The sequence below is a fragment of the Tateyamaria sp. genome (assembly GCF_039945315.1).
Taxonomy (GTDB): Bacteria; Pseudomonadota; Alphaproteobacteria; order Rhodobacterales; family Rhodobacteraceae; genus Tateyamaria.
On record NZ_JBDUXB010000002.1, the window covers coordinates 1 to 43,981 of the forward strand.

The 43,981-nt window shown below is 58.1% G+C and carries 50 protein-coding genes; 33 read left to right on the forward strand and 17 right to left on the reverse strand.

Annotated elements, in window-relative coordinates:
* Positions 1 to 205: 205 nt before the first annotated feature.
* Positions 206 to 781: a sugar transferase gene (locus tag ABJD00_RS00285; RefSeq protein WP_413829747.1), complete on the reverse strand. Its 576-nt coding sequence runs from the start codon at positions 779 to 781 to the stop codon at positions 206 to 208.
* A 578-nt stretch (positions 782 to 1,359) separates the two neighbouring features.
* Here ABJD00_RS00285 and ABJD00_RS00290 point away from each other — a divergent pair.
* Positions 1,360 to 1,557, forward strand: coding sequence for a DDE-type integrase/transposase/recombinase (locus ABJD00_RS00290; RefSeq protein WP_413829749.1), 198 nt, complete (start codon positions 1,360 to 1,362; stop codon positions 1,555 to 1,557).
* 111 nt (positions 1,558 to 1,668) lie between these two features.
* Positions 1,669 to 2,028: a hypothetical protein gene (locus ABJD00_RS00295; RefSeq protein ID WP_413829751.1), complete on the forward strand. Its 360-nt coding sequence runs from the start codon at positions 1,669 to 1,671 to the stop codon at positions 2,026 to 2,028.
* Positions 2,029 to 2,161: 133 nt separating this feature from the next.
* Here ABJD00_RS00295 and ABJD00_RS00300 read toward each other — a convergent pair whose 3' ends face one another.
* Both ABJD00_RS00300 and ABJD00_RS00305 read right to left on the reverse strand, forming a co-directional pair.
* On the reverse strand, positions 2,162 to 2,710 hold the full coding sequence (locus ABJD00_RS00300) for a hypothetical protein (RefSeq protein ID WP_413829753.1): 549 nt from the start codon (positions 2,708 to 2,710) through the stop codon (positions 2,162 to 2,164).
* Positions 2,707 to 3,651 (reverse strand): aspartate carbamoyltransferase catalytic subunit, encoded by a 945-nt coding sequence (locus ABJD00_RS00305; protein WP_413829755.1) that lies wholly within the window; start codon positions 3,649 to 3,651, stop codon positions 2,707 to 2,709. The genes ABJD00_RS00300 and ABJD00_RS00305 overlap by 4 nt, the downstream gene beginning before the upstream one ends.
* A gap of 105 nt (positions 3,652 to 3,756) precedes the next feature.
* On the opposite strand from ABJD00_RS00305, the gene ABJD00_RS00310 reads away from it, so the two are divergent.
* The 5 genes from ABJD00_RS00310 to ABJD00_RS00330 all read left to right on the forward strand — a co-directional run bounded on the left by ABJD00_RS00310 (position 3,757) and on the right by ABJD00_RS00330 (position 10,836).
* On the forward strand, positions 3,757 to 4,521 hold the full coding sequence (locus ABJD00_RS00310; protein WP_413829757.1) for a uracil-DNA glycosylase: 765 nt from the start codon (positions 3,757 to 3,759) through the stop codon (positions 4,519 to 4,521).
* Positions 4,514 to 5,125 carry a LysE family translocator gene (locus tag ABJD00_RS00315; protein ID WP_413829759.1) on the forward strand — a complete coding sequence of 204 codons (612 nt, stop codon included), beginning with the start codon at positions 4,514 to 4,516 and terminating at the stop codon, positions 5,123 to 5,125. Before ABJD00_RS00310 ends, ABJD00_RS00315 begins: the two co-directional genes overlap by 8 nt.
* On the forward strand, positions 5,122 to 5,664 hold the full coding sequence (moaB, locus tag ABJD00_RS00320) for a molybdenum cofactor biosynthesis protein B (protein ID WP_413829761.1): 543 nt from the start codon (positions 5,122 to 5,124) through the stop codon (positions 5,662 to 5,664). The genes ABJD00_RS00315 and moaB overlap by 4 nt, the downstream gene beginning before the upstream one ends.
* Positions 5,665 to 5,759: 95 nt before the next feature.
* Positions 5,760 to 7,217, forward strand: a complete 1,458-nt coding sequence (locus ABJD00_RS00325; RefSeq protein ID WP_413829763.1) for an efflux RND transporter periplasmic adaptor subunit — start codon at positions 5,760 to 5,762, stop codon at positions 7,215 to 7,217.
* Positions 7,218 to 7,221: 4 nt separating this feature from the next.
* The gene (locus ABJD00_RS00330) at positions 7,222 to 10,836 is read left to right on the forward strand and encodes an efflux RND transporter permease subunit (protein ID WP_413829765.1); all 3,615 of its coding nucleotides are present in this window, start codon (positions 7,222 to 7,224) and stop codon (positions 10,834 to 10,836) included.
* Between the two features lie 21 nt (positions 10,837 to 10,857).
* Here the strand turns inward: ABJD00_RS00330 and ABJD00_RS00335 are convergent, their stop codons facing one another.
* On the reverse strand, positions 10,858 to 11,670 hold the full coding sequence (locus tag ABJD00_RS00335) for a protein-disulfide reductase DsbD domain-containing protein (RefSeq protein WP_413829767.1): 813 nt from the start codon (positions 11,668 to 11,670) through the stop codon (positions 10,858 to 10,860).
* A 144-nt stretch (positions 11,671 to 11,814) separates the two neighbouring features.
* Here ABJD00_RS00335 and ABJD00_RS00340 point away from each other — a divergent pair, with 144 nt between their 5' ends.
* On the forward strand, positions 11,815 to 12,390 hold the full coding sequence (locus ABJD00_RS00340) for a YqgE/AlgH family protein (RefSeq protein ID WP_413829769.1): 576 nt from the start codon (positions 11,815 to 11,817) through the stop codon (positions 12,388 to 12,390).
* Between the two features lie 107 nt (positions 12,391 to 12,497).
* Here the strand turns inward: ABJD00_RS00340 and ABJD00_RS00345 are convergent, their stop codons facing one another.
* Positions 12,498 to 13,421: an L-threonylcarbamoyladenylate synthase gene (locus tag ABJD00_RS00345; RefSeq protein ID WP_413829771.1), complete on the reverse strand. Its 924-nt coding sequence runs from the start codon at positions 13,419 to 13,421 to the stop codon at positions 12,498 to 12,500.
* Positions 13,422 to 13,546: 125 nt separating this feature from the next.
* Between ABJD00_RS00345 and ABJD00_RS00350 the strand changes: the two genes are divergently transcribed.
* From ABJD00_RS00350 to ABJD00_RS00380, 7 genes are all read left to right on the forward strand, one after another.
* Complete coding sequence (locus tag ABJD00_RS00350; RefSeq protein WP_413829773.1) at positions 13,547 to 15,253, forward strand: acyl-CoA dehydrogenase; 1,707 nt, start codon at positions 13,547 to 13,549, stop codon at positions 15,251 to 15,253.
* Between the two features lie 4 nt (positions 15,254 to 15,257).
* Positions 15,258 to 16,304: an MBL fold metallo-hydrolase gene (locus ABJD00_RS00355; RefSeq protein WP_413829775.1), complete on the forward strand. Its 1,047-nt coding sequence runs from the start codon at positions 15,258 to 15,260 to the stop codon at positions 16,302 to 16,304.
* Between the two features lie 4 nt (positions 16,305 to 16,308).
* Positions 16,309 to 16,767, forward strand: coding sequence for a DUF6173 family protein (locus tag ABJD00_RS00360; protein WP_413829777.1), 459 nt, complete (start codon positions 16,309 to 16,311; stop codon positions 16,765 to 16,767).
* 75 nt (positions 16,768 to 16,842) lie between these two features.
* Positions 16,843 to 16,977, forward strand: a complete 135-nt coding sequence (locus ABJD00_RS00365) for an aa3-type cytochrome c oxidase subunit IV (protein WP_108835572.1) — start codon at positions 16,843 to 16,845, stop codon at positions 16,975 to 16,977.
* A 29-nt stretch (positions 16,978 to 17,006) separates the two neighbouring features.
* Entirely contained in the window at positions 17,007 to 17,612 is a 606-nt protein-coding gene (locus tag ABJD00_RS00370) for a hypothetical protein (RefSeq protein WP_413829779.1), read from the forward strand.
* Between the two features lie 223 nt (positions 17,613 to 17,835).
* Complete coding sequence (locus tag ABJD00_RS00375) at positions 17,836 to 18,252, forward strand: hypothetical protein (RefSeq protein ID WP_413829781.1); 417 nt, start codon at positions 17,836 to 17,838, stop codon at positions 18,250 to 18,252.
* Entirely contained in the window at positions 18,165 to 19,118 is a 954-nt protein-coding gene (locus tag ABJD00_RS00380) for a hypothetical protein (protein ID WP_413853664.1), read from the forward strand. The genes ABJD00_RS00375 and ABJD00_RS00380 overlap by 88 nt, the downstream gene beginning before the upstream one ends.
* A 269-nt stretch (positions 19,119 to 19,387) precedes the next feature.
* Here ABJD00_RS00380 and ABJD00_RS00385 read toward each other — a convergent pair whose 3' ends face one another.
* Complete coding sequence (locus tag ABJD00_RS00385) at positions 19,388 to 19,942, reverse strand: response regulator transcription factor (protein WP_413829785.1); 555 nt, start codon at positions 19,940 to 19,942, stop codon at positions 19,388 to 19,390.
* A 211-nt stretch (positions 19,943 to 20,153) separates the two neighbouring features.
* On the opposite strand from ABJD00_RS00385, the gene ABJD00_RS00390 reads away from it, so the two are divergent.
* On the forward strand, positions 20,154 to 21,473 hold the full coding sequence (locus ABJD00_RS00390; RefSeq protein ID WP_413829787.1) for an ABC1 kinase family protein: 1,320 nt from the start codon (positions 20,154 to 20,156) through the stop codon (positions 21,471 to 21,473).
* Between the two features lie 139 nt (positions 21,474 to 21,612).
* On the opposite strand, the gene ABJD00_RS00395 is transcribed toward ABJD00_RS00390, so the two are convergent.
* The gene (locus tag ABJD00_RS00395; protein ID WP_413829789.1) at positions 21,613 to 21,936 is read right to left on the reverse strand and encodes an AzlD domain-containing protein; all 324 of its coding nucleotides are present in this window, start codon (positions 21,934 to 21,936) and stop codon (positions 21,613 to 21,615) included.
* Positions 21,933 to 22,667 carry an AzlC family ABC transporter permease gene (locus ABJD00_RS00400; protein ID WP_413829791.1) on the reverse strand — a complete coding sequence of 245 codons (735 nt, stop codon included), beginning with the start codon at positions 22,665 to 22,667 and terminating at the stop codon, positions 21,933 to 21,935. Before ABJD00_RS00400 ends, ABJD00_RS00395 begins: the two co-directional genes overlap by 4 nt.
* 51 nt (positions 22,668 to 22,718) lie before the next feature.
* On the opposite strand from ABJD00_RS00400, the gene ABJD00_RS00405 reads away from it, so the two are divergent.
* From ABJD00_RS00405 to glp, 4 genes are all read left to right on the forward strand, one after another.
* Entirely contained in the window at positions 22,719 to 23,609 is an 891-nt protein-coding gene (locus ABJD00_RS00405; protein WP_413829793.1) for a formate dehydrogenase accessory sulfurtransferase FdhD, read from the forward strand.
* An 82-nt stretch (positions 23,610 to 23,691) separates the two neighbouring features.
* A complete protein-coding gene (mobA, locus tag ABJD00_RS00410; protein ID WP_413829795.1) occupies positions 23,692 to 24,294 on the forward strand; it encodes a molybdenum cofactor guanylyltransferase MobA in 603 nt (200 codons plus the stop codon).
* Entirely contained in the window at positions 24,291 to 24,782 is a 492-nt protein-coding gene (gene mobB / locus ABJD00_RS00415) for a molybdopterin-guanine dinucleotide biosynthesis protein B (RefSeq protein ID WP_413829797.1), read from the forward strand. Before mobA ends, mobB begins: the two co-directional genes overlap by 4 nt.
* A complete protein-coding gene (gene glp / locus ABJD00_RS00420) occupies positions 24,779 to 26,884 on the forward strand; it encodes a gephyrin-like molybdotransferase Glp (protein WP_413829799.1) in 2,106 nt (701 codons plus the stop codon). Before mobB ends, glp begins: the two co-directional genes overlap by 4 nt.
* Before the next feature lie 3 nt (positions 26,885 to 26,887).
* Here glp and ABJD00_RS00425 read toward each other — a convergent pair whose 3' ends face one another.
* From ABJD00_RS00425 to ABJD00_RS00445, 5 genes are all read right to left on the reverse strand, one after another.
* Positions 26,888 to 27,010 carry a hypothetical protein gene (locus ABJD00_RS00425; RefSeq protein ID WP_413829801.1) on the reverse strand — a complete coding sequence of 41 codons (123 nt, stop codon included), beginning with the start codon at positions 27,008 to 27,010 and terminating at the stop codon, positions 26,888 to 26,890.
* A 42-nt stretch (positions 27,011 to 27,052) separates the two neighbouring features.
* Complete coding sequence (locus ABJD00_RS00430) at positions 27,053 to 27,247, reverse strand: hypothetical protein (RefSeq protein ID WP_413829803.1); 195 nt, start codon at positions 27,245 to 27,247, stop codon at positions 27,053 to 27,055.
* The gene (locus ABJD00_RS00435; RefSeq protein ID WP_413829805.1) at positions 27,244 to 28,260 is read right to left on the reverse strand and encodes a hypothetical protein; all 1,017 of its coding nucleotides are present in this window, start codon (positions 28,258 to 28,260) and stop codon (positions 27,244 to 27,246) included. The genes ABJD00_RS00430 and ABJD00_RS00435 overlap by 4 nt, the downstream gene beginning before the upstream one ends.
* A gap of 4 nt (positions 28,261 to 28,264) precedes the next feature.
* Positions 28,265 to 28,735, reverse strand: coding sequence for a transcription elongation factor GreA (greA, locus tag ABJD00_RS00440; protein ID WP_413829807.1), 471 nt, complete (start codon positions 28,733 to 28,735; stop codon positions 28,265 to 28,267).
* Between the two features lie 166 nt (positions 28,736 to 28,901).
* The gene (locus tag ABJD00_RS00445; protein WP_413829809.1) at positions 28,902 to 29,291 is read right to left on the reverse strand and encodes a VOC family protein; all 390 of its coding nucleotides are present in this window, start codon (positions 29,289 to 29,291) and stop codon (positions 28,902 to 28,904) included.
* Between the two features lie 74 nt (positions 29,292 to 29,365).
* Between ABJD00_RS00445 and soxR the strand changes: the two genes are divergently transcribed.
* The 6 genes from soxR (at position 29,366) to ABJD00_RS00475 (ending at position 36,160) form a co-directional block, all read left to right on the forward strand.
* Positions 29,366 to 29,821, forward strand: coding sequence for a redox-sensitive transcriptional activator SoxR (gene soxR, locus ABJD00_RS00450; protein ID WP_413829811.1), 456 nt, complete (start codon positions 29,366 to 29,368; stop codon positions 29,819 to 29,821).
* An 89-nt stretch (positions 29,822 to 29,910) separates the two neighbouring features.
* On the forward strand, positions 29,911 to 31,272 hold the full coding sequence (locus ABJD00_RS00455) for a hypothetical protein (protein ID WP_413829813.1): 1,362 nt from the start codon (positions 29,911 to 29,913) through the stop codon (positions 31,270 to 31,272).
* Positions 31,273 to 31,290: 18 nt separating this feature from the next.
* Positions 31,291 to 31,623 (forward strand): hypothetical protein, encoded by a 333-nt coding sequence (locus ABJD00_RS00460; protein ID WP_413829815.1) that lies wholly within the window; start codon positions 31,291 to 31,293, stop codon positions 31,621 to 31,623.
* Between the two features lie 142 nt (positions 31,624 to 31,765).
* Positions 31,766 to 33,415: a 4Fe-4S dicluster domain-containing protein gene (locus ABJD00_RS00465; protein ID WP_413829817.1), complete on the forward strand. Its 1,650-nt coding sequence runs from the start codon at positions 31,766 to 31,768 to the stop codon at positions 33,413 to 33,415.
* A 116-nt stretch (positions 33,416 to 33,531) separates the two neighbouring features.
* The gene (locus tag ABJD00_RS00470) at positions 33,532 to 35,247 is read left to right on the forward strand and encodes a tetratricopeptide repeat protein (protein WP_413829819.1); all 1,716 of its coding nucleotides are present in this window, start codon (positions 33,532 to 33,534) and stop codon (positions 35,245 to 35,247) included.
* The gene (locus ABJD00_RS00475; protein ID WP_413829821.1) at positions 35,234 to 36,160 is read left to right on the forward strand and encodes a 4-(cytidine 5'-diphospho)-2-C-methyl-D-erythritol kinase; all 927 of its coding nucleotides are present in this window, start codon (positions 35,234 to 35,236) and stop codon (positions 36,158 to 36,160) included. Before ABJD00_RS00470 ends, ABJD00_RS00475 begins: the two co-directional genes overlap by 14 nt.
* On the opposite strand, the gene ABJD00_RS00480 is transcribed toward ABJD00_RS00475, so the two are convergent.
* The gene (locus ABJD00_RS00480) at positions 36,136 to 37,134 is read right to left on the reverse strand and encodes a polyprenyl synthetase family protein (RefSeq protein ID WP_413829823.1); all 999 of its coding nucleotides are present in this window, start codon (positions 37,132 to 37,134) and stop codon (positions 36,136 to 36,138) included. The genes ABJD00_RS00475 and ABJD00_RS00480 overlap by 25 nt on opposite strands.
* Before the next feature lie 55 nt (positions 37,135 to 37,189).
* On the opposite strand from ABJD00_RS00480, the gene ABJD00_RS00485 reads away from it, so the two are divergent.
* From ABJD00_RS00485 to ABJD00_RS00510, 6 genes are all read left to right on the forward strand, one after another.
* Entirely contained in the window at positions 37,190 to 37,405 is a 216-nt protein-coding gene (locus tag ABJD00_RS00485) for a DUF2007 domain-containing protein (RefSeq protein WP_413829843.1), read from the forward strand.
* Positions 37,383 to 38,126: a tRNA1(Val) (adenine(37)-N6)-methyltransferase gene (locus tag ABJD00_RS00490; RefSeq protein ID WP_413829825.1), complete on the forward strand. Its 744-nt coding sequence runs from the start codon at positions 37,383 to 37,385 to the stop codon at positions 38,124 to 38,126. The genes ABJD00_RS00485 and ABJD00_RS00490 overlap by 23 nt, the downstream gene beginning before the upstream one ends.
* A gap of 124 nt (positions 38,127 to 38,250) precedes the next feature.
* Complete coding sequence (locus tag ABJD00_RS00495; protein ID WP_413829827.1) at positions 38,251 to 39,243, forward strand: tyrosine-type recombinase/integrase; 993 nt, start codon at positions 38,251 to 38,253, stop codon at positions 39,241 to 39,243.
* 386 nt (positions 39,244 to 39,629) lie between these two features.
* Complete coding sequence (locus ABJD00_RS00500) at positions 39,630 to 39,959, forward strand: helix-turn-helix transcriptional regulator (RefSeq protein ID WP_413829829.1); 330 nt, start codon at positions 39,630 to 39,632, stop codon at positions 39,957 to 39,959.
* Entirely contained in the window at positions 39,956 to 40,504 is a 549-nt protein-coding gene (locus ABJD00_RS00505) for an HNH endonuclease (RefSeq protein WP_413829831.1), read from the forward strand. Before ABJD00_RS00500 ends, ABJD00_RS00505 begins: the two co-directional genes overlap by 4 nt.
* Positions 40,505 to 40,736: 232 nt before the next feature.
* Positions 40,737 to 41,459 (forward strand): hypothetical protein, encoded by a 723-nt coding sequence (locus ABJD00_RS00510; RefSeq protein WP_413829833.1) that lies wholly within the window; start codon positions 40,737 to 40,739, stop codon positions 41,457 to 41,459.
* Positions 41,460 to 41,728: 269 nt separating this feature from the next.
* On the opposite strand, the gene ABJD00_RS00515 is transcribed toward ABJD00_RS00510, so the two are convergent.
* From ABJD00_RS00515 to ABJD00_RS00525, 3 genes are all read right to left on the reverse strand, one after another.
* The gene (locus ABJD00_RS00515) at positions 41,729 to 42,157 is read right to left on the reverse strand and encodes a thermonuclease family protein (protein WP_413829835.1); all 429 of its coding nucleotides are present in this window, start codon (positions 42,155 to 42,157) and stop codon (positions 41,729 to 41,731) included.
* An 11-nt stretch (positions 42,158 to 42,168) separates the two neighbouring features.
* The gene (locus ABJD00_RS00520) at positions 42,169 to 42,705 is read right to left on the reverse strand and encodes a tetratricopeptide repeat protein (RefSeq protein WP_413829837.1); all 537 of its coding nucleotides are present in this window, start codon (positions 42,703 to 42,705) and stop codon (positions 42,169 to 42,171) included.
* Positions 42,706 to 42,977: 272 nt separating this feature from the next.
* Positions 42,978 to 43,400, reverse strand: coding sequence for a hypothetical protein (locus ABJD00_RS00525; protein ID WP_413829839.1), 423 nt, complete (start codon positions 43,398 to 43,400; stop codon positions 42,978 to 42,980).
* A 393-nt stretch (positions 43,401 to 43,793) separates the two neighbouring features.
* On the opposite strand from ABJD00_RS00525, the gene ABJD00_RS00530 reads away from it, so the two are divergent.
* On the forward strand, positions 43,794 to 43,981 hold a 188-nt coding region (locus ABJD00_RS00530; RefSeq protein ID WP_413857361.1), incomplete at its 3' end, for a DUF5681 domain-containing protein.

A 43,981-nucleotide genomic window follows, 5' to 3' on the forward strand; every position in this document is an offset into this window, starting at 1 on the left:
GCGCTTGATATCTTTGACGATCTTCTCGCCTGGGCTCTTCGTTGTCTTTCTCATCGTCCACTCCTCGGTGGCTACGATGAGCAACAAACACTCTCTTAGCAAATAACCCTATTTGGACCCATAAGCGCTGACGTCAGACACGCATTGGAAAACCAATTCATTTGGCAGTCTCACCAAGGCTGGGCGGGCTCGTCGGTATCTGACGTTAGTATCCGGTTCCTCGCAATACAACTGCCACGGTGCGCCACAGGACGTTCAGATCAGTGACAAATGACATTTCCAGTTCATAGAAGGTGTCATGTTCCGCGCGATCCTGAAAGCCACAGAGGTTGCGGTCGGAGATTTGCCAGAATCCGGTGATCCCCGGGCGAAGGCGATAATAGGACGTGCCGGTATACATCTCTTTTTGAGAGGGCATCATCGGGCGTGGCCCAACAAGAGACATGTCGCCCAGAAGAACATTCAGCAATTGCGGCAACTCATCCATTGAGGTCTTGCGCAGAAGCCAACCGACCCGCGTGATGCGAACATCATTTCTAAGCTTCTGTTTGGATTCCCACTCAGTCTTGGACGCAAGGTTTTCTTCCAGATGCTTTTGCAACAAGGCATCTGCGTCGTGCACCATGGTTCGTATTTTGAAGATGCGGAATGTGCGACCATGTTGTCCGACGCGCAACTGCGTGTAGAACGGATTGTGCCCGTCAAGGGCAACAATCATTGCCATGATGGCGATCAACGGGACGACAATGAAACTGCTGAGCACTACTGCGGCTACGTCCATCCATCTCTTTGAACTTGATTTGTTGTAGTCCGGGCCCAAAGGGAGGAACTTGTAGCGATGAATTATATTGCTATCGACATCAGCGGACGCCGCGGGTGGAACACCCAATTTAACTCCGCTGTCCCGGCAATCAAATGGCATGGTGGTCTCCAAAACATTATCGCTTACTAACGATTTAGATCGCTTTTTATCCAAAATACTGACCAAACTGCGGCAACAATTAGGTGTATGGGCAACCGTTAAACATATCTGCCGCCACCGAGCGGACTGGCTCGATTTGTCCAAGCGGATTGTTGGCACAGGATTGATTTTGTCAGAAGAAACCAGCTTGAGACGGACAAGGCGGTTTCGTTGCTTCGCCTGATGACAAAACGCCCCTAATTCGCAATTTCAAGACCAGCCCAGGAGCCGTTCACCAGACGGTAATGATGTACATTTGTTTCTTGGCGTCGCCTTGGAATGTCTGCTCCTTGCTGCATGAAGGGGACGGCGATGTCAGACATGAAACATCGCGATACTGATGGTGCCGGTTCGGTCCGATGTTCGCGCCTCAGATCCGAAAACGACGTATTGAAGGAATGAAAAACAACCTACGTCGTTGGCACCTCGACGAGATGTTCCTCAAAATCAACGGCGAGTGGCATGGCCTGCATTCAACCGTCGATCACAAGGGCGAAGTCTGTGACAGCGATGCCAAGACGACTCGCAACTGGAAGCCAGCGTGGAAGTACATTGGTGCAGGGTGCGGCCAGAATTCGTGCCGCTGCACTTGCTGAGTTGCGCGGTCGCCACGCAAGTAAATGGACAGTGTCACGGTTCTTGTAGATACTGCTTGAACTGGACTGCCAGAATGCCCTGAGGCGTAACCCGAAAAAAGGACACTAGTCATGAGATACTTGACCGCTTTCATTTCCGCGTTTTGCCTTGTTCTCACGCTTGGATACGCCGATCTGGCACTTGCCAAAGACAAGGGCGGAAAGCCCAAAGGTAACAAAGTTCAGGTAGACGGAAAACCGGGCAAAGGGCCAAAGAAAATCCCACCTGGACAGGTCAAAAAATACACGCGTGGGGCGAAACTCCCTAGTGATCTGAAGTACACGGACATTGGGGATCTGTCGAAGTGGAAACTAAAGGCGCCGGGAAACGGAAATCGTTACATTCGCGTGGATGATGAAATTCTGGAAGTTTCCGAAGACCTTTCAACAGTCGTCGATGCAGTGGGGATCGTCGGAGATTTGCTAAAGTAGTCATAGCTTCCGTGTTTCCCTGAAAGCATGAATTGTCTGAGACAGGTGCAGACCCGACTTTCTATTGACCCAGCCTAAAGATCAGCGGTCTGCTAACGGCCCATGCAATAAAAAGGTGTTTCTGGCGCGCCCGCTACCCAGCCATCCAGATAAACATCACCGTGAATACCGCCAGAACAATCAGGACAAGTGTCGCAACCCGCCCTGACATGGCGGCGTCCGACGGCTTCTTCTTCACCGTTTCGGGCGGCGCGGAATAGGGTTTGGCGCTGTCGGAATCGATGCTCTCTTTTGCACGCCAGTCGGTCTGGTGCTGCCCGTAAGTCCCGATCAGTGTCACTTCCGGGATCGGCGTCAGTGTCATCGCCTTTTGGCCAAAGGCCCGGGAATAGACGACCATCACCCAGCCGTCCAAACTGTTCAGCTTGGCTTGGTCCTTCCCAATCGTTTCCTCTGTGACGTCGTCGCCCTCAACGAGGTATTCGGTTAGCCCGATTTCCTGAATATCGGCCACTTCAAATAAGGCGACATGCGCATTGTCGAGCGGACCATCGGGGCCAAGAAGGGCAAAGGTTTCTTCGACCGTCTTGACGCGCTCGCGGACCTCTTCTGACGGCACGGATAGGGCAAATACCCGCACAAGGCCTTGTTCACTGGCCGGGACGTGGATTTGCGCGCTCATGCAGCGCCCTTGAGCTTGCGTTGATTGCGCGCCAGCAAATCCATCGCGGCCATGCGCACGGCGACTCCCATTTCGACCTGATCCTGAATGACCGAGCGGTTGATATCGTCGGCAAGCTCTCCGTCAATTTCCACGCCGCGGTTCATCGGCCCCGGGTGCATCACGATGGCATCCGGTTTGGCGTGAGACAGTTTTTCAGCATCCAGCCCATAGCGGTGGAAGTATTCGCGTTCCGACGGAATGAACCCGCCATCCATGCGTTCGCGTTGCAGGCGCAGCATCATGACCACGTCGACGTCCGCCAGTCCTTCGGCCATGTCGCCATAGACTTCGACCCCAAACTCTCCGATTCCCGAAGGCATCAGTGTCGGCGGTCCGATCAGTCGGATGCGGTTTTCCATCTTGCCCAACAGCATGATGTTGCTCCGCGCAACGCGCGAATGCGCGATGTCGCCGCAGATCGCGATGCTCAACCGGTGCAACCGCCCCTTGGCTCGCCGAATGGTAAGCGCGTCAAGCAGGGCTTGGGTAGGGTGCTCGTGCCGCCCGTCGCCGGCATTGAGAACGGCACAGTTCACCTTTTGCGCCAGCAGGTCCACAGCGCCCGAGTGTGGGTGGCGCACCACCAGCAGGTCGGGGTGCATGGCGTTCAGTGTCATCGCTGTGTCGATCAGTGTCTCGCCCTTGGCGATGGAACTGGCCTGCATCGCCATATTCATCACATCCGCGCCCAACCGTTTGCCCGCCAGTTCGAAACTGGCCTGCGTGCGCGTCGAATTTTCAAAGAACATGTTGATCTGGGTGAGGCCAGCCAGTGCGTCGCTGTGCTTTTCCGCCGATCGGTTAAGCGTCACGTAGTCCTCGGCAAGGTCCAGAAGGGTCACGATTTCTTCGGGCCGCAGGTGTTCGATGCCCAGAAGGTGGCGGTGAGTAAAGGTCATGGCGGCCCCTGTCGCTGTGCTTGTGAGCTTATATGCACTGAGCGGTGGGCGCGGCAAGCGCGATGGGCCATTCAGCTTTGCCCAAGCAGTCGCTAGTCTGGTCTTATGGATTCGGCGGAGTATCACAGCGCATTGAGCGCCCTGACCTGGCAGATTGAGCTGGGTGTGGATACGTGCATCGCGGATGAACCGATCAATCGGTATGAGGTGCCTGCAAAGGTTGAGAAACCGGCGGCTCCGGTTGCTGCGGCTGCGGTTGTCGCGGCCCCAGTCGGCGAGGTTGACGTCGTCGCCGCAGCCAGCGTTGCGGCCGCGGGTGCGCAGGACCTTGAGGGATTGCGAGCCGCCTTGGAGGCCTTTCCGCATTGCGAGTTAAAGCTGGGCGCGCGCAATCTGGTGTTTTCTGACGGTGCGCCGGGTGCGCGCGTGATGATCGTGGGCGAGGCTCCGGGCCGGGATGAGGATCGCGAGGGGCGTCCGTTTGTGGGCCGGGCCGGGCAGTTGCTCGACAAAATGCTCGCGGCGATTGACCTCAGTCGGGACAGCTCGGTCTACATCACCAACGTCCTGCCATGGCGCCCACCGCAGAACCGAGACCCAAAACCCGAAGAGATTGCGATGATGCAGCCATTTTTGGAGCGGCATATCGCACTGGCCAAACCCGATGTGCTGGTTGTCGTGGGCAATCACGCCTGTCAAGCATTGCTGGGCAAGAGAGGGATCACGCGGTTACGGGGCGAGTGGACCCAGGCGAGTGGTAAACCCGCGCTGCCGATGTTCCACCCTGCTTACTTGTTGCGCAACCCAGCCGCTAAGCGCGATGCGTGGGCAGATTTGCTCAGTCTGAAAGCGAAGCTCAGAGATGGTTGATCAGCTGATGTTACTGGCCTTTATCCCGGCCGGTCTGGCGCTGAACCTGACGCCGGGATCGGATATGATGTTTAGTCTTGGTCAAGGCCTGCGCTCGGGTCCCCGCGCAGCCGTGGCGGCGAGTGCTGGAATATCACTGGGTGCCTTTGTCCATGCGGCTCTGGCAGGGCTGGGTCTTGGCGCGTTGGTTGCAACGGTTCCGGCGGCGTTCGAAATCATTCGCTGGGTCGGCGTTGCATATCTGCTGTGGCTGGCCGTCCAGACGCTGCGCCATTCCGGACAGGCCGGAGATGTTCCCGCATTAAGTGCCGCTTCGGCCTTTCGTGGCGGCCTGATTGTGAACCTGTCCAATCCCAAAGTGATCCTCTTCGTGCTGGCATTTGTGCCACAATTTGTTGATCCTCAGGCAGGATCGGTGCTGGGCCAGTTCCTGATTTTTGGTGCTATGCTGAGCTTTGGGGGATTCATTATCAACAGCGTCGTCGGGATGTTCGCGGGCGGTATGGGCCGCCGCTTTGCCCGCGGCAGCCGGGTGCTAGACTGGATTTGCGCCAGTGTGTTTGGCGCGCTGGCGCTGCGGTTGGCCATATTGGAGCTCGCATGAGCCGTATTGACGAAAGCAAAGATTTCATTGCCATCCGCATAGCTGTGTTGACTGTCAGCGACACGCGCTCGTTGGACGAGGACCGATCGGGGGATGTTCTGGTAGGGCGCCTCACTGAGGCAGGTCATACCCTCGCCGATCGCAAGATCCTTACAGACGAGCGGGCCGAGATCGCTGATCAACTGCGTGCATGGTGCGACGACCCTGAGATCGACGTGATAATCTCAACCGGGGGCACGGGCCTCACCGGGCGGGACGTCACCGTCGAGGCGCACCGCGATATCTATGAAAAGGAAATCGACGCCTTTGGCACCGTGTTTACCATAGTGTCGATGCAAAAGATCGGAACAAGCGCCGTACAAAGCCGCGCGACGGGTGGGGTGTGCAATGGCACCTACCTCTTTGCGTTGCCGGGCAGCCCCGGGGGGTGCAAAGACGCTTGGGATGAAATCCTGTGCAAACAGCTCGATTATCGTCACCGTCCCTGCAACTTTGTGGAAATTTTGCCGCGTCTGGACGAACATCAGCGACGGAAATAGTGCGCGCGTTCGTAACAGCATTGTTGGTTTGGGTGACTGGAAAGCCCATCTAATGTGCTATCTACTTGGTGTGGTCGAAAAAGCAGCGAAAATTCATGCGTTTTATTAGACAAAGTTTGATTGGTTTTGTGCTGGCCGGGGTTACACTCGGGTTGCTGGCTTATGCTGCGCAACTGATTGGATCCGCTGTGCAGGAACGCATGGCGCAAGAGACCAAAGCGCCGCCTGCGCGGGAACGTGTTTTTGCAGTCGGAGTACAGCGCGCCGTTCCCGGTACCGAAACACCACTGCTTGAGACCTTTGGAGAAGTGGAAAGTCGACGCCGTCTGGAATTGCGCGCTGCTGCCTCGGGCCGCATTATTGAACTGGCCAAAGGGTTTGACGACGGCGGTGTGGTCAAGGCTGGTCAGGTGTTGGTTCGGATTGATCCGGCTGACGCAAGAGCGGCGCTAGACCGCGGCAAGGCCGATCTGCTGGATGCCGAAGCCGAAGTGCGCGACGCCGAACGCGGGCTTGCCCTTTCTTTGGACGAAGAGGCGGCAGCACAGGACCAGGCTGATTTGCAGCGCCGTGCCTACCTGCGGCAAGTTGATCTGGCGGATCGCGGCGTCGGGACGGCTGCGGCCGTGGAAACCGCCGAACTGGCGGCGGCCTCAGCGCGCCAGTCGGTTCTGGGCCGTCGTCAAGCGGTCACCATCGCCGAGGCCCGAATTGATCAGGCTCAAACCCGGCTGGCCCGGGCGATGATTGCGCTGGGTGAAGCGGAACGTGTCCTTGATGACACAACCCTGACCGCCCCTTTTGACGGCACACTCAGCGAAACAGATGTGGTGGCAGGACGTCTGGCAACGGCCAACGAAAAGCTGGCCTTGTTGATCGATCCAGCGGCACTTGAGGTCGCGTTTCGAGTTTCCACGGCACAATATGCTCGCCTTTTGGCTGAGAGTGGTCAGGTGATGCCGGCCCCGGTGACAGCAACACTCGAAGTGTCTGGCGTCGACTTGCAGGCCAGCGGCGTAATCACCCGATCCAGTGCGGTATCGGGTGAGATGCAGACTGGGCGTCTTATCTTTGCCCGGCTGGACACAGCACTTGGGTTCAAGCCCGGCGACTTTGTGACGGTGACAGTGCAGGAACCGCCCCTTGAACGCGTCGTACGTTTGCCCGCTTCTGCGGTGGATGCGAATGACACCGTGCTTGTGCTGGGTGAAGAAGACAGGTTGGAGTCGCTTGAGGTGCGCGTGCTGCACCGAGAGGGCGATGATGTGCTGGTGCGCAGTCCTGATCTGGCGGGTCGCGATGTGGTGAAGACCCGGTCGCCTTTGCTGGGCCCAGGTATTTCAGTGCGCCCCCTACGGCCCGAAGCTTCGGTAATGCCGGCTGAGCCGGAGATGCTGGAATTGTCCGAGGAACGCCGCGCCCGTCTGATTGCTTTCGTCGAAGCAAACCAGCGTATGCCGGCCGAGGCCAAGGCCCGCGTGCTGTCCCAATTGGCGGAAGCCCGCGTACCCGCACGCACCGTCGAACGTCTCGAAAGCCGGATGGGGGGCTAGAGCTATGGCGCGCGCGATCCCAAAGGCGGCGGGCGGCATCCTCAGCTATTTTGTGCGGCACCGCACCATTGCGAACTTGCTCTTGTTGATGATGCTGGCGGCGGGCTTTGCGGCAATGCCGAACATGCGTGCACAGTTCTTTCCGGACGTGATCATCGACGATGTCACAGTTTCTGTGTCTTGGGATGGGGCCGGGGCCGAGGATGTGGATGCGGCCATTGTTCAGGTGCTTGAACCCGGTTTGCTTGCAGTTGAGGGGGTTGAGTCCTCATCCTCCACATCCCGCGAAGGATCGGGCTCCATCAAGCTGGAGTTCGAGCCCGGCTGGGACATGGGTCGCGCTGCCGACGATGTGCAGACGGCGGTCGATCAGGTCAACACTTTGCCCGATGATGCCGATGATCCCAACGTGCGCCGGGGGGCATGGCGTGACCGGGTGACGGATGTGGTGATCACGGGGCCGGTAGAAACGCAGCAACTTGGGCTTTTTGCCGATGAGTTGGTCGTGCGTTTGTTCGCGGTCGGAGTCACACGTACCACCATTCGGGGTTTTGCGGCCCCCCAGATTCTGATTGAAGTGCCCTCACTTCAGCTGATCGCCAATGATGTGACTATGGCCGAGATTGCCGCAGCCATCGCCGCCGAGGTCGACACCGATCCCGCAGGTGATGTGACCGGCGCCAATGCCCGTGTGCGCACCGGCACGCAAAAGCGTACGCCGGATGCGATTGGCGGCATAGTACTGCGCTCAAATCCTGACGGGTCCAAACTGCGCATTCGCGACGTGGCTCAGGTGGAACAGTTGGGTGCAAACCGCGAACGCAGCTATTTCGTGGGCGACAACCCGGCCGTTTCGATCCGCGTGGACCGCTCGAACCGGGGCGACGCGATCGAGATGCAGGGACAAGTGCAGGAGGTGGCAGCAGAGTTGCAGGCGACCTTACCTCCGTCTGTCACTGTCGAGTTGATCCGTACCCGGGCCGAGGCCATTTCGGCCCGCCTCAATATCCTGCTCGACAACGCCTATGTGGGGTTAGGGCTGGTGATTGCGCTGCTCTTTTTGTTCCTCAACGCGCGCACCGCGTTCTGGGTGGCGCTGGGCATTCCGGTGGCTCTGATGGCAGCAATTGCCTTAATGTATGCCGGCGGGCTCACGATCAATATGGTGTCGCTTTTTGGGCTGATCATCACGCTTGGGATTGTCGTGGACGACGCTATCGTTGTGGGCGAACATGCTGATCACCGTCACCGCACATACGGCGAGGCGCCCAAAGTTGCCTCCGAGAATGCGGCGCGGCGTATGGCTATGCCTGTCTTTGCCGCCACTTTGACCACTGTGATCGCGTTTTTCGGCCTGATTGCCGTGGGCGGGCGGTTTGGAGATCTGATCCGCGACATCCCGTTCACGGTGATCGCTGTCCTGATCGCATCCCTGATCGAATGTTTTCTCATTCTGCCCCATCACATGGCCCATGCGCTCGAAGGGTCGAACAAAACCACATTCTCGCGTACCCGGCTGAGCATCGCGCTGGCGGCCATTTCGTCGCTGGCGGCCGTGATATCGGGAGCTGTCAGCTTTGTTTTTTGGCCAGGTGTGATGACAGACTGGGGCACGGCACTGCCCTACCTCGCCGCAGGTCCTAGCATCGCAGCAGCCGTTTTCCTTGTCACGCCCCGCACGCGCAAAGCGAAATGGGTCGCGGCCATGGGCCGACGTGGCCTTGATACCCCTTCCGTCATAGTGAACGCAGGTTTCGAATGGATGCGCGAACGCCTGTTCCGACCTTTCATGGCCGGTGTGATTGCGTGCCGCTATGCGGTGGTGGCGGGTGTCTGCGTGATCCTTGCTAGCCAGATTGCGCTGTTCATCCAAGGAGATGTGCAATGGCGATTCTTCAATGCGCCTGAGCGTGGGTCGGTCACCGGCAACTTTGCCATGGTCGAAGGGGCCAGCCGCGAAGATACGCTCACCATGATGCGTGAGATGCAGCGCGCCACCGAAGCCTTGGGCGCCGAATTGGAAGAAATTCATGGGAGCAATCCGATCGACTATGTGATCGCAGAGATTGGCGGCAATGCGGGCCGGGGCCTGTCGGGCACCGGTACCAAGGACAAGGACCTTTTGGGCGGTATTTCGATTGAACTGATTGATGCCGACTTGCGCCCTTATTCCTCTTTCGCCTTTGTTGCGCAGTTGCAGGACGCGGTGATCCACCACCCCCTTGCCGAGACGGTCAGTTTTCGCGGCTGGCGCTCGGGACCCGGGGGTGATGCGCTGGATGTGGAGTTTTTTGGAGCGGATACAGACACGCTCAAGGCGGCTTCTGAAGACTTGAAACGTGCTCTGCTGCAATATCCTGAAGTCAGTGCGGTCGAGGACAACCTGGCCTACGACAAAGAGGAGTTGATCCTAGATCTGACCCCGCAAGGGCAGGCGCTCGGCTTTACCATCGACACGTTGGGGCGCGCCCTGCGGGATCGTCTGAACGGGATCGAGGCGGCGACGTATCCGGACGGACCACGCAGTGCCGAAATCCGCGTGGAATTGCCCGAAGGCGAGTTGACTGCAGATTTTCTGGACCGCACGCAAATGCGCACGCCTGACGGACTTTATGTGCCTTTGGCTGACATCGTCAGCGTTACGAGCCGCACAGGGTTCTCCACGGTAAGGCGTGAAAACGGCATTCGTCTGATCTCTGTCACCGGTGACATTTCCGAAGACAACCCGGCCCGCGCAACAGAGATCAATCAGGCGATGGCGGATGATATCCTGCCCACCATCGCTGCAGAGCGGCAGGTCGAGTACCGACAGGCGGGCCTCAGCGAGCAAGAGGATGAATTCCTGCGCGATTCGATGACTGGTCTTATGCTGGTGTTGCTGGGCATCTACCTTGTACTGGCTTGGGTCTTTTCCAGTTGGACCCGGCCCGTTGTGGTGATGGCGATCATCCCGTTTGGCCTTGTGGGGACCATCTATGGGCATGTGCTGTGGGATATACCGCTGAGTATGTTCACAGTGGTTGGTTTGCTGGGTATGACGGGGATTATCATCAACGATTCCATCGTACTGGTGACCACAATTGACGAATATGCCGAAGAACGTGGGCTGTTCCCGTCCATCATTGACGGGGCTTTGGACCGGCTGCGCCCTGTGATGCTGACAACGCTCACAACAGTGCTTGGGATGACGCCACTGCTCTATGAAACCTCGCAGCAGGCGCAGTTTCTCAAACCGACCATCATCACGCTGGTCTATGGTCTGGGCTTCGGGATGATTCTGGTGCTTCTCGTCGTTCCGGCCCTTGTGGCGATCCAGCATGACGTGGCGCGCCAGATCAAAGCCATGCGGCGTGGGCTGGCATCACCAGCGGCCTCGGTGCGCTGGAGTTTTATGGTTCTGTGGGCATTGGCGCTGGCGTGGTTTGCGAGCACACTGGGTCATGCAATGGCGTTTGGGCAACTCCCGCAGATCGTGCTCGACGTAATCCCCGCGCTGGCCGATCGTGCTGCCATGCCTGCCGCGCTGATGTTGTTCAGTGCGGGTATTCTGGGCCTTGGCGCGTTGGCCTATGTGCTGGGCGCTCTCGGATTTCAGATTGCGCGCAGGCGCGCAGCCTGAGTCACTTAATTTCTTTTTGGATTAACCGGCGGTGCAGCCTTTGACGTCCACGGCATAGTTGCCGCCCAGTATCGTGATCCGGACAGCCGAGCGGTCGATACCGAAGGCGCCACCAGATGTGTGCATCATTTCGCTGACAGCGATCAGTGTGTTGCCTTTGCGTGAGGTGCGTGCCTCGCTGATCCACAGATCCGGCGTGCCGGTTTCAATCACGGCTACTTCTGTGCCGCCGGTGTTGGGCAGGGTCACGTGGGCTTCAATCTCCATACCGTCTTCGAGCGGACGCAGGCGGCAGGTGGCGCTCGCCACGCTGGCCTCTGACGCGCTGTAGGGCACGTCCGCCAAAGCGGCGACGATGGCCGGAGTTGGTGAAGCGTCTGGCGCATCAAGCACTGTGTTAAAGTCGATCTCGTGCGGGATGCACACATCCGCACAAACCCCCAACGCCATTGTCCCTCGCAGGCGCACAGGCTTGCCTGCGCGCGCCGGCGTGATGTGCATTGGAATTACCACCTGTCCCGAATACCCGATCGAGCGCATTCCGTTGTCCACATAAACCGACGGTGTGGGCCATGTAATGGCGACGCCTGCGAGATTGCGCGCTAGACTCCAGTCAAAGCTGGGCGGGATGCCTGCATCGCCGGGACTGCGCCAATAGGTTTTCCATCCCGGTGCAAGTGTGAGGCGCAGAGCAGCCACGCGCCGACCATCCGGCAGGTCCCAGCCTTGCAGCACTTCGGACGTGACAGGGTTGGGATAGGCGTTTTGTGCCTGTGCGGGCAGGGCGGTGAGAGCGGCGGTAAAGGCGGCGGACAGGGCGGTGAGTGTTTTCATGGCCCATACATGCCTACGGGTGCGATGAAATCCAAGTAACGATCCAGTGCGCGCGCCTTTGCCGGTGCCACGGGCGCCTCTTGTGATGCGGCCGCCAGAGCGGCATGTTGGGCCGACAAGACCCGCTGGCATCGGCAGGAGGCCATGATGAGCGACCCTTTCACCCTGGATCTGACAGGCAAACTGCTAGTGGCGATGCCCGGCATGGGCGACCCGCGTTTTGATCGTTCAGTCGTGTTGATCTGTGCCCACTCGCAGGAGGGGCCAATGGGACTGATGATCAACAAACCTGCGCGGGATGTCGATCTGGGCGCGCTCATGACGCAGTTGGATATTGACGCTGGTCCGGCCTTGGGTGGCCTTGCAGTACATATCGGCGGGCCAGTTGAGACTTCGCGTGGCTTTGTGCTGCACAGTACGGAATATCGTTCGCGTCTGCAGACGCTGGAGATTGGGGATGACTTTGGCATGACCGCAACACTGGATGTGCTTGAAGACATTGCAGCCGGCGAGGGGCCTCAGACGTCGCTGGTCATGTTGGGTTATGCTGGGTGGGGGGCTGGTCAGCTTGAGGGCGAGATTGCGCGCAACGGTTGGCTGACCGTCGAGGCAGATGCCAACTTGGTATTTGACCCCAATGATGATGCCAAATGGGCGGCTGCGCTGGGCACGCTTGGTATTGATCCTTTAGGCCTTTCAGGGATTGCCGGGCGCGCCTGAGGTAATCTGATCTGACGGAAACTGCGCCACGTTTTTTGTGAGAAGGCTGTGCCTTTGACGCGGCGCCTCTAACATTAGGTTTCGGTTAGAAGAAACGGATAGAGACCTCAGCGTGGTGCAGCGGCCCGTTTGAGGCGGTCGTTTATGGCGGCGCCCAGTCCTGTGTCGGGAATGGGCGTGACTGCGATGGGCTTGTTCATTGCGTCCAGAGTATGGAGATGCGCAAAAAGATTGGCGGCAGCCTCCGCAAGGTCGCCTGTGGGGGAGAGGTTGAGATCACAGAGGCCGGGGCCGAAGCCGAGCAGGAGTTCGCCTTTTTGCTTGCTTTCTGCATTGAGCCGAAGCGCTGCACGCGGGGCATAGTGCGAGGCGAGTTGCCCTGGCGAAGTGATGTCCGGGCCCGCTTGCGCCAATGAGCCGGTGATCTGTATGATCTTTTCTTGAGGAACGCCGCCCTGGCGCAGCAGTGCCAGCGGCGCGCCTCCGATGATCGTTGATTCAAGCCCAACGATGCAGGTGCCGCCGTCGAGGACAGCATCGATTTTGCCTTGCAGACCCGTCATGACATGTTCGGGAGTTGTCGGACTGATCCGGCCGGACGGGTTAGCGGATGGAGCGGCCACGGGCCCGTCGAACTGTGCCAGCAGTGCGCTTGCTCCGGAGTGGGCGGGCACGCGTAGTGCGACCGTCTGCAGCCCGGCTGTTACCAGCGACGAAAGCCCGTGATTTGGCGCGAGTGGCACCACTATGCTGAGCGGGCCAGGCCAGAATTCCTGAGCGAGAGCGAGAGACTGTTTATCAAATGCGCCGTAGCGCTGCGCCATCTCGAGGTCTGCCACGTGAACGATCAATGGATTGAAGCTGGGTCGCCCCTTGGCTGCATAGACCCGGGCCACAGCCTCTCCATTGCGCGCATCCGCTCCGAGACCGTAGACGGTCTCCGTGGCAAAGGCGACCAGCCCGCCAGCGCTCAAAATTTCGGCAGCCCGGGCTATGCCGGCTGGGTCTGATGCAAGCAGTTGTGTTTCCATGTCACCCGTGACGCCGCGTTTAAGTTGCGCCCGCCCGCGCCTGCCGCAACTATAAAGCCAAAGACGCCCATTTACGCACGCGCCCCGCGCTTGCCAAGCCATTACGACCATTGGAGCCCTCCCAAATGCCCTATCGTGCCCCTGTTGATGACTATTCTTTTCTGTTCGATCACATCGTCGGGCTGGATCAGGTCACTGCGACGGATCGCTTCGCCGAGGCCACGCCTGACGTCACATCCGCAATTCTGACCGAGGCGGGAAAGTTGTGCGAAGAGGTTATGGCCCCCTTACAACGCCCCGGCGATCTGCACCCCGCCCATCTGGAAAACGGGGTTGTGCGGACGTCTCCCGGCTATGCCGACGGATACAAAGCCATTGCAGAAGGTGGCTGGGTCGGGATGGCGGCAGACCCCGAATATGGCGGCATGGGGCTGCCGATGACAGTGACCTCTGCGGTGAACGAGATGATGAGTGCGGCGTGCCTGTCGCTGCAACTTGCACCTCTGATGTCACAGGGACAGATCGAGGCGTTGGAGCATCACGCCAGCGATGCGATCAAGGAATTGTACCTGCCCAAACTGATCTCGGGCGAGTGGTCCGGCACCATGAACCTGACAGAACCGCAAGCAGGGTCAGACGTGGGCGCGTTGACCAGCAAGGCCGAAGATAATGGCGACGGCACTTTCAGCGTGACTGGCCAAAAGATTTACATCTCCTGGGGAGACAACGACTTTACCGACAATGTCTGCCATCTGGTTCTCGCCCGCACACCTGGTGCGCCTGCTGGGACCAAGGGGATCAGCCTGTTCCTTGTGCCCCGCAACCTGCCGGATGATCAGGGCAATGCGGGCGTGGCCAACGCACTCAAGGTTGTCAGCTTAGAGCATAAGATGGGCCTTCACGGCTCGCCCACCTGTGTGATGCAATATGACGGGGCCACCGGGTGGATGGTCGGTGCTGAAGGGGGCGGCATGGCCGCCATGTTCACCATGATGAACAACGCGCGCCTTGGTGTTGGTGGGCAGGGCGTGGGTGTGGCCGAAGGCGCCTACCAGCATGCGCTGGGCTATGCGATGGACCGCAAGCAGGGCAAAACCGATGGCGACACTGGCACAATCATCGACCATGCCGACGTTCGCCGGATGCTAATGACCATGCGCGCCGAGACTTATGCGGCGCGCGGCATCGGTCTCATGTGTGCTGTTGCCATCGATATGACGACGGCCACGGGTGAGCATCGCTGGAAATCCCGCGCAGCCCTTCTGACTCCGATTGCCAAAGCCTTCGGCACCGATATCGGCAACGAGGTCGCCAATATGGGCATTCAGGTCCATGGCGGCATGGGCTTTGTCGAGGAAACGGGGGCTGCGCAATATGCCCGCGATGTACGTGTGACCACCATTTACGAAGGTACCAATGGCATTCAGGCGATGGACCTTGTGGCGCGCAAGATGATGGATGGAGGCGAGGCCGCCAACCTGATCATGGACGAGATCGAAGCAGCGGCCGAAGCTGCACGCGATAGCTTGCCCGAGCTCGCCGAGCCTGTCTGGCAAGCCTGCGAAACCCTGCGTGAAACGACCGAATGGCTCATCAAACAGGACTACCGCGCGCGTTTTTCCGGAGCTGTTCCTTATTTGCGCGCCTTTGCCCGTGTTTTGGGTGGCCATGTCCACCTGATGTCTGCTGTGGCAGACACAGCCGGTGCGCGCCGCAAGGTGGCAGCCTTCTATATTCATCGGTTATTGCCTGAACATTCCTCCCTGCTGGCGCAGACACAGGCGGGGGATCAGGATCTCTACGCCCTGACGCCCGAAGAGTTCGCGGCCTGACGCGGTGGCAGACGGAGCGCCTGCGGGCCTGAGATACCCTTGGGAGACGCCCCCGAAAGGAGACAGCGCCATTGAGGTCGCGCCCGGTGTGCTGTGGATGCGGCTGCCGCTGCCCATGAAGCTTGACCACGTGAACGTTTACGCGCTGGATGATGGTGACAGCTGGACCGTGATCGACACCGGCTTTTCGTCCAACATGACTAAGCGCATCTGGTCCGTGCTGATGAACGGGCCAATTGCAGGCAAGCCGGTGGCCCGCGTAATTGTCACGCATCACCATCCCGACCACGTCGGCCTTGCCGGCTGGTTTCAGGCCGAATTTGACGCCGAACTGATAACCACTCGCACTGCATGGCTGTTTTCCCGCATGCTCAGTCTGGACGTGCAAGCCATTCCAACCCCTGAAACGCTCGCCTTCTGGCGCAGCGCGGGTATGGACGCCGACATCCTTGAAAAACGTACTGCTGAAAGGCCGTTCAACTTCGGAGACGTGGTCGAGGTGATGCCTCTTGGGTTCACCCGTATCCAACAAGGCGACACCATTGAGATGGGCGGGCGCACATGGGATATCCACATCGGCAACGGGCATTCCCCGGAACATGCTACCTTCTGGAGCCGAGACGACAATCTGGTAATCTCCGGGGATCAGATACTGCCCTCGATCAGCCCCAATATCGGGGTCTATGCAACCGAACCCATGGCCGACCCCATCGGCGAATGGCTGGAAGCATGTGAACGGCTGAAACTACTGGCGCGGGACGACCATCTGGTGCTGGGGGGGCACAAACTGCCCTTTACAGGGCTGCCCACGCGGATGCGCCAGTTGATCGACAACCATCATGGGGCGCTGGCGCGGCTTCTCGACTTCATCGACACGCCGAAATCGGCGGCGGAGTGCTTTGCCGCGCTGTTCAAGCGCAGCATCGGTGAGGGCGAATATGGTCTGGCACTGGTTGAAGCCGTCGCCCATCTGAGCCACCTTTACCAGGAAGGGAAGGCCACGCGATCGCGTCGCGAAGACGGGGCCTGGGTCTATCAGCGCAAGGGGTAAGGCTATGGACGACAAGATCAAAACCAGCGCCGAGGCGGCAGAATCAGCGGCCTTGCCGCGCTGCCACGAAGTGCACAGCGACCCCAAGGCACCCAATATCGCCACCAAACGCGTTCCGGACGCGGTGTCAAAGACACCAACCGACAAGAAAAGTCCGGCCCAATGGGCTTACGAACGCATCGTGATGTACCTCAAGAACTTCGAAGAATCGCTCGACAACGAACACGAGGTGGCCATGGGGTTCACCGGTGGGGACGCGGGCGTGCTGCGGATCGAGGGAATGGGGTATTTTGACCCTGATATCGTGACATTCTATGGCAGTGACCCCACGGGGGCCAAAACCCAGCTGATTCAGCATGTCACACAATTGAATGTGATGCTGCGCGCACTGCCCAAGGCGGTAGAACAGGCCGAACCCAATCGAATCGGTTTTCGCCTCGCGCAGGACCTTGAAGAGACGTGATGCGGCAAACTCGCAAGTGACAGCGCGCGCGCGATGCGCTAAAGCGCGAAACAAGGCAAGTGAAAGGGATCAAACATGGCAGAGCATAAGCACGGCGAGATGGACATCAAAGAAAACGAAAAGACCTTTGATGGGTTCATGCAGTGGGTCACATGGAGCGTGATCGTGATCCTTGTGATCATCGTAGGCATGGCCATATTCATCACCTGAGTGATCCAGACAGGGTGGGAGTGATTGTGATGCGTATGTTTGCCGCCCTTGCGATGGTTCTGTTATGCGCGGCCTGTGCGCAACCGCCCGAAATTCCATACGCATCCGACGACCGGGTGAAGCGGTCAGCCTACCGCGCGTCCGGGCCTGACTCGATCACCGTCATAACGGTTGTCAGCAATCGCACCGGAAAGGGCGCGCATACGGCATTGTTGATCAACGGGTCGCAGCGGGTGATATTCGACCCCGCAGGATCCTTTGTAAACGACCGGGTGCCCGAGCAGGACGACGTGCTCTATGGCGTCACGCCCGCAGTGCTTCAGGGCTACAAAAGCGCCCACGCCCGCAGCACTTTCCACGTGGTGAGCCAGACATTGGAAGTGACACCTGAACAGTCAGCAGTTGCACTGCGGCTGGCGATGTCCAACGGAGCAGTGCCACGCGCATTCTGTACCAGCGCGACCACGGGTCTGTTGCGGCAGGTCCCCGGATTTGGTGATATCGAGCAGGTCATGTTCCCAGCCCGGTTGATGGAACAAATCGCTGCGCGTCCCGGTGTGGTCGAAGAAAAGTACTTCGAAGACGACGAGGGCGGTATCGTCGACGGTATCGAAGGTATCGTTCTGCCGGACTGAGGGTTTTCGGCACTTGTGAATTTGCTTCATTCATAAGACACCTCTTCAATGCATCGAACTTAGTATCTGGTCCGCGGGCCATCTGAGTTCAGTTCGGCAAAAGCCATTTTGCCTACCTAGCGAGACTGGCAATTGTGTTTGCGACCAGCGACCCTATCGGGCACGCTGACGCAAAACAGATTTCCGGAAACCCCTTTCCTCAGTTTGAGTGGTGTTTAGAGCGATGACGAATCCAAGCTACGCTGACCCGCTCGATCTGCCTTGCGGCGTGCGCTTAAAAAACCGTTTTGGCAAAAGTGCCATGACCGAAGCGTTTGCAAAAGCGGATGATGCGCCAAACAAAGCGTATCAGATGCTTTATGAACGCTGGTCACGTGGTGGAATGGCACTGAATGTGACTGGCAACGTCATGGTCGACCGTCGTTACCTGGAACGGCCGGGCAATGTGGTGGTCCAGGACGAAAGCGTGCTGCCCGCGCTTCAGGACTGGGCCAACGCAGCAAAATCAGGCGGCAGTCAAATCTGGATGCAAATCAGCCATCCGGGGCGGCAATGCCCGATCGTTGTGAATATGCGGCCCTTGTCACCTTCAACAGAAAATTGCGCATTCTTGGCCTTTTTGGAAAACCAAAGGCGATGACACCAGAGGATATCAAGGATGCCATTCAGCGTTATGCGACGACGGCTTCCTTAGCCAAGAGGGCCGGGTTTGACGGTGTGCAAATCCACGGGGCGCATGGTTACCTCATCAGCCAATTCCTGTCTCCGATCACCAACCAACGCACCGACGAATGGGGCGGGCCGCTTGAAAATCGCGCGAGATTCCTGCGAGCCGTGTATGGCGCGACCCGTGCCGCTGTAGGCGGAGATTTTCCCGTTGCGGTCAAGTTGAACTCTGCGGACTTCCAGAAGGGTGGATTTACGATTCAAGACAGCTGTCAGGTTGCCCAATGGCTCGAAGAAGATGGCATCGATCTGATTGAACTGTCCGGCGGAACTTATGAACAGATGAGCTTTGTCAACGGAACTGAAGCTGAACTGCGCGATAGCACAGCCCAGCGCGAGGCCTATTTTCTGGAATATGCCCGCAAGGTTCGGGATGCGGTCGATATCCCGCTGATGGTCACCGGTGGATTTCGTACCAGCGATGCGATGGAACGTGCAATCACTGAGGACGGGATCGATATGATCGGTCTTGCGCGGCCCTTATGTGTTCAGCCGGACGCCGTGAACGGGTTGCTTGACGGATCGCTCGCCTCGATCGGCATCGAAGAAGACGGTCTGGTCATTGGGCGCGGACGGTTTGGTGTGAACGCAAAAAACTGGTTCGTAAAACTCGTCAACGCGGTCTCCAGAGTCGAGTATTTCGCATGGCAGATGACCCGAATGTCTCGCGGTGATATGCCCCAAACAGACGCGCGGAATAACGCGATCGGGACCTTTCTGTGGTACCTCAACCGGACAACCCTGATGGGCGTGCGCCGAAAGTTTGTGCGCCACTCTTAGGGCCACCTCTTTGCGCGCATCTAGCATAGCGATGGAAGAACGTAAGGCACCTTGCGTCGATAGACATGGAATTGGTCGCTGTCGCGATTGGTGAACCTGCGTTCCTTGCATGTGGAGGCCGCTTGGTAATGTGGCTGGCGTTCGACACTGGCATTCAGCTGGCGCGCCCAAACGCGGCAGACCCCCATCCAATCCTAGAAAACAATGCGCACATCAGCGAGACGCGCCGCCCGCCTGGGCGCATGGCCTGCAAGACAATCATATCCGTTTTAGCGCGCCGCATCTGCCATCACCCCGTTACGTTTGAGAATGCGTTGCAAGGTGCGGCGATGCATGTTGAGCAGGCGCGCGGCCAAAGAAACGTTGTGACCGGCTTCCTGAAACACCGCTTCGATGTGTTGCAGCCGGGCGTTTTCAGGCGTCACAGGGTTTTCTGGCGCCGGGGGCGTTTGATCGGACGGGGTCAGCAGGACATCGACAATTTCATCCGCCGTTGCTGGCTTTGACAGGTAATCAACGGCACCAATGCGGGCTGCGGCCACGGCTGTTGGGATATCGCCATATCCCGTCAGTATCATGGCGCGCGCCGTCGGGTTGGCGCTCTCCAACGCTTTGACAACATCAAGGCCACTGCCATCCTGCAAACGCAGATCGACGATCGCGAAACTGGGGGCGTCCTCGGATATGGCGCCAAGCCCACCTGCGACGCTCGACGCTGTGTGCACCTCGAAACCGCGCTTTTCCATGGCCACTGCCAAGCGGGCACGCAGGGCATCGTCATCTTCAACGATCAGCATTGTTTTTTCGTCTGTTGCCATCATCATCATTACTCCTTTGCAAAAGGTACGACAGGCGGGCGTCGCTGGATTTGCATCGCGTCAATCCGTCGCGAGGGGGGGATGACCGACGCACAGTCCTACCCGTCCTGTCCACGCACCTAGTGGGGCGTTCGCCACATATCCCGGCGACGCCTGTCTTTGCTCAGGTGGGCCACGACCGCTTGCCTTTTTGCGCTCTCGGCACAGGTTGGCGGTGATGAACGAGCGTGCGCAACCCTCTCGCCCCCTGCCGGTGCCATCCGGACGCCTGAACCGCTTTACACGGCTGGGGACCATGACAGCAGGGATCGCTGGAAATATGGCGATCCAAGCTCTGAGCGAAGTCGGTCGCGGCACCCGTCCTGAGATGCGCAGCCTGTTGATGACCCCGGCCAATATGCGCCGGATGGCCGATCAACTGGCCCGAATGCGCGGGGCGGCGATGAAAGTGGGCCAGCTTATTTCGATGGATGCGGGCGACGTGCTGCCGCCTGAGCTCGCCGATATCATGGCGCGCCTGCGCGATCAGGCGCACTTTATGCCGCCGCGCCAACTCAAACAGGTGCTAAATATGAACTGGGGGGGCGACTGGCTGCGCGCGTTCAAGCGTTTTGATGTTCACCCGATTGCGGCGGCCAGCATCGGACAGGTGCACCGGGCCCTTTTGCGCGATGGGCGGGATGTGGCAATCAAGGTGCAGTACCCCGGAATTGCGCGCAGCATCGACAGTGATGTCGCCAACGTCGCAGGCCTGATCCGAATGTCCGGCTTGCTGCCAAAAGGGTTCGACTTCGCGCCCTATATCGAAGAGGCACGCACCCAGTTGCATGAAGAGACGGATTATGTCCGCGAGGGTGCACACTTAACGCACTTTGCCAGACTTCTGGCAGGCGATGATGATTTCCAAGTGCCAGCCCTCCAACCGGATTGGAGCACAGGTGACATCCTGACCATGTCATATGTGCAGGGCAGTCCGATTGAGGCGGCCATCCAAAAGCCCCAAGTTGAGCGCAACCGCATTGCCAGCGTGCTGATCGACCTGACACTGCGTGAACTCTTTGAATTCGGCGTCACGCAAAGCGATCCCAACTTTGCCAACTACCGTTACAACCCGGACACAGGCAAAATCATCCTTCTCGATTTTGGGGCCACCCGGTATCTGGATCCGGCCCTGACCAAGACCTACCGCGACCTGATGCGGGCTGGTCTCGCGGCGGACACCGCGGGGCTGCGCACGGCGGCCATCCGGATGCAGTTCATTGACGGCGACGGCCCGTTTGATGTGCGTATCCTGTCCATGATCGAAGCCGTGTTCGCAGCTCTTCGCAGCGACGGGCCATTTGACTTTTCTGACCGATCCCTGTCCAACCAACTGGCGCGAGAAGGCAAAGCCCTGGCCCAAGCGGGATATGTCCCGCCGCCCTTGCCAATGGACAGTCTGTATCTGCAGCGCAAGTTTGGCGGTATGTTTTTGCTGGCGGATCGCCTTGGAGCGTCTGTTCCGGTCCGAGAACAGCTTGTGCGGTATCTCGATTAGACCGGTGTGCGTCAAAGAGGCCCATGAGCGTTTAGAAATGCTACGCGGTCCTCTAACCAAGTCTGAAAATAGGCAATTCTGTCTTCGTAACCTGTTTGTTTTTGTGACCGAGCGGCGTCTTGGCACGGAACAGCGTTGATCACCCCAGCACGTATACCAGCAAAAACAATGTAGCTGCACCCGCCCCAATGGCGGCAAAAACATTGCGGGTCCAGATGCCCACGCCTAGCGTGACCACCGCCGCGCCCAAACGGGTCGGATCAGTGGTACCACCCTCGCCGGAATAGACCACCAGCGGGGCCACAAGGGCCGGAAGGATCGCCACAGCCGTATAGCGCAGGTGCCGCACCAGCCACGCCGGCAGTGGCCTGTCCCCGACAAACCCAAGGAAGGCAAAGCGGAGCAGAAAGCTGCCGATACCAAGGCCAAAGATCACGATCCAGAGGGTATCCTTGTCCATCATTGGGGATCCTCATCTACGGGCAGCATCGGATCGGCGCGCAGCCAAACCTCAGCCTGCGCGCCCGCCATCATGCCCGCCATGCCCGCTACGATCAGACCAAGCGAGTAAGGTATGGACACGGCCAGCAGCGCCACCACCACCGCCACTCCTGCCGCGATCAGATGAGGCAAGGTGCGCATCATCGGAGCCACCATCGATAGGAATGCAATCGGCAGGGCAAAATCGATCGGCAGGCCGACGGGCAGCGCTGTGCCAATGGCTGCACCCGCATAGCTGCACCCGAACCACACGATCAGCACCAAGAGGCAAGTCCCGAAATAATAAGCCATCCGTTGAGGTATACTCATCGATGCGTCTGCCTCGAACTTGGCATGGCTGAGCGCATAACTTTGATCCACCAGCAGGTACGCAGCGAACGCCCTTTGCCAGAGCGGGGCGCGTCCCAGATACGGGGTCAGAGCCGCCGAATACATCGCCACCCGCAGGTTTACCGCAAGCGCCGAGAGCAGCACGATCACTGTCGGCGCTTCGTCCTGCATCAGTTGCAACGCAGTGAACTGGGCCGCCCCAGCGATCACCACGACCGAGAAACTGATTACCTCGAATATGCTCAACCCCGCCTCGGTTGCGATCACCCCGAACAGCAGCGCAAAGGGTCCAGCCACAAAGATGAACGGAGCGCCGTCGCGCACGCCCGCCCAAAAGGCGGATTTGGTGGTGGTGAAGAGCATGAAGGGGCCTTAGGTTGGTCTGAAACAAGGCTTAGCTGTCCGGCAGGGGGGATGCAATTGGCGCGCGAATATGACACCACCGACTATCTGATTGCGCCTAATCCGCAGGCAGCGCGATTGACCCGTCGCGTGGTCGGCCACGATCACACAGGGGCTGCCACCGAAATTGCGGTGATCGAGGAACGTCCGCTTACAATTTTCCTTAATGGCCAAGAGATTGTCACTGCCATGACTATTGGCGACTACCCCGACTATCTGGCTCTTGGGTTCTTGCGCAATCAGGGGATGCTGGCTGCCGACGAAAAGGTCACAGGCGTTGATTACGATGACGAGTTAGAGACGGTTGTGGTGCGCACTGCGACGCCCACCAATCATGAAGAAAAGCTGAAAAAGAAAACCCGCACGAGCGGCTGTGCCGTCGGCACGGTGTTTGGCGACATGATGGAGGGGCTGGACGGGTTGACCTTGCCTGCCACGCCATTGCGCACCTCCGACCTTTATGCACTGGCGGCCCGGATCAATCGCACGCCTTCTTTGTATCTGGAGGCGGGGGCGATCCACGGCACGGTGCTGTGTCATGGGGACCAGCCCTTGGTCTACATGGAGGATGTGGGCCGTCACAATGCGGTCGATAAGATCGCGGGTTGGATGATGGCGACGGGAACGGCAGCTGATGACAAGGTGCTGTATACCACCGGTCGCCTGACGTCCGAGATGGTGATCAAGACGGCGATGATGGGGATCCCGGCGTTGGCGTCCCGCTCGGGCTTTACCGCTTGGGGGGTTGAGATCGCGCGAGAGGTGGGGCTGACGCTGATTGGGCGGATGCGCGGACAACGCTTTGTCTGTCTGAGTGGAGAAGAACGGCTTGTGCGGGATGCGGACCCGGATGCTGTGCCCCAAGAGGCGTCAAGGCAACGGCGCAAGGGGGCGAAGGCGTGACTGTACAGAGAGGCGGCGCTTTCATTAGGAAAAACGGCCGAGAGTACACGTATTCTTCTGCCCCCAGCGCAGGTGCCGCGCAATGAATGCGCCGCTGGGGGTGATTTTAGCCGGAGGGCAGGCCACGCGCATGGGGGGCGGGGACAAGGGCCTTTTGCCGCTTGGAGATGCGACCCTGTTGTCGCATGTTATTGAACGGTTGTCTCCGCGAGTTGATGGGGTTGCGCTGAATGCGAATGGGGATGCAGGCCGGTTTGCAGATTTGGACATCCCGGTGATTGCAGACAGCGTGGATGGATTTGCAGGTCCGCTTGCTGGCGTGCTTGCGGGGTTGGATTGGGCTGCCGCACAGGGTGGCGAAACCATAGTGACAGCCGCGGCGGACACGCCGTTCTTTCCCTGCGATCTTGTCCCCAGCCTCCAGTTGGCGGCAGAGGGCATGACACATCCGATGGTTCTTGCCGCGACCCCTGATCCAAAGCGCGGACAGGCACGCCACCCGACCTTTGGATTGTGGCCCGTAGCCTTGCGCGATGATTTGCGCGCGGCCCTAAACGCCGGCGTGCGCAAAGTCGTCCAATGGACTGACCGGCACGATGGTCGCCTTGCCGTGTTTCCGGATGAGGCCGCTTTTTTCAACGTTAACACGCCGGATGATCTGGTGCGCGCCGAGGCAATGTTATGAGAATTTATGGCGTTGTTGGTTGGAAAAACGCAGGCAAGACTGGCCTGATGGAACGATTGGTCACTGAAATAACGTCTCGTGGCATCACCGTTTCCACGGTCAAGCATGCCCATCATACCTTTGACGTCGATCATCCGGGCAAAGACAGTCATCGCCACCGCGTTGCAGGTGCCAGTGAAGTGCTGCTGGCCTCACGCAACCGCATTGCGCTGATGCAGGAACTGCGCGGAGCAGATGAACCGCCCCTCGAGGCGTTGCTGGCCCGTCTCAGTCCGGTCGATCTGGTGCTTGTGGAGGGATATAAACGCGACGCCCACCCTAAAGTGGAGGCGCACCGCGCAGAGACCGGCAACCCGCTGATAGCGCCGGGCGATCCCACCATCCGCGCTGTTGCAAGCGATACGCATCTGGAGTTGGACCGCCCGGTGTTCGACCTTAATGACACACGTTCTGTCGCTGATTTCATACTGACCGAGGTCGGGCTGTGAGCGGCTTTGACCGGGTCATCGTTGTGGATTGGTCCGCCTCCAAGGCGCCTTCGCCCAAAGTGCCTTCGGCCGATGCGATTTGGATCGCGGTTCAGGCAGGGGGACAGACCACATGCACCTATCACCGCACGCGGGCGGATGCGATCGGCACGCTTTGTGCGGAGTTTGATGCAGCCATCCTTGCCGGGCAGCGGGTGTTGGCGGGTTTTGATTTTCCCTTTGGCTATCCGGCAGGTTTTGCCAGCGCGGTGACAGGGATCAGCGATCCCTTGGCCCTTTGGGCGGATCTGGCAACGCGGATCAAGGATGCGGATGACAACGCGAACAATCGCTTTGAGGTGGCGGGCGACTTGAACCGGTTGTTTCCGGGTGTGGGACCGTTCTGGGGCTGCCCTGCGGCTATTGCAGATGATGTTCTGCCTGCCAAAGGTAGCACCCGGCATGGGCACGGCATGATCGAGCGTCGAAAGATTGAGACGCTGATCGCATCTGCGCAGCCCTGTTGGAAGCTTTACACGACGGGTTCTGTTGGGTCTCAGGCACTGCTCGGGATCGCCCGTTTGCAGGGCTTGCGCGAACGCTACGGCGCTACTCTTTCGGTTGCCCCGTTTCAGGCGCCAGATACGCCGATTGTACTGGCCGAGGTGTATCCTTCGCTTTTGGCAGCGGAGATCGCTGCGCGTCAGGGCGTGGACGAGATCAAGGATCGCGCGCAGGTGCGGCTGACGGCGCAGGCGTTGGCCAGTGTCCCGGGTAAACAGTTGGATGTGATGCTGCGTGAAGGGGATACAGAAGAGGGATGGATCCTCGGGGTGGACCACGAGGATACCTTGCGCGTAAGCCTTGAGCGTGCCCCCGTGCCACCCCTAAAGAACGACTGTTTTGCCTTGCCGCCGGGCGTGCATTGGACCCCCGTTGATAAGGCGTTGGCCGAACTGAGGCAGCGTCTGGGGCCGGTCGTAGGGTCCGAGACTGTGCCAGTGAATATGGCATTGAACCGGGTTTTGGCGGCTGACGTCATAGCCCCGCGCGCCCATCCTCCACTGCCGAATACGGCCGTGGATGGGTATGGTTTTGCGGGCGGTAAGGCGGAAGGCGTGCATGACATGCCCGTTATTGCCGCGCAAATGGCGGCTGGACGTACGCCAGATTTTGAAGTGCCATCAGGCTCTGCCGTACGCATCCTGACTGGTGCGGCGCTTCCGGGGGGCGTCGATACGGTGATCCTGCAAGAGGATGTGCAGCGCACCGGGGATCGCCTTTCTTTCCATGGGCCGATTAAGGCGGGCGCGAACACCCGCGCGGCAGGTGAGGATGTGGAGGCCGGGGCCTGCGTGGTGAGCGCTGGGCGACGGTTGACCCCTGCAGATCTGGCGCTGCTGAGCGCTGTGGGTGTGGGAACGATATCGGTGCGCGCGCCTCTGCGCGTCGGGGTTTTGTCCACGGGGGATGAGTTGGTTGCCCCCGGTTCAGACGCTGGTCCGGGCCAAATCTATGATGCGAACCGGCCAATGCTGTTGGGCCTGATCGACCGGCTTGGGCACGTGGGCGTCGATCTCGGCCACGTCAACGATGACCGCGCTGCGTTATTGGGCCGATTTGACGATGCAGCGGCCCGTGTCGATGTGATTGTGACCAGTGGTGGGGCGTCAGCAGGGGACGAAGATCACGTCTCGGCCCTTCTTAATGCATCGGGTCACATGGCGTTGTGGCGCATCGCTATCAAACCCGGACGCCCGTTGGCGTTGGGGATGTGGCAGGGCGTGCCGGTCTTTGGTCTGCCGGGCAATCCGGTCGCGGCGATGGTATGCACGCTGGTCTTCGCCGCTCCTGCGCTGGCGCAGATGGCAGGTGCCGGGTGGTCAGCACCGCAGGGGTTCGACGTTCCGGCCGGCTTTGAAAAACGCAAAAAGGCGGGGCGACGGGAGTTTCTGCGCGCCCGGATGCGCAACGGAAGGGTCGAAGTGTTCCAGTCGGAAGGATCAGGACGGATCAGCGGATTGTCCTGGGCCGAGGGCCTTGTGGAGTTGCCGGACGAAGCACTTCATGTGCGGCCCGGTGATCCGGTGCGGTTCATTCCGTGGAGTGGGTTTGGGGTGTAGCCGTCACAGACCTTGCGCGATCACCACAACTTCGGTCAGATACCCAGCTTCCAGCCCGACACCGACACAGGCGCATTGCGGCCAGTTTGCCTCTTCCCCGACCCAATCCCGCCAAACCGCGTCCATCTGAGGTTTCAGCGCTATGTCGCTGAGGTAAACGGTGGCTTGCTACAGCCGGGTCCGGTTGCTGCCCAGTTCTTCGAGTAAACGGTCAAGGTCGTGCAGCGTATTGCGAGTCTGGGCCGCGATTCCATCTGCACATACCGGGTCGGTCGCAACGGCATAGACATACCCATCAGCAGCCACCGCATCGCTGCGTCCGACCCCCGGAGCCGGGATGCGGGTAATGGGCGGAGGCGTCAATCAAAGGTACCCGCTACGCGCCCCAAGAGCATGAAAGCCCGCGCGGTACGCGTGTCGCTGAGGGCAGCGATGTCTTCATCGGTCGCATTCTCCACAAAGGCAGAGATCGTTTTATCGAAACGGCGCAAAAAGTGGTGTGCGGCATCGCGAAAGATAGGGTCCTGCTTCATCCGCCCGGCTGTCAGCGCCAGCGAAGAACGGTCCCGCACGCCACCCAAAGCTGCCACTGGTCGCCCGCGTTCGCCACCGGCAAACTGGCGCCATACTTCGGGGCGGGCCCGGTCGGGGCGTAGATCGTCCATGTAGATGCCATCTTGGCTGAGGAGGGTCAGAATATCCTGCGCAGCCTGCACAAGTTGGGCCGTGGTACGGTCGCGCATGGCTTTGCGAAGGGCTGCAAAGCCTTCTTCGTCCTCGGTTGTTTCGGGGAAATTGAGGGCGCGGATGAAATCATCGATCTCCAGAGGCGGTGCCATGTCTTCGGCGCTGGTGCCAAGGGCGAGGGCCGGTTGATCGCCGCTGTCGACAGGGGTGGCAGCAGAGTGCGGCGTGGGATCAGCCTCCCTCCGCGACTGGAAGGTGGCTAACGCCGTTTCGGTCTTGCGGGTTGCCGCAGCGATCTCGTCCAGTTTGCGCGCAACGGACGCCTCGGACTTGACTCCGGCTCCCTGCGCTTGCGCGATGTAGGTTTGGCGGATGGCATCGATGGCGGCCTGCAGGCGCTGGCTTTCCTCGCGCATCACACGGCTTGATCTTGCCGCCGTGGCCGCAACCCAAATCATTGCGATGGGCATGAAAACGGCCAACATCGTGATCAGAAAACGGAAACCCTCGAACCCCGTCGTATCAGCGCCCGTATCGGTCAGCAGAAAGAACGCCGCCGCGCCGAGCAACCAAAGTGCGGACAGAACAAGTGCCACAACCTCAATCGAGGTCACGGTGGCCTGTTGCGGCTTGTCATAAATCCCGAGCGGAGTTGGTCGGGATGCAGGGGGTGTTGTTTCGTCGGCCATGGCCTCAGCTATAGCTGATTTTCAGCACTTCATAGGACTTTTCACCGCCCGGTGTGCGTACTTCGACACTGTCGCCCTCTTCTTTGCCGATAAGGGCACGGGCTATCGGCGATTTGATGTTCAAAAGACCCTTTTCGATGTTGGCCTCATATTCGCCAACGATCTGATAGGTTTTTTCCTCGTCCGTGTCCTCATCCACCAGTGTCACTGTCGCGCCAAACTTGATCGCACCAGACATTTTGGCAGGATCGATGACGTCAGCCAGAGAGATCACCCCTTCGAGTTCCTTGACCCGCCCTTCGATAAAGGACTGCTTTTCCTTTGCGGAATGATACTCAGCGTTTTCGGACAGATCCCCATGTTCACGCGCCTCGGCTATCGCCTTGATGATGGCGGGCCGTTCGACGGTCTTGAGATGCTTCAGCTCGGTTTCCAGAGCCTGTGCCCCTGCGCGGGTCATTGGGATCTTTTCCATGGGCGTCGTCCAGATAAGGTGCGGCGGCCCCGGTGTGGAGCCGCCGATATAAGTTCATACGCAATACCTGACCCAATGGAGCAGGGGAATGCAAGCGGATTTGATCGTTGCCGTACCCGCGTGCCAAGTACCTATCTTGAACGCCCCAAAACATGGGCGCAGCCGGTCAGTCGTATTGCACGACCTGGTATTCGATGCCGTCATGATCGTGAAAGTAGAACCGCTGTCCCGGTTCGTAGTCGTAGTGTTCGCCAGGCTCAAAACCGGTTTCGGCCACCCGGGCACGCATGGCGTCGATGTCATCCACGACAACTGCAATGTGGTTCAGGCCGCCGGTTGTGGTGTAGTTGTCTTCGCGCGCGTTCAACCCGCCTTCCTTGGGCACATAAAGAGCAAGGTAGTGGTTTTCGGTACCCACATGGACCGAGTAGCCCACCTCGCGAGAGCCTCCGGTCCAGCGGACGTTCCACCCAAACAGGTCGCACATCCATTTGGCGGTCGCATCGGGGTCGGTCACGGTGAAGTTGGTGTGTTCAAGCTGTGCGGTACTGGCCATTTTGACTTTCCTTTCGAAGTTAATAAGGGCAGTGTCCCACCTCAAGTTAACTTGAGGTCAAGAGGTTTTTTCACATGAATGCAGGCGAGGGTTTGAGCATCGGAGAGATTGCAGCACGCACTGGTCTCGCGGTGTCCGCAATCCGATACTACGAAGAAGAAGGGTTGATCGCCCCATGGCGCAATTCGGGAGGACGCCGGCGGTTTCAGCGCGCCGACATCAGACGCTTGAGCTTTGTCATGATCGCGCAGCAGTTTGGATTCACTCTGCCGCAGATCCGGGTAGAGCTGGATCGTCTGCCCCGCCACCGCGCCCCGACAAAAGCGGATTGGACGCGCATCAGCAAAGCGTTTCGCAGTGGCCTCGATGCTCGAATTGCTAGGTTGGAAAAGCTGCGCGACACGCTTGATGGCTGTATCGGCTGTGGCTGCCTGAGCCTTGAGGCATGTGCCCTCTACAACCCTAAAGACCGCGCGGCAGAGCGTGGGACAGGGCCGCGGTATCTGTTGGGCGACAGTCCAGACAAGTAACGCGCATAAGTGGAAATTCTTGATCGGAACGTCTGCCCGGTTTAGCGTTTGGAGATATTTATTGCGGTTTTCATTTCGGAGATTTTTGCATGGTCAAGACCTCGGACATGCGGTGGTTCAAGGAGACGTTCTGGGCTGAATTGACGGCCGCAACTGACGGCACCGTTTTTGACCCCGATATGGTCAGTGCCATCGCCTGTCAGGAAACCGGCAGTCTATGGGCGCCCATGCGCGACAAGGGGCTGTCAAAGGACGAGATCGTGCGCCTTTGCTGCGGTGATACCTTGGATGCGCCCAACCGCAGCGCCTTTCCCAAGACCCGCGCCCATCTTGAGGCGGAGCCGCATGGCAAGAAGATGTTCAAGATTGCGCGCAAGGCGCTTTTGGATATGTCAGAACATGTGTCCGGCTATGGGTTTGCCAAGAACCGCAAAAACAAGTTTTGCCATGGCTATGGCGTGTTTCAGCTGGATTTGCAGTTCTTTAAGGTCGAACCAGAGTATTTCCTTGAACGTCGGTACGAGCAGTTTTCAGAAACGCTCGGGCGGGCAATGCGCGAGTTAAAGTCCTGCCAGAAAAAACGCCGGTTGCAGGATCGAACCTCGATCACGGATTTCGAGTTTGTGACCATCGCCATTACTTATAACACTGGGCGGTTTCGCCCCAACAAGGGGCTTAAGCAAGGGCATTTCGACGGAGCCAAGCATTATGGCGAGCATATCAACGACTATGTGGCGCGCCTGCGCCAGATTGCAGTGCCCGATGGTCCGGCGGTTGTGGTGCCTGACGACGGACAGACTGTTCTTCCACCGCCGCACGCCCCGCAAGCGACTGGGCCATTGCTGGTTGTTGATACATCGACCACGACCCTGCGGTTGCGCAGTGAGCCGGAGGTGAGCAGTCCCGCGACTAAGAACGTGATTGCCGATCTGCCGGATGGCTGGCCAGTGCGCGCATTCGGAACAAAGTCGCAGAATCGGTTTAGGGAAGTTGAGGCTGATCTGTCGGGGACGGTATTTCGTGGCTTTGCCTTTGCCGATTTTCTGGCGGATGCGACCCCCGCCGCCCCGATGGAACCAATTGCACCGCTGGAGCCTTTGGAACCACCTGCCAAGCACGCGGTTGAGCCGGTCTGGATGCCCCGCAAATCTGCAATGATCACCAAACGCACAGAACAAGCAGGGGCCCATTCTTTGAATGAACAGGGAATGCCGGGGCGCGGAGGGACGACCCCTGAAATGCTGCGCGCCAGTATTCACGATGTGATCGCGTTCCTAAATCCAGAGAACACGGCGCAACATGCGCGTTATGCCCCGCGAGGGCGGCTCACCTTTTGCAACATTTACGCCCACGACTTTTGCGCGCTTTGCGGGGTGTACTTTCCACGTGTGTGGTGGATGGAAGGGGCATTGGGTGCGATTGTGGGTGGTTCTGAGGTCAAGCCTCTCTAAGGCAACACGGTCAAGGAAATGCGGGCCAATGATCTGTTCCGCTGGCTGGCGGACTATGGCTCTGGTTTTGGCTGGCAACGCATCGCGTCCACCACTGAATTGCAAAACCACGCGAATCTGGGGGCGGTGTGCATGATCATTGCGCGGCGCAAGAATGACGGGGCATCTGGGCACGTATCGATGGTAGTTCCGGAAACCGAAAATCACCGCGCCCGCCGACTGCCGGGCGGCCAGGTGTCGGCGCCGCTGCAAAGCCAGGCGGGATCACGCAACTTCAATTATGACGCTGGGCGGACAGACTGGTGGAAGTCCGACAAGTTCGCCGACAGCGCCATGTGGGCGCACGCCTGAGCCGCAGTGCTGTGACCCATCGCAGCACCGGATCATTTTACGCGGTGTCGCGATTGCATCGTCTGCGCACGTGCGCTAGCCAATTCCAAATGTTTTTCGCGCAAGGCTGCCTTGCGCCTGCGATATCAGAGAGTGGACGGACATGGCCGAGATAGAACGCGAAGCAATGGAATATGACGTGGTAATCGTGGGTGCTGGCCCCGCGGGCCTGTCAGCAGCCATTCGTCTCAAACAGCTTGATGCTGATCTGAACGTCGTTGTTTTGGAAAAAGGGTCAGAAGTGGGCGCACACATCCTGTCGGGTGCGGTGCTGGACCCTTGCGGCCTTGATGCGCTAATCCCTGATTGGAAAGAAAAAGGCGCGCCGCTGAACGTGCCCGTCAAAGAAGATAAATTTTATATGCTGGGCGAGGCGGGTCAGATCCGTATCCCCAACTTTCCCATGCCGCCCCTGATGAACAACCACGGCAATTACATCGTATCGATGGGCAATGTGTGTCGCTGGATGGCCGAGCAGGCCGAGGAACTGGGCGTCGAGATTTTCCCGGGCATGGCATGTTCTGAACTGGTTTATGGCGACAACGGAGAAGTCAAAGGCGTGGTTGCTGGTGTCTTTGGTCTGGAAGCGGACGGGTCCATTGGTGAAGGCGCAGAGCCAGGCATGGAGCTGCATGGCAAGTATTTGTTCTTGTCCGAAGGGGTGCGTGGGTCACTCTCCAAAGAGGTGATCGCGAAATACCATCTGGCCAAGGAATCAGAACCGCAGAAATACGGCCTTGGCATGAAGGAAATCTGGGAAATCGACCCCGACAAGCACAAGGAAGGGTCCGTCACCCACACCATGGGCTGGCCTCTGGGCAAGAACGCGGGTGGTGGATCGTTCATCTATCACCTTGAGAACAATCAGGTTTACGTGGGATTTGTCGTGCACCTGAACTACAAGAACCCACATCTATTTCCTTACATGGAGTTCCAGCGCTTCAAACACCACCCGATGGTGGCCGAACTGCTCAAGGGCGGCAAACGGGTGGCCTACGGCGCGCGTGCGATTTCCGAAGGTGGATACCAATCCATGCCCAAGATGGTCGCGCCTGGCGTGGCGTTGCTTGGCTGTTCCGTGGGCATGGTCAACGTCCCCCGGATCAAAGGCAACCACAACGCGATGCTGTCGGGCAAAGCGGCTGCGGAGGCGGCGTTCGATGCGATCAAGGCGGACCGTTCCGGCGATGAACTGACGACCTACGAGAGCGAAGTCCGCGATGGTGACATTGGCGCAGACCTGAAAAAAGTGCGCAACGTCAAGCCGTTGTGGTCAAAATATGGCCTGATGGCATCGCTAACGCTGGGCGGGTTTGACATGTGGACGAACACGCTGGGCTTCTCACTGTTCGGAACGCAGGCGCATGGCAAGAACGACGCGGACGCGACCGAAGAGGCGTCCAAGCATACTGCCATTGATTACCCCAAACCGGATGGAAAGCTGTCATTTGACCGCCTGACAAACGTGGCTTTCAGCTTTACCAACCATGAAGAAAGCCAACCCGCGCATTTGCGTCTGACAGATGCGGACGTGCCCGTGAAATCGAACCTTGCCAAATACGCCGGCCCTTCAGCGCGGTATTGCCCGGCAGGTGTTTACGAGTTTGTCGAGGAAGAGGGAAAAGACACCCGCTTTGTCATCAATTTCCAGAACTGCGTGCACTGCAAAACCTGTGACATCAAGGATCCGGCGCAGAACATTACCTGGACCACACCGCAGGGCGGTGACGGGCCAAACTATCCCAATATGTAAGCTACTAGCGTGTCGCGCCCTGCGACACGCTAACCATTTCGCGAGGTCACGTTGCACCCAGTCTCAGACGTGTTAGCGTAACGTCAACTCGAGCTCTCACATAATAGGTGTCCCCCGTGATCCGCACGCTTCTCATTTGCACCGTATTGGCAACAGGTCTTCTGGTCTCCCCTCAAATCGTCTCGGCGAATTCGCTGTCGGGCGCCTATCTGGCCGGTCGACAAGCGGCGATCCGCAAAGATTTCGAAGCATCGGCCCGCTACTACACGGCCGCTCTGGCGCGTGATCCGTCCAATGTCGGACTTATGGAGGACACGATTGCCACACAACTGGCCATGGGACGGATCGACCGCGCCTTGCCGATCGCAAAGCTGCTCGAGGGGCAGGGCATTCGCAGCCAGGCCGCGCATATGGCAGTCATCGCAGATATATTGTCGCGGGAGGCCTATGACGAATACCTCAATCGCAATATTGAAACGGCTGGCATTGGCCCGCTGGTTGATGGTCTTTTGGGCGCGTGGGCGATGATCGGTGCAGATCGGGTTGATGATGGCCTGGCTGAGTTTGATCGGATCAGCGAGGAACGTGGGCTACGCGGCTTTGCGCTATATCACAAGGCGATGGCACTGGCATTTTTGGGAGATTTTGAGGCATCCGAGGCAATCTTTGCGTCCGAAGCCGGACCTTTGCAGCGTACCCGCCGCGGTGCCATGGCGCGCGCTGAAGTCCTTTCGCAGCTGGGCCGTAACGAAGACGCCATCGCCTCGCTTGGGGTCGCGTTTGGCACCTCTTCTGACCCCGAATTGGCCACGATGCGGGAGGAGCTTGCCTCGGGAGCAGTTCTGCCATTTACTCATGTGACCTCGGCCCGCGACGGTACAGCAGAGGTGTTTTACTCTGTCGCAGGTGCTTTGCGTGCGGATGCAGATGCCGATTATACGTTGATCTATGCCCGTCTGGCGCGTCACTTGCGCCCCGATCAGATCGATACGTTGTTGCTGGTCGCAGAGCTGCTCGACGAGCTGGAGCAGTACGAACTCTCCGGTGCCGTTTACAAAGAAGTGCCTGCAGACCACCCTGCCTTTCATGCCGCCGAACTGGGTCGCGTGGGCACATTGCGCGAGGCTGGCAAAGTTGATGCGGCCATCGAGGTGCTAGAACAACTGGCCAAACGCTTTGGTGATCTGTCCGTGGTCCATTCCACGTTGGGCGATGTGCTGCGCCAGCAAGACCGCTTTGAAGAAGCCAGCGGAGCCTATGACCGCGCTATTGATCTGACGCCTGAAGGGGCGAACGGGACATGGTTTTTGCACTATGCCCGGGCAATCACGCTGGAGCGCCAAGATGAGTGGCCCCGTGCCGAGGCTGACTTCCGTCGCGCGCTGGAGTTAAACCCCGGCCAGCCGCAGGTCTTGAATTATCTGGGTTACTCGCTGGTGGAAAAGCAGATCAAGCTGGACGAAGCACTGGCTATGATCGAGCAGGCGGTTGATGCGACAAATGGCGAAAGCGGCTATATCGTGGATAGCCTCGGCTGGGTGCTCTACCGTCTTGGCCGTTTTGATGAAGCCGTTGACCACATGGAGCGGGCGGTTGAACTGATGCCTGTCGATCCGGTGGTGAATGACCACCTTGGTGACGTCTATTGGGCTGTTGGGCGCGAACGCGAGGCGCAATTTCAATGGATGCGGGCACTCAGCTTTGTCGACCCCGAAGAAGTAGATGGCGAGGCAGACCCGGACCGCATGCGGCGTAAGCTGGAAGTAGGTCTGGACGTCGTGTTGGAAGAAGAAGGTGCGCCGCCTTTGAGAGTGGCGGATGACGAAGGATAAGGTCTCTGTCGAGGTCTTTGCCCCGGCCAAGATCAATCTTTGCCTGCACGTAACCGGCCAACTTGAGAACGGTTACCACCTTCTGGACACGCTGGTCGCTTTTGCCGACATCGGTGATGTGATCAAGCTTTCGAGTGATGGGCCAGGTGCTCTCAGTGTGACGGGCCCAGAAGCAACGCCTGAGCTGTCTAGCGATAACAACATCATATGGCATGCAGCGCAGAAGTTTTGGGTTCCGGACCGCCATGTCTCTCTCGCTCTGGAAAAGCATCTGCCAATGGCGTCAGGCATTGGTGGGGGGTCGGCAGATGCGGCCGCCACCTATCGCGGTCTGCTACTGCTACGCGCGGCTTTGGAGGGACAGGACATCCCGCGTGATCCAACCCGTCAGGATGCCCACGATTTGTTGGAAATTGGCGCGGATGTGCCGATGTGTGTTCTGAGCGAACCAGCCCGCGTGTGCGGGATTGGTGAGCAGATAGAGCCCATCGCGGACTTTCATCCTTATCCGATTGTCCTAGTGAACCCGCGCGTTCAGGTGTCCACCCCGTCCGTCTTTTCACAATTGGCGACAAAGCAGAATGCAGCCATAGAACCGTGGCCCGGGAGCTTTGAGGATCGTGACGCGGTGCTGGATTGGCTGAGCGCACAACGTAACGATTTGCAGGATGCAGCGGTCCGGGATTGTCCGTCCATTCGGGATGTGCTGGGCGCGCTGTCAGCGCACGAAACGTGCCGCCTTGCGCGTATGTCCGGATCAGGAGCGACGTGTTTTGGTCTGTTCGACCGCGTGCATAAGGCTGAAGCCGCAGCCGAAGAAATCCGGGCCGCACATCCAAACTGGTGGGTGCAAAGCGGACGTTTGAACGGCGGGCGGCGTTCCGCCCCTCAGTTAATTCGTTCCACGACGTAGTCCGCCAGATCGATCAACATGTCGCGCAAAGGATGCGAGGGCACATTGGCCATAGCCACTTTGGCTTTGTCTGCCCACGCGATAGCGTCCTGCTGTGTTGCCGCCAACGTGCCATGGCGGTGCAGCAAATCCAACGCATGGTCTAAATCGCCATCTTCTTGTTGACCCTTTTCAATGGTGCGGGACCAAAAAGCGCGTTCTTCTGAGTCGGCCTTGGCCACGGCCTTGATCACGGGAAGGGTCAGCTTCCGCTCGCGGAAATCGTCGCCGACATTCTTGCCTGTAGCACTTGACTGACCCTGATAATCCAGCAAGTCGTCCACGATCTGAAAGGCGACCCCAAGTGCGTCGCCATAGTCAAACAGCGCCTGCACCGTCGCCTTGTCCGCGCCAGCGATTACCCCGCCAACTTCGGTTGCGGCCGAAAACAAAGCCGCTGTCTTGCCGCGCACCACTTGCAGATAAACTGACTCGTCCGTCGCGAGATCCTGCGCCGCGGTCATCTGCAAAACTTCGCCCTCGGCAATGGTCGCTGACGCGTCAGAAAGGATACGCAGCACGTCCATGTTGCCCGTCTCTGTCATCAACTGAAAGCTGCGTGAGAACAGGTAGTCGCCAACCAACACAGACGATTTGTTGTCCCACAGGAGGTTTGCCGTAGGGCGCCCGCGGCGTTGGCCGCTTTCATCAACAACATCATCATGCAGCAGGGTGGCGGTGTGAATGAATTCTACCGTAGCGGCCAGGTGCACGTGATAGGGGCCTTCGTAGCCACACATGTGCGCAGCCGCCAAGGTCAGCATGGGGCGCAACCGCTTGCCTCCTGCATCAACCAAATGACGGGTCACTTCGGGAATGCGCGGGGCGTGTTGCGACGCCATCCGCGTCTGGATCAGCGTGTTGACGGCGCCCATGTCGTCGGCCAGCCAATCAGCCAAGCGATCATGCGGTTTTGCAATTGTGGAAGCGTCCATGCCCTTACCCCATTCCCCCTCGACATTTAGCGTGGGATGCTCCTACATCGATGATATGAAGGAACTTTTACGCAGCACCGACCCAACCATTATCGCGTTTGCTTCGGCCCTACTTGAAGGCGAGGATATAGACTGCTTTCAGATGGACGTAAACATGAGCATTCTCGAAGGCGGCATAGGAATTTTCCCGCGCCGACTGATGGTGCGCGAGGCGGATTATGACGCTGCATTGCGTGCGATGAAGGACAATGACATCGACCTTGGCAAATGACCTGACGCATGACGCTTTCCTGGGCGGCCAGTTGCACTTGTGGCAGCCGCGTGCGGGCTATCGGGCTGGAGTCGATCCAGTCTTGCTGGCCGCGTCCGTGCCTGCGCAATCGGGCGAGTCGGTGCTGGATCTAGGTTGTGGCGTCGGGGCGGCGGCTCTCTGTTTAGGGGCGCGGGTGCCGGAGCTTGATTTGATGGGAGTCGAGCAGCAGGCAGAATATGCCGCATTGGCAAGGCGAAACGGGTTGTCGGTGGCCGTTGGTACCGTAACGGACCTGCCAGACGAAGTCCGCTGCCGTAGCTTTGATCATGTTCTGGCCAACCCCCCATTTTTCGATCGGAAGTCTGGTCGAGAAGCACGCGATGCCGGGCGCGAGGTGGCACGAGGGTTGAACACGCCCTTGTCCGATTGGGTCAAGGCCGGGGCAAAACGATTGCGCCACAAGGGATATCTGCACGTGATCCATCGGGCCGAGCGCGTGCCCGATTTGCTCGCGGCAGCTCAGGGACGACTGGGCAGCCCCGAAATTTGGCCGATTTCTCCGCGTGTTGGCCGCGCTGCCGAACTGGTCATTTTCCGCGCCCGCAAAGATGGCCGCGCCGATTTCCGCCTTCACGCCCCGATTATTCTGCACGAAGGGGCGCAGCATCTGCGCGATGCAGACAGTTATACGCCTGTCATAAGGGCGGTATTGCGCGAGGGCGCTGCGCTTGGGATTTAACCGATCCTTAACCCAATTCCCCAGCAATGACGTCCTAAGGCTCTGAAAGCGTTTACAAACGTACCACGCTACTTCACAGCGGATCACAGTAGTTATGGGCATCAGGACATCAGGAGGGCATCAAATGGCGACGATTCGGAGGCGCGGAGACAGCTGGTTTGCACAAGTCAAAAAGAGCGGTGTGCGTCGTTCCAAGTCGTTCAGCACGAAGGGAATGGCTCAAAAATGGGCGATCAAGACCGAGCGCGACATCGAACTTGGCGAGATAGGCTTATCCCCGAAATCTACCGGAGGACACACGCTGGCAGAGGCCGCGAAGCGGTACAACACAGAGCAGGGCCACAGCTTCAGCCGCAGCAAAATGGAACACCTGAAGCGGGCAGTGAAGGTCTGGGGCGATGTCAGGCTTGAGTCGGCGCAGCAGGTCGACATCCAGAAGATATTCGCAGCCTCAAAATATGCGGGCACATCCCTAGAACTGGCTCTGGCCACTATTGGGGGCGTCGTTAAATACGCGCGCACCGTTTGGCTGTGGGAAGTGTCTGAGCAGCCTTGGCATGACACCAGCAACGCTATGAAGCGCAGGGGCGCTATCAAGCCAATCAACAGACGGACACGGCGCTGTAGCCCCGATGAGGAGCAGGCCATCGCCTCGCACTGGCTGTCGAATGTCGTCCCTCATAGCGTCGTGCCCTTCCTGATCGACACGCCCATGCGGTCGGGTGAGTTAGCCGCGCTGCGCTGGGACGACGTCGAGCGTAAGGATGCCAACAAGTTCATCGTCACGATCAGAGAGCGAAAAGGCACCAAGGCGGATGACCGTGTACCTCTGCTTGGGCGCTCAGGCCCGATTATGGAAGGTTGGTGGGCCAGCCGGGGAAACACGGGCTTCGTCCTCGGAGCCGATCAGGGGCTGCTGTACCGCGCCTTTAAAAAGGCCACCGACGCTGCGGACATCAAGGACATGGTCATGCACGATCTGCGCCACGAAGGCATCAGCAGGCTATTCGATGCTGGCTGGAATATCCCGCAAGTCGCTGTAGTGTCTGGCCACCGTTCGTGGGAGCATTTGAAAAGGTACACCCACATATCGGCGGAAGATTTGCTCTTCGGGTGATTTTTTTTGGGGAAAAAGGCATTTTTTTGGGGTTAGCACCCTGCATAATTCATTCACAACGAGTGAATTTTTTTGGAAACGGCATTTTTTGTTGTCGTTGTTCAACTGCGTCTCAGAAGCCTTTGTTTTTTATGAGGGTTCGAAAAAAGATATTCACAGCCAGTAAGCTATACGTTCACAGCCAGTAAATTATACGTTCGCATCTAGTAAACTAAAGTTTAGCAGGGTGCTAAATTTTACACGTCAATACAATGGGTTGGGGGTGCATATAGGGCTTGATACACGTTGGGTTACGGTACTTATTGGTGGCACATGTAACCGAGCGCCGCCGCCTAGGTCGACAAACTTCAACGGCGACGCTCTCTAATCACAGAGGGAGTCCCCCTATGACTAACTTACGGTATCCGACGCCAGAGGACATTGCAAAGGCGGATAATCTGGCTGGCCAGCAGAACAATCTGGCTGGCTTACAGCGTATGACGCGCGTTGAGCTGGAAGAGCTGATTCAGTCGCTAACTGGCACTATTAGGTATCTCACGCCCGTTGATCTTTCCGACCTGATAAAGGTGCCCGAAGGCACTATCGCAAACTGGCGCTGCCAAGGCTCAGGCCCACCCTACACGAAAATCGGCAAACGCGTCCGCTACAGCGAGGCTGACGTGATCAAATGGATCAACGCCAAATACCGTGACCCTGCGGCTGAGGTGGCGGCATGAGCGCTATCGACATAGACGAGCTTCGGGCTGCGATCAGATTTTGCCCAACCACGGGGTTAATGTGGTGGCGATACAGAGACGACGTGTCTGCGTGGTGGAACACCCGATATGCGCACCAACCTGCGCTGACGGCTGACTGCCTCGGCTATAAGATCGGCACGTTCAAAGGGAGGCCGCTCTACGCACATCGCGCCGCGTTCGCAATTGTCTATGGTTATTTTCCTAAGCAGGTCGATCACGCGAACGGGAATCGTGCGGATAATCGGCTTATGAACCTTAGGCCCAGTGACCAAGTCTTGAACATGCGAAACAAGCGCAGGCGATCCGACAACACGTCTGGCATAACTGGAGTTTGGCTAGACAAGCCCACGCGCAAATGGCGTGCGCGGATCAGGGTCAATGGAAAAGACCTCTACCTCGGCAGCTTCGACACTAAGGACGAAGCAGCAGCCGCCCGCAAAGCCGCTGAAATCGAGCATGGTTTTGATGAACTCCACGGCCGATCAGCCGCCGTCCGAGCCGCGCGCGATCTAGAAGCCGCCTAACAGCCAAATCCCAAAAAAAAGCCGCTCCGAATTGCGTCGGAGCGGTGAGTTTTTTTCAGAACCCAAGATAAGACGTGGGCGCTGTAGATGCAGCGAAATCATACACCAAGTTTGTCGGGTTCTCAAGTTGAGGAGGGCGTTTTATGCCCGCATATGAGACAGAAACTGAACGCAACTGGGGCCTGTTCAAAGTGACCCCGCGCCCCTTTGAGCTTCATGAGGGGGACACACAATGATATCTCGTACTTATGCTCAAATTGATTGTTCTCTTAAAGGCTCCAAGAAGATACGCGGCCTTTCGAGCCATGCAGCAAGGTGGGCGTATGTCTGCGCCCATCTGAGCGACTACTGCACTTATGCGGGCCTTTTCCAGTATCCGTTGCATGTCTGGGCGCACGACGCGCAGCTAGACGCTTCACAGCTTGAAGATTGTGTCGCCGATCTGGTCGATGCTGGCCTGATCGAATACGACAAACAGGAAAGCTTTGTGCGCATTGTCGGGTTTTTCAATAAGCGCAGTGGGCCAGAAAATCCCAACCGCGTAGACGGCGTAATAAGCGACCTTAGCAGCTTTGATGACATTGAACCTGCCATTTACTGCCGCACTGTTTCTGAGCTTGCAGTGGCGTCGGTCAGGCGCTCCTTGAGATGGCCGACAGAAGGCTCCGGACGAACCCAATTGTATGCCAGCCTGAATCAGTTCTTGGCCGAGGTGTATCAAGACTACGGCGACCCGTTTCTAGCCCTTCTCAATGCTGAACTGGACAAGGCTTCAGCAACCGTTGGCACCGAAATTAAGGCCATTTTCCCTCCGTTGCTGATGTCCACAGATAGCCTTGCGGGGAAGGGTTCCGAAAGGGTTCCGAAAGGGTTCGGTAACACGAGACTAGACGAGACGAGACTAAAACGAGACGAAAACGAGACGAGACTAAAACGAGACGGTCATTTTTTTTAAAACGTCTGCTCTCAGCTTCTTTGCAATGAAAAAGAGCAGCACTGAAACCGAAGTCACCCCTAACCCTCACAGGATGGACTCACACAGTGACGGTGGGTCCGTTCTGGGGTGTTGGTAGCCCGACTATCGCCAGAGGCTCTGTGTGAGTCTCTGAGCGCCTCTCAGGCCTGTGGGTCAGCAGCCCTTGTAATCCTTAGCAACGCATCCCCGCGCCAATCGCTTGGCCCTCGAGATGTATTGACCATTAAGTTGGTCATGGGCAGTCGATGTCACTCATCAATTCTCACAGCGTGGCCAGCATTTATCATCGCTTGGTTGATATCCTTGCCTTCTAGGTAAATTACACCAAGCCAACGCCGGAATGAGCCTCTTTCATCTGCCCCATCACGCCCCTTGAAGGTTCGAAGGATTATGGATTTTCCTTCGATTAGTTCTTTAAGAAATGCCGTTGCTGCTTTGCCCTCGACCCGGCTTTCACCTCTCGGCTCTGGAGCATCAATGCCCACAAGTCTGATGCGTTGGTTTTTAGCCCAAATGTAGAAACCCAGATCAATATCAACATCGATGGTATCCCCATCAACGACCTTAACGACAGTGGCACGATACAGAAATGCTGGCTCTGTTGGTCCGCCGCCTGCTGAAGCCCAAGAAGCCAGCAGCATCGTTGCGACTAGGGCCGCGTGTAATGTCTTTCTCATGAAAACCTCTCTCAGCAGCCCTTGTAGTCTTTGGCAACGCATTCCAGCGCCATCTGCCGTGCCGTTGAAATGTCCTCTGCCGTCATCTGATCTTCGACGGATTTTATGTTTCTCATACTGTGACCACTGCCAAAAGAAGCAGCAATATTGAACCACATATGAGCGCGAAAGTGGTCGCTTGTGCCTTTTCGGCCATCAGAGTAAACGGTGACGTCGCCATCGGTGTAACCAACGTAAAGTACACCCAGACTGTTCTGTGCGGCTCTGTCACCCTGTTCCGCAGCCAAGCGATACCACTTCAAGGCTTTGTCAAAGTTCTGCGGGACGCCTTTGCCTTCGAAGTACATCAAACCCAGCCAATGTTGCGCTTTTGCATCGCCTTGTTCTGCCAACGGGCGAAACTCCGCGAGCGCGGTTTCATATTTACCGACTTTATAAGCCACCCTTCCTTTACCTAAATCCTGCGCCGTGACGGTCTGCCCGCCGAAAGCCAAAAGCACCGCCAGAGCGATAGCACCAAAAACCTGCTTCAAAACATCGACCTCCAATATCTATGCTCAGGCTATGCGCCACAGATTGGAAACGCCAGTTGCGCTTTGTCAGTTTTATGGGTCCTTAGCCTAGTAGCCACGGGGTGCGTTGCGCGGCCCGAGATTAACCGTGGGTCACCACCAAAGGCATTCCAGAAGCGCCGACTGCGCAAACGCGCTAAACTCAAGGATGCGCAGACTTGGGAAGGATAAGACAGCACGGTTTCTCAGTACAGTTCTGCAAAACCAAAGCTGCTTTGGGGAAGTTCAAAGCCAAGAAAGCTAGTAAATTACTGAAACTCTACGTTCCAGATAGTCAATGCCACAGAGACACCGTCATCTGACATCTCCACATTGTATTCTGCTTCAAAACTGATCGGGCAACCCAAGGAAGAGTTTAGCCCAATAAACTCCGCCTTGTCACAGCTTTTAGCCCGCAGGCTGGTTCCTCTTCCATCGTCCAGTTTCACTGGATAACGCCTTTCGCCTATGTGCAGTAAGTATGAGGTTTCATCTTCATCAAATTGCAAGAACTCACGTTTCAAGAGGCCGCTGCCGACGAAAGTACTTTTGTCAAAATCCCCAATTTCTAGCAGGAGAGTACCCACTTGATCTTCGGTGTGCTGCGCCCAAGCGCCTGTTGGCATCATCAACAGCGCAATGCCTGCGGTTTGAACTAGCGTTCTCATAAAATTCCTTTCAGGTTCAACCATGATGAATATCAGTATGCAGTGCTATCTCTTTGATCAACAGCAACAGGTTATGCACCTCAGGATGGAAACGCCAGTTGCGCTTTGTTCGATTTGTGGGGCCTGAGCCTAGTGACAACTGTGTAGCTTATCTTCGGCGCTCAGAAGCCCGTGGCCGCAACCAAGACATATGAATGAAGATCATAAAGTTTGAGTTTATTATGAATTATGATAATGATGTGGGTATGCCTTCCGATCAGCCAAGGGTTGAAAAGCCCCCATGCCCAAGCCGCAAGCCAAAGCAGGGGGCACCCCTCATCCCCTGGCTCAGGGGGGGGGCATATTTAAGCGTGCAGACGCGCACCTCGCGCCCGTGATGTCGTGAATTGGAAACAAACTGAAAACAGGAGCCGTGCCGTGTTTAAAAAAGGCCAAAGTGGCAATCCAAGTGGGCGGCCAAAAATGCCAGTAGAAGTCCGCGAAGCCATCCGTTCAAATGGTGAGCTTGCGGTTAATCGCATGACGCAGCTTCTGTCTGATGAAAGCGCTTGGGGACCGTCTGGCTGGATCAAGCCGCGAGAGCAAATACTGTTGGCGACAGCGGC

Bases quoted from the DNA above. Each gene is read 5' to 3' on its own strand.
- ABJD00_RS00285 (WP_413829747.1), bottom strand. From the start codon at position 781: ATGGACGTAGCCGCAGTAGTGCTCAGCAGTTTCATTGTCGTCCCGTTG.
- ABJD00_RS00290 (WP_413829749.1), top strand. From the start codon at position 1,360: ATGAAAAACAACCTACGTCGTTGGCACCTCGACGAGATGTTCCTCAAA.
- ABJD00_RS00295 (WP_413829751.1), top strand. From the start codon at position 1,669: ATGAGATACTTGACCGCTTTCATTTCCGCGTTTTGCCTTGTTCTCACG.
- ABJD00_RS00300 (WP_413829753.1), bottom strand. From the start codon at position 2,710: ATGAGCGCGCAAATCCACGTCCCGGCCAGTGAACAAGGCCTTGTGCGG.
- ABJD00_RS00305 (WP_413829755.1), bottom strand. From the start codon at position 3,651: ATGACCTTTACTCACCGCCACCTTCTGGGCATCGAACACCTGCGGCCC.
- ABJD00_RS00310 (WP_413829757.1), top strand. From the start codon at position 3,757: ATGGATTCGGCGGAGTATCACAGCGCATTGAGCGCCCTGACCTGGCAG.
- ABJD00_RS00315 (WP_413829759.1), top strand. From the start codon at position 4,514: ATGGTTGATCAGCTGATGTTACTGGCCTTTATCCCGGCCGGTCTGGCG.
- moaB (WP_413829761.1), top strand. From the start codon at position 5,122: ATGAGCCGTATTGACGAAAGCAAAGATTTCATTGCCATCCGCATAGCT.
- ABJD00_RS00325 (WP_413829763.1), top strand. From the start codon at position 5,760: ATGCGTTTTATTAGACAAAGTTTGATTGGTTTTGTGCTGGCCGGGGTT.
- ABJD00_RS00330 (WP_413829765.1), top strand. From the start codon at position 7,222: ATGGCGCGCGCGATCCCAAAGGCGGCGGGCGGCATCCTCAGCTATTTT.
- ABJD00_RS00335 (WP_413829767.1), bottom strand. From the start codon at position 11,670: ATGAAAACACTCACCGCCCTGTCCGCCGCCTTTACCGCCGCTCTCACC.
- ABJD00_RS00340 (WP_413829769.1), top strand. From the start codon at position 11,815: ATGATGAGCGACCCTTTCACCCTGGATCTGACAGGCAAACTGCTAGTG.
- ABJD00_RS00345 (WP_413829771.1), bottom strand. From the start codon at position 13,421: ATGGAAACACAACTGCTTGCATCAGACCCAGCCGGCATAGCCCGGGCT.
- ABJD00_RS00350 (WP_413829773.1), top strand. From the start codon at position 13,547: ATGCCCTATCGTGCCCCTGTTGATGACTATTCTTTTCTGTTCGATCAC.
- ABJD00_RS00360 (WP_413829777.1), top strand. From the start codon at position 16,309: ATGGACGACAAGATCAAAACCAGCGCCGAGGCGGCAGAATCAGCGGCC.
- ABJD00_RS00365 (WP_108835572.1), top strand. From the start codon at position 16,843: ATGGCAGAGCATAAGCACGGCGAGATGGACATCAAAGAAAACGAAAAG.
- ABJD00_RS00370 (WP_413829779.1), top strand. From the start codon at position 17,007: ATGCGTATGTTTGCCGCCCTTGCGATGGTTCTGTTATGCGCGGCCTGT.
- ABJD00_RS00375 (WP_413829781.1), top strand. From the start codon at position 17,836: ATGACGAATCCAAGCTACGCTGACCCGCTCGATCTGCCTTGCGGCGTG.
- ABJD00_RS00380 (WP_413853664.1), top strand. From the start codon at position 18,165: ATGCCCGATCGTTGTGAATATGCGGCCCTTGTCACCTTCAACAGAAAA.
- ABJD00_RS00385 (WP_413829785.1), bottom strand. From the start codon at position 19,942: ATGATGATGGCAACAGACGAAAAAACAATGCTGATCGTTGAAGATGAC.
- ABJD00_RS00390 (WP_413829787.1), top strand. From the start codon at position 20,154: ATGAACGAGCGTGCGCAACCCTCTCGCCCCCTGCCGGTGCCATCCGGA.
- ABJD00_RS00395 (WP_413829789.1), bottom strand. From the start codon at position 21,936: ATGATGGACAAGGATACCCTCTGGATCGTGATCTTTGGCCTTGGTATC.
- ABJD00_RS00400 (WP_413829791.1), bottom strand. From the start codon at position 22,667: ATGCTCTTCACCACCACCAAATCCGCCTTTTGGGCGGGCGTGCGCGAC.
- ABJD00_RS00405 (WP_413829793.1), top strand. From the start codon at position 22,719: ATGCAATTGGCGCGCGAATATGACACCACCGACTATCTGATTGCGCCT.
- mobA (WP_413829795.1), top strand. From the start codon at position 23,692: ATGAATGCGCCGCTGGGGGTGATTTTAGCCGGAGGGCAGGCCACGCGC.
- mobB (WP_413829797.1), top strand. From the start codon at position 24,291: ATGAGAATTTATGGCGTTGTTGGTTGGAAAAACGCAGGCAAGACTGGC.
- ABJD00_RS00425 (WP_413829801.1), bottom strand. From the start codon at position 27,010: ATGGACGCGGTTTGGCGGGATTGGGTCGGGGAAGAGGCAAACTGGCCG.
- ABJD00_RS00435 (WP_413829805.1), bottom strand. From the start codon at position 28,260: ATGGCCGACGAAACAACACCCCCTGCATCCCGACCAACTCCGCTCGGG.
- greA (WP_413829807.1), bottom strand. From the start codon at position 28,735: ATGGAAAAGATCCCAATGACCCGCGCAGGGGCACAGGCTCTGGAAACC.
- ABJD00_RS00445 (WP_413829809.1), bottom strand. From the start codon at position 29,291: ATGGCCAGTACCGCACAGCTTGAACACACCAACTTCACCGTGACCGAC.
- soxR (WP_413829811.1), top strand. From the start codon at position 29,366: ATGAATGCAGGCGAGGGTTTGAGCATCGGAGAGATTGCAGCACGCACT.
- ABJD00_RS00455 (WP_413829813.1), top strand. From the start codon at position 29,911: ATGGTCAAGACCTCGGACATGCGGTGGTTCAAGGAGACGTTCTGGGCT.
- ABJD00_RS00460 (WP_413829815.1), top strand. From the start codon at position 31,291: ATGCGGGCCAATGATCTGTTCCGCTGGCTGGCGGACTATGGCTCTGGT.
- ABJD00_RS00465 (WP_413829817.1), top strand. From the start codon at position 31,766: ATGGCCGAGATAGAACGCGAAGCAATGGAATATGACGTGGTAATCGTG.
- ABJD00_RS00475 (WP_413829821.1), top strand. From the start codon at position 35,234: ATGACGAAGGATAAGGTCTCTGTCGAGGTCTTTGCCCCGGCCAAGATC.
- ABJD00_RS00480 (WP_413829823.1), bottom strand. From the start codon at position 37,134: ATGGACGCTTCCACAATTGCAAAACCGCATGATCGCTTGGCTGATTGG.
- ABJD00_RS00485 (WP_413829843.1), top strand. From the start codon at position 37,190: ATGAAGGAACTTTTACGCAGCACCGACCCAACCATTATCGCGTTTGCT.
- ABJD00_RS00490 (WP_413829825.1), top strand. From the start codon at position 37,383: ATGACATCGACCTTGGCAAATGACCTGACGCATGACGCTTTCCTGGGC.
- ABJD00_RS00495 (WP_413829827.1), top strand. From the start codon at position 38,251: ATGGCGACGATTCGGAGGCGCGGAGACAGCTGGTTTGCACAAGTCAAA.
- ABJD00_RS00500 (WP_413829829.1), top strand. From the start codon at position 39,630: ATGACTAACTTACGGTATCCGACGCCAGAGGACATTGCAAAGGCGGAT.
- ABJD00_RS00505 (WP_413829831.1), top strand. From the start codon at position 39,956: ATGAGCGCTATCGACATAGACGAGCTTCGGGCTGCGATCAGATTTTGC.
- ABJD00_RS00510 (WP_413829833.1), top strand. From the start codon at position 40,737: ATGATATCTCGTACTTATGCTCAAATTGATTGTTCTCTTAAAGGCTCC.
- ABJD00_RS00515 (WP_413829835.1), bottom strand. From the start codon at position 42,157: ATGAGAAAGACATTACACGCGGCCCTAGTCGCAACGATGCTGCTGGCT.
- ABJD00_RS00525 (WP_413829839.1), bottom strand. From the start codon at position 43,400: ATGGTTGAACCTGAAAGGAATTTTATGAGAACGCTAGTTCAAACCGCA.